This window comes from Streptomyces sp. NPDC051219 (assembly GCF_040682335.1).
GTDB lineage: Bacteria > Actinomycetota > Actinomycetes > Streptomycetales > Streptomycetaceae > Streptomyces.
Map to the genome: position 1 here is coordinate 394598 of NZ_JBFBAS010000002.1, position 56475 is coordinate 451072.

The 56475-nt window shown below is 70.7% G+C and carries 51 protein-coding genes (1 of these 51 running past the window's edge); 23 read left to right on the forward strand and 28 right to left on the reverse strand.

Annotated features, from left to right (window positions below; genetic code table 11):
- The 4 genes from AB0M62_RS04570 to AB0M62_RS04585 form a co-directional block, all read right to left on the reverse strand.
- Positions 1-631: the start of a ubiquinol-cytochrome c reductase cytochrome b subunit gene (locus tag AB0M62_RS04570; protein WP_366072618.1), read on the reverse strand. 995 nt of this gene lie to the left of the window's left edge; 631 of the gene's 1626 nt are visible here — the first part of the coding sequence; its start codon is at positions 629-631; its stop codon lies off the left edge, out of view.
- Positions 628-1680, reverse strand: coding sequence for a Rieske 2Fe-2S domain-containing protein (locus tag AB0M62_RS04575; protein WP_366072619.1), 1053 nt, complete (start codon positions 1678-1680; stop codon positions 628-630). The genes AB0M62_RS04570 and AB0M62_RS04575 overlap by 4 nt, the downstream gene beginning before the upstream one ends.
- A complete protein-coding gene (locus tag AB0M62_RS04580) occupies positions 1677-2486 on the reverse strand; it encodes a c-type cytochrome (RefSeq protein ID WP_366072621.1) in 810 nt (269 codons plus the stop codon). Before AB0M62_RS04580 ends, AB0M62_RS04575 begins: the two co-directional genes overlap by 4 nt.
- Positions 2487-2552: 66 nt before the next feature.
- Positions 2553-3173 (reverse strand): heme-copper oxidase subunit III, encoded by a 621-nt coding sequence (locus AB0M62_RS04585; protein ID WP_366072622.1) that lies wholly within the window; start codon positions 3171-3173, stop codon positions 2553-2555.
- 196 nt (positions 3174-3369) lie between these two features.
- Between AB0M62_RS04585 and AB0M62_RS04590 the strand changes: the two genes are divergently transcribed.
- Complete coding sequence (locus tag AB0M62_RS04590) at positions 3370-3771, forward strand: hypothetical protein (RefSeq protein ID WP_366072623.1); 402 nt, start codon at positions 3370-3372, stop codon at positions 3769-3771.
- Positions 3772-3802: 31 nt separating this feature from the next.
- Here AB0M62_RS04590 and AB0M62_RS04595 read toward each other — a convergent pair whose 3' ends face one another.
- From AB0M62_RS04595 to coxB, 4 genes are all read right to left on the reverse strand, one after another.
- Positions 3803-5056 carry an Ig-like domain-containing protein gene (locus tag AB0M62_RS04595; protein ID WP_366072624.1) on the reverse strand — a complete coding sequence of 418 codons (1254 nt, stop codon included), beginning with the start codon at positions 5054-5056 and terminating at the stop codon, positions 3803-3805.
- Positions 5057-5198: 142 nt separating this feature from the next.
- Positions 5199-5597, reverse strand: coding sequence for a cytochrome c oxidase subunit 4 (locus AB0M62_RS04600; RefSeq protein ID WP_366072625.1), 399 nt, complete (start codon positions 5595-5597; stop codon positions 5199-5201).
- On the reverse strand, positions 5594-7330 hold the full coding sequence (gene ctaD, locus AB0M62_RS04605) for a cytochrome c oxidase subunit I (RefSeq protein WP_366072626.1): 1737 nt from the start codon (positions 7328-7330) through the stop codon (positions 5594-5596). The genes AB0M62_RS04600 and ctaD overlap by 4 nt, the downstream gene beginning before the upstream one ends.
- Entirely contained in the window at positions 7327-8286 is a 960-nt protein-coding gene (gene coxB / locus AB0M62_RS04610) for a cytochrome c oxidase subunit II (RefSeq protein WP_366072627.1), read from the reverse strand. The genes ctaD and coxB overlap by 4 nt, the downstream gene beginning before the upstream one ends.
- Before the next feature lie 305 nt (positions 8287-8591).
- Here coxB and AB0M62_RS04615 point away from each other — a divergent pair, with 305 nt between their 5' ends.
- Positions 8592-9977: an aminotransferase class V-fold PLP-dependent enzyme gene (locus AB0M62_RS04615; protein WP_366072628.1), complete on the forward strand. Its 1386-nt coding sequence runs from the start codon at positions 8592-8594 to the stop codon at positions 9975-9977.
- A gap of 60 nt (positions 9978-10037) precedes the next feature.
- Here the strand turns inward: AB0M62_RS04615 and AB0M62_RS04620 are convergent, their stop codons facing one another.
- The gene (locus tag AB0M62_RS04620; protein WP_366072629.1) at positions 10038-11012 is read right to left on the reverse strand and encodes a carbohydrate kinase family protein; all 975 of its coding nucleotides are present in this window, start codon (positions 11010-11012) and stop codon (positions 10038-10040) included.
- Positions 11013-11188: 176 nt separating this feature from the next.
- Here AB0M62_RS04620 and AB0M62_RS04625 point away from each other — a divergent pair, with 176 nt between their 5' ends.
- Complete coding sequence (locus AB0M62_RS04625) at positions 11189-11389, forward strand: hypothetical protein (protein ID WP_366072630.1); 201 nt, start codon at positions 11189-11191, stop codon at positions 11387-11389.
- A gap of 69 nt (positions 11390-11458) precedes the next feature.
- Positions 11459-12931: a hypothetical protein gene (locus tag AB0M62_RS04630; RefSeq protein WP_366072631.1), complete on the forward strand. Its 1473-nt coding sequence runs from the start codon at positions 11459-11461 to the stop codon at positions 12929-12931.
- Positions 12932-12998: 67 nt separating this feature from the next.
- On the opposite strand, the gene AB0M62_RS04635 is transcribed toward AB0M62_RS04630, so the two are convergent.
- On the reverse strand, positions 12999-13355 hold the full coding sequence (locus tag AB0M62_RS04635) for an iron-sulfur cluster assembly accessory protein (protein ID WP_366072632.1): 357 nt from the start codon (positions 13353-13355) through the stop codon (positions 12999-13001).
- A gap of 234 nt (positions 13356-13589) precedes the next feature.
- On the opposite strand from AB0M62_RS04635, the gene nadA reads away from it, so the two are divergent.
- Positions 13590-14771, forward strand: coding sequence for a quinolinate synthase NadA (nadA, locus tag AB0M62_RS04640; protein WP_366072633.1), 1182 nt, complete (start codon positions 13590-13592; stop codon positions 14769-14771).
- Between the two features lie 99 nt (positions 14772-14870).
- On the opposite strand, the gene AB0M62_RS04645 is transcribed toward nadA, so the two are convergent.
- From AB0M62_RS04645 to AB0M62_RS04665, 5 genes are all read right to left on the reverse strand, one after another.
- Positions 14871-18011 carry an efflux RND transporter permease subunit gene (locus tag AB0M62_RS04645; protein ID WP_366072634.1) on the reverse strand — a complete coding sequence of 1047 codons (3141 nt, stop codon included), beginning with the start codon at positions 18009-18011 and terminating at the stop codon, positions 14871-14873.
- 151 nt (positions 18012-18162) lie between these two features.
- Entirely contained in the window at positions 18163-18849 is a 687-nt protein-coding gene (locus tag AB0M62_RS04650) for a response regulator transcription factor (protein ID WP_366072635.1), read from the reverse strand.
- Positions 18846-20006, reverse strand: a complete 1161-nt coding sequence (locus tag AB0M62_RS04655; protein ID WP_366072693.1) for a sensor histidine kinase — start codon at positions 20004-20006, stop codon at positions 18846-18848. Before AB0M62_RS04655 ends, AB0M62_RS04650 begins: the two co-directional genes overlap by 4 nt.
- Before the next feature lie 229 nt (positions 20007-20235).
- Positions 20236-20514: a hypothetical protein gene (locus AB0M62_RS04660; RefSeq protein ID WP_366072636.1), complete on the reverse strand. Its 279-nt coding sequence runs from the start codon at positions 20512-20514 to the stop codon at positions 20236-20238.
- A 27-nt stretch (positions 20515-20541) separates the two neighbouring features.
- Entirely contained in the window at positions 20542-21321 is a 780-nt protein-coding gene (locus AB0M62_RS04665) for a PspA/IM30 family protein (protein ID WP_366072637.1), read from the reverse strand.
- Between the two features lie 286 nt (positions 21322-21607).
- Here AB0M62_RS04665 and AB0M62_RS04670 point away from each other — a divergent pair, with 286 nt between their 5' ends.
- From AB0M62_RS04670 to AB0M62_RS04680, 3 genes are all read left to right on the forward strand, one after another.
- Positions 21608-22207: a DUF3043 domain-containing protein gene (locus AB0M62_RS04670; RefSeq protein WP_366072638.1), complete on the forward strand. Its 600-nt coding sequence runs from the start codon at positions 21608-21610 to the stop codon at positions 22205-22207.
- Positions 22208-22257: 50 nt separating this feature from the next.
- Positions 22258-23055 carry a class I SAM-dependent methyltransferase gene (locus AB0M62_RS04675; RefSeq protein ID WP_366072639.1) on the forward strand — a complete coding sequence of 266 codons (798 nt, stop codon included), beginning with the start codon at positions 22258-22260 and terminating at the stop codon, positions 23053-23055.
- Positions 23056-23147: 92 nt separating this feature from the next.
- Positions 23148-24227: a trypsin-like peptidase domain-containing protein gene (locus AB0M62_RS04680; RefSeq protein ID WP_366072640.1), complete on the forward strand. Its 1080-nt coding sequence runs from the start codon at positions 23148-23150 to the stop codon at positions 24225-24227.
- A gap of 156 nt (positions 24228-24383) precedes the next feature.
- Here AB0M62_RS04680 and AB0M62_RS04685 read toward each other — a convergent pair whose 3' ends face one another.
- Positions 24384-24593 carry a hypothetical protein gene (locus AB0M62_RS04685; RefSeq protein WP_366072641.1) on the reverse strand — a complete coding sequence of 70 codons (210 nt, stop codon included), beginning with the start codon at positions 24591-24593 and terminating at the stop codon, positions 24384-24386.
- Positions 24594-24686: 93 nt separating this feature from the next.
- On the opposite strand from AB0M62_RS04685, the gene AB0M62_RS04690 reads away from it, so the two are divergent.
- The 4 genes from AB0M62_RS04690 (at position 24687) to AB0M62_RS04705 (ending at position 28439) form a co-directional block, all read left to right on the forward strand.
- Positions 24687-25904: a bifunctional adenosylcobinamide kinase/adenosylcobinamide-phosphate guanylyltransferase gene (locus tag AB0M62_RS04690; protein ID WP_366072642.1), complete on the forward strand. Its 1218-nt coding sequence runs from the start codon at positions 24687-24689 to the stop codon at positions 25902-25904.
- Between the two features lie 68 nt (positions 25905-25972).
- Positions 25973-27091, forward strand: a complete 1119-nt coding sequence (cobT, locus tag AB0M62_RS04695) for a nicotinate-nucleotide--dimethylbenzimidazole phosphoribosyltransferase (protein ID WP_366072694.1) — start codon at positions 25973-25975, stop codon at positions 27089-27091.
- 11 nt (positions 27092-27102) lie between these two features.
- Positions 27103-27669 carry a phosphatidylglycerol lysyltransferase domain-containing protein gene (locus AB0M62_RS04700; RefSeq protein WP_366072643.1) on the forward strand — a complete coding sequence of 189 codons (567 nt, stop codon included), beginning with the start codon at positions 27103-27105 and terminating at the stop codon, positions 27667-27669.
- Positions 27666-28439, forward strand: a complete 774-nt coding sequence (locus tag AB0M62_RS04705) for a hypothetical protein (protein WP_366072644.1) — start codon at positions 27666-27668, stop codon at positions 28437-28439. Before AB0M62_RS04700 ends, AB0M62_RS04705 begins: the two co-directional genes overlap by 4 nt.
- Here AB0M62_RS04705 and AB0M62_RS04710 read toward each other — a convergent pair.
- Complete coding sequence (locus tag AB0M62_RS04710; RefSeq protein WP_366072645.1) at positions 28343-29107, reverse strand: hypothetical protein; 765 nt, start codon at positions 29105-29107, stop codon at positions 28343-28345. The genes AB0M62_RS04705 and AB0M62_RS04710 overlap by 97 nt on opposite strands.
- 89 nt (positions 29108-29196) lie before the next feature.
- Here AB0M62_RS04710 and AB0M62_RS04715 point away from each other — a divergent pair, with 89 nt between their 5' ends.
- Both AB0M62_RS04715 and AB0M62_RS04720 read left to right on the forward strand, forming a co-directional pair.
- A complete protein-coding gene (locus AB0M62_RS04715; RefSeq protein ID WP_366072646.1) occupies positions 29197-30003 on the forward strand; it encodes an adenosylcobinamide-GDP ribazoletransferase in 807 nt (268 codons plus the stop codon).
- Positions 30004-30123: 120 nt separating this feature from the next.
- Positions 30124-30300, forward strand: a complete 177-nt coding sequence (locus AB0M62_RS04720) for a hypothetical protein (protein ID WP_366072647.1) — start codon at positions 30124-30126, stop codon at positions 30298-30300.
- A gap of 52 nt (positions 30301-30352) precedes the next feature.
- On the opposite strand, the gene AB0M62_RS04725 is transcribed toward AB0M62_RS04720, so the two are convergent.
- From AB0M62_RS04725 to AB0M62_RS04745, 5 genes are all read right to left on the reverse strand, one after another.
- Positions 30353-31147, reverse strand: a complete 795-nt coding sequence (locus AB0M62_RS04725) for an endo alpha-1,4 polygalactosaminidase (protein WP_366072648.1) — start codon at positions 31145-31147, stop codon at positions 30353-30355.
- Complete coding sequence (locus tag AB0M62_RS04730) at positions 31144-31791, reverse strand: spherulation-specific family 4 protein (protein ID WP_366072649.1); 648 nt, start codon at positions 31789-31791, stop codon at positions 31144-31146. The genes AB0M62_RS04725 and AB0M62_RS04730 overlap by 4 nt, the downstream gene beginning before the upstream one ends.
- A gap of 129 nt (positions 31792-31920) precedes the next feature.
- A complete protein-coding gene (locus AB0M62_RS04735; RefSeq protein WP_366072650.1) occupies positions 31921-33663 on the reverse strand; it encodes a hypothetical protein in 1743 nt (580 codons plus the stop codon).
- The gene (gene pelF / locus AB0M62_RS04740; RefSeq protein ID WP_366072651.1) at positions 33660-35243 is read right to left on the reverse strand and encodes a GT4 family glycosyltransferase PelF; all 1584 of its coding nucleotides are present in this window, start codon (positions 35241-35243) and stop codon (positions 33660-33662) included. Before pelF ends, AB0M62_RS04735 begins: the two co-directional genes overlap by 4 nt.
- Before the next feature lie 53 nt (positions 35244-35296).
- Positions 35297-37330 (reverse strand): hypothetical protein, encoded by a 2034-nt coding sequence (locus AB0M62_RS04745; protein WP_366072653.1) that lies wholly within the window; start codon positions 37328-37330, stop codon positions 35297-35299.
- A 340-nt stretch (positions 37331-37670) separates the two neighbouring features.
- Here AB0M62_RS04745 and AB0M62_RS04750 point away from each other — a divergent pair, with 340 nt between their 5' ends.
- The 3 genes from AB0M62_RS04750 (at position 37671) to sucB (ending at position 42901) form a co-directional block, all read left to right on the forward strand.
- On the forward strand, positions 37671-39215 hold the full coding sequence (locus tag AB0M62_RS04750) for a leucyl aminopeptidase (protein WP_366072654.1): 1545 nt from the start codon (positions 37671-37673) through the stop codon (positions 39213-39215).
- 372 nt (positions 39216-39587) lie between these two features.
- On the forward strand, positions 39588-40976 hold the full coding sequence (lpdA, locus tag AB0M62_RS04755; protein WP_366072655.1) for a dihydrolipoyl dehydrogenase: 1389 nt from the start codon (positions 39588-39590) through the stop codon (positions 40974-40976).
- 53 nt (positions 40977-41029) lie between these two features.
- Positions 41030-42901: a 2-oxoglutarate dehydrogenase, E2 component, dihydrolipoamide succinyltransferase gene (sucB, locus tag AB0M62_RS04760; RefSeq protein ID WP_366072656.1), complete on the forward strand. Its 1872-nt coding sequence runs from the start codon at positions 41030-41032 to the stop codon at positions 42899-42901.
- 105 nt (positions 42902-43006) lie between these two features.
- Here the strand turns inward: sucB and AB0M62_RS04765 are convergent, their stop codons facing one another.
- Together AB0M62_RS04765 and AB0M62_RS04770 are read right to left on the reverse strand one after the other, a co-directional pair.
- Positions 43007-43612 (reverse strand): GPP34 family phosphoprotein, encoded by a 606-nt coding sequence (locus AB0M62_RS04765; RefSeq protein ID WP_366072657.1) that lies wholly within the window; start codon positions 43610-43612, stop codon positions 43007-43009.
- A gap of 90 nt (positions 43613-43702) precedes the next feature.
- On the reverse strand, positions 43703-43978 hold the full coding sequence (locus tag AB0M62_RS04770; protein WP_366072659.1) for a DUF1330 domain-containing protein: 276 nt from the start codon (positions 43976-43978) through the stop codon (positions 43703-43705).
- Between the two features lie 517 nt (positions 43979-44495).
- On the opposite strand from AB0M62_RS04770, the gene AB0M62_RS04775 reads away from it, so the two are divergent.
- Entirely contained in the window at positions 44496-45119 is a 624-nt protein-coding gene (locus tag AB0M62_RS04775; RefSeq protein WP_366072661.1) for a GntR family transcriptional regulator, read from the forward strand.
- 218 nt (positions 45120-45337) lie between these two features.
- Positions 45338-48025 carry a pyruvate dehydrogenase (acetyl-transferring), homodimeric type gene (aceE, locus tag AB0M62_RS04780; RefSeq protein ID WP_366072662.1) on the forward strand — a complete coding sequence of 896 codons (2688 nt, stop codon included), beginning with the start codon at positions 45338-45340 and terminating at the stop codon, positions 48023-48025.
- A gap of 215 nt (positions 48026-48240) precedes the next feature.
- Here the strand turns inward: aceE and AB0M62_RS04785 are convergent, their stop codons facing one another.
- The gene (locus tag AB0M62_RS04785) at positions 48241-49158 is read right to left on the reverse strand and encodes an SDR family oxidoreductase (RefSeq protein WP_366072663.1); all 918 of its coding nucleotides are present in this window, start codon (positions 49156-49158) and stop codon (positions 48241-48243) included.
- 129 nt (positions 49159-49287) lie between these two features.
- Here AB0M62_RS04785 and AB0M62_RS04790 point away from each other — a divergent pair, with 129 nt between their 5' ends.
- Positions 49288-49809, forward strand: a complete 522-nt coding sequence (locus AB0M62_RS04790; RefSeq protein WP_366072695.1) for a DUF4240 domain-containing protein — start codon at positions 49288-49290, stop codon at positions 49807-49809.
- Positions 49810-49896: 87 nt separating this feature from the next.
- Here AB0M62_RS04790 and AB0M62_RS04795 read toward each other — a convergent pair whose 3' ends face one another.
- Positions 49897-51003 (reverse strand): PP2C family protein-serine/threonine phosphatase, encoded by a 1107-nt coding sequence (locus AB0M62_RS04795; RefSeq protein ID WP_366072664.1) that lies wholly within the window; start codon positions 51001-51003, stop codon positions 49897-49899.
- Positions 51004-51214: 211 nt separating this feature from the next.
- Here AB0M62_RS04795 and AB0M62_RS04800 point away from each other — a divergent pair, with 211 nt between their 5' ends.
- The gene (locus AB0M62_RS04800) at positions 51215-51880 is read left to right on the forward strand and encodes a VIT family protein (protein WP_366072696.1); all 666 of its coding nucleotides are present in this window, start codon (positions 51215-51217) and stop codon (positions 51878-51880) included.
- Here the strand turns inward: AB0M62_RS04800 and AB0M62_RS04805 are convergent.
- Positions 51847-52374 (reverse strand): GNAT family N-acetyltransferase, encoded by a 528-nt coding sequence (locus AB0M62_RS04805; RefSeq protein ID WP_366072665.1) that lies wholly within the window; start codon positions 52372-52374, stop codon positions 51847-51849. The genes AB0M62_RS04800 and AB0M62_RS04805 overlap by 34 nt on opposite strands.
- Positions 52375-52411: 37 nt before the next feature.
- On the opposite strand from AB0M62_RS04805, the gene AB0M62_RS04810 reads away from it, so the two are divergent.
- Together AB0M62_RS04810 and AB0M62_RS04815 are read left to right on the forward strand one after the other, a co-directional pair.
- Positions 52412-53311 (forward strand): TIGR01777 family oxidoreductase, encoded by a 900-nt coding sequence (locus AB0M62_RS04810; RefSeq protein WP_366072666.1) that lies wholly within the window; start codon positions 52412-52414, stop codon positions 53309-53311.
- A 259-nt stretch (positions 53312-53570) separates the two neighbouring features.
- Complete coding sequence (locus AB0M62_RS04815) at positions 53571-54878, forward strand: NAD(P)/FAD-dependent oxidoreductase (RefSeq protein ID WP_366072667.1); 1308 nt, start codon at positions 53571-53573, stop codon at positions 54876-54878.
- A 151-nt stretch (positions 54879-55029) separates the two neighbouring features.
- On the opposite strand, the gene AB0M62_RS04820 is transcribed toward AB0M62_RS04815, so the two are convergent.
- Positions 55030-56472 (reverse strand): regulator, encoded by a 1443-nt coding sequence (locus AB0M62_RS04820; RefSeq protein ID WP_366072668.1) that lies wholly within the window; start codon positions 56470-56472, stop codon positions 55030-55032.
- Between the last annotated feature and the right edge of the window lie 3 nt (positions 56473-56475).

The window sequence follows — 56475 nt, forward strand, 5'->3', positions numbered from 1 at the left end:
ACCGGGCGACGAAGTCGCCGCCGGGGAACTCGCCGCCGAAGAGGAAGAACGACAGGTACGTGCCGACGACCGGCATCGACAGGAGCGCGCCCTCCATGAAGCGGACACCCGTACCGGAGAGCAGGTCGTCCGGGAGCGAGTAGCCGGTGAAGCCGGTGAACATGCCGAGCACCAGCAGCAGGAAGCCGAAGACCCAGTTGACCTCGCGCGGCTTGCGGAACGCGCCCGTGAAGAAGACGCGCATCATGTGCACCATCATCGCCGCGAGGAAGATCAGCGCGCCCCAGTGGTGGAGCTGCCGGATCAGCAGACCACCGCGGACGTCGAAACTGATGTCCAGCGTCGAGGCGTACGCCTCGGACATCCGGATGCCCTGCATCGGCACGTACGAGCCGTGGTACTCGACCTCGTTCATGCTCGGGTGGAAGAACAGCGTCAGGTACACACCCGTGAGGATGATGATGATGAAGCTGTAGAGCGCGATCTCACCGAGCATGAAGGACCAGTGGTCCGGGAAGATCTTGCGCATGTTGGCCTTGGCCAGGCCGTAGATGCCGAGCCGGCCGTCCGCCCAGTCGGCGACTCGCTCGCCCGCGGGCGCTTTGCGCTTGGTGTCTGTCGCAGTGCTCATCCGCGCTCCCAGAAGGAAGGACCGACGGGCTCTTCGAAGTCGCCGAGCGCTTCGAGGAAGCCTTCGTCATTCACGCCGATCCGCAGCTGCGGGAGGGCGTGACCGGCCGGGCCGAAGATGACGCGGGCGCCGTCGGAGAGGTCGAAGGTGGACTGGTGGCACGGGCAGAGCACGTGATGGGTCTGCTGCTCGTACAGGCTGACCGGGCAGCCGACGTGGGTGCAGATCTTGGAGTAGGCCACGATTCCCTCGTGGGACCACTCGAGTTCCTGCTTGTCCTTGATGTCCTCCGGCTGGATACGGACGATCATCAGGGCGGCCTTGGCGATCTGCGTCTGGAAGTCGTGCGCGTCCTCCTCCAGGCCCTCGGGCATGGCGAAGGTCAGCGAGCCGACGGTCACGTCCTCGGGACGCAGCGGCTCCATCGTGTTCTGGTTGATGAGCAGCTTGCCCTTGGCCCAGAGCGTGTGGCGGAGCTTGTCCTCGGGCAGCGGGCCCAGGTCGCGCATCAGCATCACGGCGGACAGCGGCAGCATCGCCAGCGCACCGAACATCGTGTTGCGGATGAGCTTGCGGCGGCCCAGGCCGGATTCCTCGGCGCCCGCCGCGAAGTCCGCCATGACCTTGGCCCGCACCTCGGGCGGGGCCTCGATCGGGTGCCGTTCGTCGGCGACCTCGACATCGGACATCAGGGTGCGGGCCCAGTGGACCGCGCCCGCGCCGATGCAGAAGAGCGCCACGCCCAGGGTCACGCCCAGGAAGAAGTTGAGCGCGCTCACGTGCCCGAACGGGAAGATGTACACGATCCGGTCGACCGGGAAGATCACGTAGGACGCGATGAACCCGATCGTGGCCAGCATGGACACCGTGAACAGAAGCGCGACCGTGCGCTCGGAGCGCTTGGCGGCCCGCTCGTCGATGTCCTGGATACGCGGCTTGTGGGGCGGCAGCCCCGGGTCGGCGAACGGGTCGTCCGCGACCGCTACCGCGCCGTGCGCGGCGCCCCGCTCGCTCGGCAGGTTCTCTTCTGGCATCTCTTTGCTACTCATGAGTTCTTGGCCTTAGCGGTGTGGGCCGCGACCCAGACGGCGACTGCGATAAGCGAGCCCAGACCGAAGATCCAGCCGAACAGGCCCTCGCTGACGGGCCCGAGGCCGCCCAGCTTGAGACCACCGGGGCTCTCGGCCTCCGAGCTGTTGACGGCCTGGAGGTACGCGATGATGTCCTTCTTCTCCTGCTCCGGCAGCGTCGTGTCGGGGAAGGCAGGCATGTTCTGCGGGCCGGTGAGCATGGCCTCGTAGATGTGCTTCGGCGACACGTCGTGCAGGTTGGGGGCGTACTTGCCGTCCGTAAGCGCGCCGCCCTCGCCGGTGAAGTTGTGGCACTGCGCGCAGTTGTTGCGGAAGAGGTCCCCGCCGCGGGCGACGTTGGCGCCCTTGGGGTCGTACTGCTCCTCGGTCGGCGTGATGGGGCCCGCGCCGAGGGAAGCGATGTACGCGGCGAGCTGGTCGATCTGCGCCTGGGTGTAGATGTTCGGCTTCTTCGGCACCTGCGCGCCGGGCTGCTGGGCCGGCATACGGCCCGTGCTGACCTGGAAGTCCACGGCAGCGGAGCCGACTCCCACCAGGCTCGGGCCGTCGGTCGAGCCCTCACCCCCAGTGCCGTGGCAGCTTGCGCAGCCGACGGAGTACAGCTTCTGGCCCTCCTCGATGGCGAGGGACTGGGCGGTCTCGTCGGCCTGCGCCTTGCCAGCGGGCGCGAACGCGGCGTACAGCCCCCCAGTGGCCGCCAGCGCGAGGAGTAGAACGACGACCGCCGCCAGCGGATGGCGTCGTCGTGCGGAGAGCTTTTTCACGGATTACCCCGGTGTCAGGATCTTCTGCGTCGGTGCTTGCTGGATGTGTGTCGGGTGCGAGCCCGATTACTTGATCATGTAGATCGTGGCGAAGAGGCCGATCCAGACGACATCGACGAAGTGCCAGTAGTAGGACACGACGATGGCCGCGGTGGCCTGTTCGTGGGTGAATCTCCTGGCCGCGTAAGTCCGGCCGAGGACCAGCAGGAAGGCGATCAGGCCGCCCGTCACATGCAGACCGTGGAAGCCGGTGGTCAGGTAGAACACAGAGCCGTACGGGTCGGACGAGAGCGAGAGGCCCTCGTGCTTGACCAGCTCCGTGTACTCGAACACCTGGCCGCCGATGAAGATCGCACCCATCACGAAGGTGATCACGAACCAGGTGCGTAGCTTCTTCACGTCGCCGCGCTCCGCGGCGAAGACGCCGAGCTGGCACGTGAGGGAGGAGAGCACCAGGATCGTGGTGTTCGTCGCCGAGAACGGGAAGTTCAGCGTGTCCGCCTGAGCTTTCCAGAACTCGGCACCCGTCACCGATCGCAGGGTGAAGTACATCGCGAAGAGGGCCGCGAAGAACATCAGCTCGGAACTCAACCAGATGATGGTTCCGACGCTGGTGAGGTTCGGCCGATTGACCGACGGGTGCGCGTGCCCGGTTTCTACTGTCGTTGCTGTCGCCACGACCGACATTATGTCGGTCGCTTATCCCGCCCTCACTCCGGGGGGTGCCGTTCGGTGTGTCAGCCTCTCCACCGGGCTCATATCCGGACCCGAACGGCCCCATCGAAGCACTGTCCGAACCGGTGCTGACTCCACGTCGGACGGAGTAGCATCCGCGCATCGGTTCCTGACCCGAAGCTGTGTCATTGAGAAGCGTGGAGGAACAATGCAGGCGACTGCCACGGTGCTGGTCTACAGCGACGACGCCAGTACCCGCGAACAGGTGCGGCTGGCAGCGGGACGCAGGCCGGCCGCCGATGTGCCGCCGGTGGAATTCCTCGAGTGCGCCACCATGCCCGCCGTCCTGGCGGCGCTGGAGCGGGGCGGCGTCGACGTCTGCGTGCTGGACGGCGAGGCGGTTCCCGCGGGCGGTATGGGCGTGTGCAGGCAGATCAAGGACGAGATCTTCCATTGCCCGCCCGTTCTGCTGCTCATCGGCCGCCCGCAGGACGCCTGGCTGGCCACCTGGAGCCGCGCTGACGCGGCGGTGACCCTTCCGGTGGACCCGGTGGAGTTCGCGGACTCTCTGGCCGCGCTGCTGCGCCGACGGCTGTCCGTGGAGGCCTGAGGGTCCCGGGCTGCCGGCTCGGCCGGCAGGTTCAGAGTTCGGCGCGGAGGCGGGCGGCGTCAACGGGAGTCCGCCCCTCCGGCGTGCCGGCCAGCAGGGAACTGCCTTCGCGCCACTTTCCCCAGGGCAGGTTCCAGTCGCCGAAGCCGTTGCCGAACGGGGCCATCTGGTCACCGCTGCTGTTGACGACCTTGACGATGTCGCCTTCGCGCACGTTCTGGAAGAACCACGCGGCGTTACCGGTGCTCATACCGGTGCAGCCGTGGCTGACGTTGGCGTACCCCTGGGAGCCGATGGACCAGGGCGCGGCGTGTACGTACTCACCGCTCCAGGTGACGCGGGTCGCGTAGTAGACCGGCAGGTCGTACGACTCCGAGCTGCCCTCCGGTATGCCCACGCTGGTACCCCGCATGCGCACGAAGTACTCCCTGCCCAGCACGACCTTGACGCCGTTACGGGTGGAGAAGCCGGGTTTACCGGTGGTCACCGGGATGGTTTTGATCACTTCCCCGTTGCGTTTCACCGTCATCTGGTGCGAGGCGGCGTCCGTGATGGCCTCGAGCCGGTCGCCCGTGGTGAGCTTCAGCGGCTTGGCCGCGGCGCCGTGGAGCCTGTCGCCGACCTTGATGCCCTCGAGATTGCTGCGCACGTCTATCGTGGCGTTCGCGGGCCAGTACTCCTTCGGGCGGAAGTGCAGCTCCTTGTCGTCCACCCAGTGCCAGGCGCCCTCGGCCGAGGGGGTCGAGCGGACGCTCAGGGCCCGCTCCACGACCGCCCTGGCCGCCTTGTCCTTGACCGGCTCGCTCAACTTCGCCGTGACGGGCTGGCCGACACCGTACTTGCCCGCCTTGGGGCCGAACTCGACCGCCAGGACCTTCTTGGCGGGAGTCGTGTCGAACGACAGCCTCCGTATCCCCGGCGAGCCGTCCTCGTCCTCGGTACTCACCGTGACCGTGTAGTGCGCTCCGGCGGCCAGCGGGGTGGTGCTGTGCCAGCGGCTGCCGTCGGCGGAGAGTTCGCCGGCCACATGGCGGCCGGCGCTGTCTATCGCGGTCACGTCGGTTATCCGGCCGTCCTTGCCCTTGGCCGTCACCTCAAGGGGTATGTCCGGGTCGACCGGGCGGCTTCCCGCGGTTCGGTTGAAGGCGACCTGACCGGCCGCGTCGTAGGGCGTGGCGGAGAGCGGATGTCCCCCTGAGCCTTCACAGGCGGCGGCGCCGGCCCCGAGGGACAGGACCACCATGCTGCAGCTCAGGACCATCCGGATTCGTGGTGAGTGGCTCATAAGCACACATTAGGAAGATATATGTGCAACGGCGCGCCGGATGACTGCAAACGAGGAGCCCGCGTGACTGCAAACGAGGGGCCCGGCCACCTGTTTGACGAGGTGTCCGGGCCCAACGTGGGTGAATCTCCGTGCTGTGGGGTTACTGGTTCTGGCTCTCGCCCCGGTAGTACTCGAAGACCCAGCCGAAGAGGCCGATCAGGACGATCGGCATCGCGAAGTACAGCAGCCACCAGCCGAAGACGACGCCCAGGAAGGCGAACGCGCCACCGATGGCCAGCGAGAGCGGCTGCCAGCTGTGCGGGGAGAAGAATCCCAGTTCACCGGCCTCGTCCGCGACGTCGGCCTCCTTGTTGTCCTGAGCCATGGCGTCCACTCGCCGGGCCGTGAAGGCCAGGTAGTAGCCGATCATGGCGCTCAGGCCGAAGGCCAGGAAGAGCGCGGTGGTGCCGGCCGGCTCCTTCGACCACACGCCATAGACGACGGCCATGGCGAGGATGAAGACGGCGAGCCAGAGGAACATCTTGCCCTGGACCTTCACTTGCCCTCCTCCTTGTCACGAGCGATAGCGCTGGCACCGTGACCGGCGTGCTCGAGCTCGTCGAGAGCCGCGATCTCCGGGTGGTGCAGGTCGAACGCCGGGGATTCGGACCTGATCCGCGGCAGCGTGAGGAAGTTGTGCCGCGGCGGCGGGCAGGAGGTCGCCCACTCGAGCGAACGGCCGTAGCCCCACGGGTCGTCGACCTCGATCTTTTTGCCGTACTTCGCCGTTTTCCAGACGTTGTACATGAAGGGCAGGATCGACAGGCCCAGGAGGAACGAGCTGATCGTGGAAATGGTGTTCAGCGCGGTGAATCCGTCGGCTGCCAGGTAGTCCGCGTACCGGCGCGGCATGCCCTCGGCGCCCAGCCAGTGCTGCACCAGGAACGTGCCGTGGAAGCCGATGAACAGCGTCCAGAAGGTGATCTTGCCCAGACGCTCGTCGAGCATCTTGCCGGTGAACTTGGGCCACCAGAAGTGGAAGCCCGCGAACATCGCGAACACGACGGTGCCGAAGACCACGTAGTGGAAGTGCGCCACCACGAAGTACGAGTCCGACACATGGAAGTCCATCGGGGGCGAGGCCAGGATGACGCCGGTCAGACCACCGAAGGCGAAGGTGACGAGGAAGCCGATCGTCCACAGCATCGGTGTCTCGAAGGACAACGACCCCTTCCACATGGTGCCGATCCAGTTGAAGAACTTCACACCGGTCGGTACCGCGATCAGGAAGGTCATGAAGGCGAAGAACGGCAGCAGCACACCACCGGTCACGTACATGTGGTGCGCCCACACCGTCACCGACAGACCGGCGATCGCGATCGTCGCGCCGATCAGACCGATGTAACCGAACATCGGCTTCCGGGAGAAGACCGGAATCACTTCGGAGACGATGCCGAAGAACGGCAGCGCGATGATGTACACCTCTGGATGCCCGAAGAACCAGAACAGGTGCTGCCACAGCAACGCGCCGCCATTACTGGCGTCGAAGATGTGTGCACCGAACTTCCGGTCGGCCTCCAGCGCGAACAGCGCTGCGGCGAGCACCGGGAAGGCGAGCAGGACCAGCACACCGGTCAGCAGCACGTTCCAGGTGAAGATCGGCATCCGGAACATCGTCATGCCGGGGGCGCGCATGCAGATGATCGTGGTGATGAAGTTGACCGAGCCGAGGATCGTGCCGAAGCCGGAGAAGGCCAGACCCATGATCCACATGTCGGCGCCGATACCCGGAGAACGGACGGAGTCCGACAGCGGGGTGTAGGCGAACCAGCCGAAGTCGGCCGCACCCTGCGGGGTGATGAAGCCGGCCACCGCGATGAGCGAGCCGAAGAGGTACAGCCAGTACGCGAACATGTTCAGCCGCGGGAACGCCACGTCGGGCGCGCCGATCTGCAGCGGCATGATCCAGTTCGCGAATCCGGCGAACAGCGGCGTCGCGAACATCAGCAGCATGATCGTGCCGTGCATCGTGAACGCCTGGTTGAACTGCTCGTTCGACATGATCTGCGTACCCGGGCGGGCCAGCTCGGCGCGCATGACCAGAGCCAGGACACCGCCGACGCAGAAGAAGAAGAACGACGTGACCAGATAGAGCGTGCCGATCGTCTTGTGGTCTGTGGTGGTCAGCCACTTGACGATGATGTTTCCCGGCTGCTTGCGCCGTACCGGCAGCTCGTCCTCGTACGAGTCGTCTGCTGCCGCGGCACCCTGAGGTTCGTTGAGGATGCTCACAGTTTGTTCGTCTCCGCATTCCTGGCCGGGTCGGTCTGCTCGATGCCGGCCGGGAGGAAGCCGGTCTGCCCCTTCTCGGCCAGTTCCTTCAGGTGCTGCTGGTAGCGCTCCGGAGAGACGACCTTGACGTTGAAGAGCATCCGCGCGTGGTCGACGCCGCACAGCTCGGCGCACTTGCCCTTGAAGGTGCCCTCCTGGTTCGGAGTCACCTCGAAGACATTGGTGTGACCCGGGATGACGTCCTGCTTGAACAGGAAGGGAACCACCCAGAAGGAGTGAATGACGTCGTTGGACGAGAGGATGAAACGGACCTTCTCCCCCTTGGGCAGCCACAGCGTCGGACCCGGGTTGCCCGTCTGCGGGTTCCGGTCGGACGGAACGCCCTTGGTGTAGACACCTTCGGCGCCGGCCGGGAAGTCCTTGGTGTACTTGTCCGGGAGGGAGGCCAGCTCCGCGGGGAGCTTCCCGGGCGTGGCGGCCTGGCCGTCCACGTCCTCGACGTAGTTGAAGCCCCAGCTCCACTGGTAGCCGACCACGTTGATGGTGTGCTGCGGCTTGTCCAGGTTCAGGAGCTTGGACTCGTCACGCGCGGTGAAGTAGAAGAGCACCGACACGATGATGAGCGGGACCACGGTGTACAGCGCCTCGATGGGCATGTTGTACCGGGTCTGCGGAGGGACCTCCACCTTGGTGCGGCTGCGCCGGTGGAAGAAGACACTCCACAGGATCAGGCCCCACACCAGCGCGCCGGTGGCGAGCGCTGCCGCCCACGAACCCTGCCACAGGGAGAGGATGATCGGCGCCTCCTCCGTGACCGGAGTGGGCATTCCGAGGCGGGGGAAGTCCTTGTATGTGCAACCGGTGGCGGTCGCCAGGACCAGGCCCGCAGTCAGCGCCTGCAGCAGCTTCCGCCGCATCGGGCGCCGCGGCGAGCGGTCGGAGCCGTAGGGACTCACGTAGCGCCTTCCCGAGAGTCTCGCCCGCGCGGCCGGCGCGGCCGTCTCGCTTGGTCGGTCGCCGGCCCTGACCACGGGCAGGGGTTTGGATGTTTATGCGGACCAAACCCTACTGGACGCTATTTGGGGTCGCGCGGGGAGGGTGCCCAACGCGCCGCTACTGACCCCGAAGGGGTGGCTCCTCCTTCCGGGGGACGACATCGGCGCCGCCGACCGCCGTCGGCCGGGGGACATCTGACGCCCCCTCCCCTGGCAGTCCGCGACCGTCCGCGCAGGCAACGGGCGCGCGGGGTTAGCGTGGCGACGTGCCCTATTTCGATACCGCGTCCTCCGCTCCGCTGCATCCCGTCGCCCGGCAGGCCCTGCAGGCCTCGCTCGACGAGGGGTGGGCCGACCCCGCCCGCCTCTATCGCGAAGGGCGGCGGGCCCGGCTGCTCCTGGACGCGGCACGCGAGGCCGCCGCGGAAGCTGTGGGGTGCCGGCCCGACGAGCTGGTGTTCACCTCCTCGGGTACCCGCGCCGTACATACGGCGGTCGCGGGCGCCCTGGCCGGACGCCGTCGCGTGGGCGGCCATCTGGTCGTATCGGCCGTGGAGCACTCCTCCGTACTCCATGCGGCCGCCACGCACGAGGCGGCGGGCGGAACGCTGACCGAAGTACCGGTGGACCGGGCGGGGTCGGTGTCGCCCGGCGCGTACGCGGCGGCGCTGCGCAAGGACACCGCGCTCGCCTGCCTGCAGTCCGCCAACCACGAAGTGGGAACCGAGCAGCCGGTCGCGGCCGTGGCCTCGGCTTGCCGGGCCGCGGGGGTGCCGTTGCTGGTGGACGCGGCGCAATCGCTGCCCTGGGGTCCGGTGGAGGGTGACTGGTCGCTGCTCGCCGCCAGTGCCCACAAATGGGGCGGCCCGGCGGGCGTGGGGCTGCTGGCCGTACGCAAGGGAGTGCGGTTCGCACCGCAAGGCCCGGCGGACGAGCGGGAGTCCGGGCGGGCGGCCGGCTTCGAGAACATCCCTGCGGCCGTGGCGGCCGCGGCCTCACTGCGGGCCGTACGCGCCGAGGCTGCGGCGGAGGCCGGCCGGCTGCGCGAGCTGGTGGACCGGATCAGGGAGCGGGTGCCGGCACTGGTGCCGGACGTCGAGGTGGTGGGCGATCCGACGCGGCGGTTGCCGCACCTGGTCACCTTCTCCTGTCTCTATGTCGACGGAGAGACTCTGCTGCACGAACTTGACCGGGCGGGCTTCTCCGTGTCCTCCGGCTCGTCGTGCACGAGCAGCACACTGACGCCCAGCCATGTACTCCGGGCCATGGGGGTGCTCTCGGAGGGCAATGTCCGGGTCTCGCTGCCGCTCGGGACGTCCGGCGAGGAGGTCGACCGCTTCCTGGAGGTGCTGCCGGGGGCGGTGGCCGGGGTCCGTGACCGGCTGGGCGCGCCGGCGGCGGGAGCCCTCGAGACCACCGAAACCGACAGTTCGCCGGTCGTGGACGCACTCGGCCGCCGCTGCCCGATCCCGGTGATCGAGCTGGCAAAGGCCATCCGCGACGTGCCGGTCGGCGGCACGGTGACGGTCCTGTCGGACGACGAGGCGGCGCGGCTCGACATCCCGGCGTGGTGCGAGATGACGGGGCAGGAGTACGTGGGCGAGCAGTCGGCGGACCGCGGTGCTGCCTATGTGGTCCGCCGCCGCTCGTAACTCCTGCACCTGCTCAGGCCGGAGGGCCCGCCGCCCGGATGGCCTGAGGCCGGAGGGTCCTCAGGACAGGTGGGCCCGGACCTCCTCGGCGGCGTCGTGGCCGTACGCCTTGGTGAAGCGGTCCATGAAGTGGGCGCGGCGCAGGGTGTACTCCTGGGTACCGAGCGTCTCGATCACCAGGGTCGCCAGCATGCAGCCGACCTGGGCGGCGCGCTCCAGGCTCACGCCCCAGGAGAGGCCCGACAGGAAGCCCGCGCGGAACGCGTCGCCGACGCCGGTGGGGTCGACCTTCGCCTCCTCCTCGGGGCAGCCGACGACGATGGGCTCCTCGCCGACGCTCTCGATGCGCACGCCGCGCGAGCCGAGCGTGGTGACCCGCTGGCCGACGCGGGCCAGGATCTCCTCGTCGGTCCAGCCGGTCTTGGACTCGATGAGCCCCTTCTCGTACTCGTTGGAGAAGAGGTACGTCGCCCCGTCCAGCAGGGTGCGGATCTCCTCACCGTTCATCCGGGCGATCTGCTGCGAGAAGTCCGCGGCGAAGGGGATCTCGCGGCTGCGGCACTCCTCCGTGTGGCGGAGCATCGCCTCCGGGTCGTCCGCGCCGATGAGCACCAGGTCGAGGCCGCCGACGCGGTCCGCGACCGACTTGAGCTCGATCAGCCGGGCCTCGCTCATCGCACCGGTGTAGAAGGAGCCGATCTGGTTGTGGTCGGCGTCCGTCGTGCACACGAAGCGTGCGGTGTGCAGTACCTCGGAGATACGGACCGAGGCGGTGTCGACACCGTGGCGGTCCAGCCAGGCGCGGTACTCGTCGAAGTCGGATCCCGCGGCGCCGACCAGGATCGGCCGGGTGCCGAGCTGCCCCATGCCGAAGCAGATGTTGGCGCCGACGCCGCCCCTGCGGACGTCGAGGTTGTCGACGAGGAAGGAGAGGGAGACCGTGTGCAGCTGATCCGCGACCAGCTGGTCGGCGAAGCGGCCGGGGAAGGTCATGAGGTGGTCGGTGGCGATGGAGCCGGTGACTGCGATTCGCACGGCGAGGACGCTCCTGTGGAGAGGTGGCGTTGACAGTTCACGCTACCGGGTTCCGGAGCCCACGCCGACCTGGCAAAACTACCCGATAGTAGGTCTTTTTTCGTGACGACCGCCGTGCATACGGTGCTTCCATACGGGGTCCTCGAGCGGATCTCCGAGACACGGGAGCAGCCCGCATGCCGAAGCACATCGTGACGGATCCCGCCCCTGAGTTCAGCCTGGCCCAGCTGCGCGGCGACTGCGCCCGTATGGCACCGCACTGGGCGGTTCCGGCCGAGCCCGCGCCCGTACCGGTGCGACCGTCGCAGATCCACGGGATCACCGTGCCGGCCGCGTCCGCCCGGCTGATCGACGCCATGTCCGAGTACGGGGACTGACCCGCCGGAAGGGAACCGCTCGCTCCCCCTTTCCGTCTCAGCCGTGTCCCCTGTCGAAGGAGTAACACGGTGAGCAGCGAGCGGTCCGACACATCCGCCGACGGCACCCGCCGAGGGCGTTCCCCGCTTGTCGTCGCCTCGGTCGCGGCCGCGGTGCTGCTGGCCGGCGGCGGTGGCGCGTACTTCGCCACGACCGCGGCCGGCAACAGCGGCGAGGGCGGCGGGAAAGGCTCGCCCGGCGCGGAAGGCAACCCGCCGCCGCTCGCTCTCGGCGGTCATACGGACGGCTCGGGGCAGGGCGGCATCGCCCCCGGTGAACCCGACCCGAACGGCGTCGTCTACCGCGCCGAGGGCAAACTGCCGGACGGCCCCGACTCGGCGTCGGTCTACCGCACGCGGGGCGAGGTCTCTCGGGCGGAGGTGGCCAGGCTCGCGAAAGCGCTCGGCGTCGCGGACAAGCCACGGCTGGAGGGCGACGTCTGGAAGGCCGGGGTGGTCAGGGACTCGGCCGGGCCCGTGCTCCAGGTGAACCGGCAGGCCCCCGGGACCTGGACGTTCGTGCAGTACGCGGTGGGCGGCAGCGACAACTGCGTGCCCGGCAAGGACACCTGCGGCGGGACGACGGCCCCTCCGGGCGATGCGGGTCAGGCGGTGAGCGAGAAGGCCGCGAAGGCGGCTGCCGCTCCTGTGCTGAAGGCGCTGGGCCAGGACGACGCCAAGCTGGACGCCCGGCAGCTGATGGGCGCGGTGCGCGTGGTGAACGCCAGTCCGGTCGTGGGCGGGCTGCCGACGTACGGCTGGAACACCGGGGTACAGATCGGCCCGGACGGCAAGGTGGCCGGCGGCAGCGGTCAGCTGAAGACCCCCGTGAAGAGCGACACCTACCCGGTGGTCGACGCGGACGAGGCGCTCGCCCGGCTGAACAAGGCCGGCGAGGGCGGCGGGCCGATCGGGATCGGCGGCTGCGCGACGCCGGTACCGGTGGAGGAGCCGGCGCGGCAGGGTGACATCGCCGCACCGTGCGAGCCCTCGGGCGGTGCCGGGAAGCCGGAGACGGTGACGGTCGAGAAGGCGGTCTTCGGGCTCGCGGCGCACTTGGTGGACGGGCAGCAGGCCCTCGTCCCGTCGTGGCTGTTCCAGGTCCGGGGCAAGGCGGGCGCGGCGGACTTCACCATCACGCATCCGGCCGTGGACCCCGAGTACCTCACGGCCCCCGAGCCGGACCCTGCCGCCACCACGCCGCCGAAGGACTCGACGCCTCCGCCGGTGACACGAAGCTCGCCCATCGAGTCGTACAGCGCCGACGGCCGGACCCTGACCCTCACCTTCTGGGGCGGCGTGTGCAGCGACTACTCCGCGCAGGCCACCGAGAGCGATTCGGCGGTGACCGTGAAGATCATGGAAGCGGAGAAGGGCAAGGACCGGGTCTGCATCATGCTGGCCAAGGAGCTGACCGAGACAGTGACCCTGGACGAGCCGCTGGGTGACCGGAAGGTCGTGAACGGGGCGACCGGCGAGCCGGTGCCGCCGACGCGCAAGTAACCCCGCCTTACGACGGAGGCGGCGCTCCCGGTCTCCGGGGGCGCCGCCCTGCCTGTGCTGCGTGCTCTTAGCTGAACGAGTCGCCGCAGGCGCAGGAGCCCGTGGCGTTCGGGTTGTCGATGGTGAAACCCTGCTTCTCGATGGTGTCGACGAAGTCGATGGAGGCACCGCCGAGGTAAGGGGCGCTCATCCGGTCGGTGACGACCTTGACGCCGTCGAAGTCCTTCACGACATCTCCGTCGAGCGAGCGCTCGTCGAAGAAGAGCTGGTAGCGCAGGCCGGAGCAGCCACCGGGCTGAACGGCGACGCGCAGCGCAAGGTCCTCGCGGCCTTCCTGGTCCAGCAGGGCCTTGACCTTGGCCGCGGCGGCGTCGGACAGGAGGATGCCGTCGCTCACAGTGGTCTTCTCGTCCTGAACGGACATCTGCTTCACTCCCGGGTTGTTCGGACTGCTTGCCGTCGACTGCAACCGACGGGGCCGCGGATTCATTCCGGGCCTGAGCTTGGTCTCGGTTCTTCATGCTCGCACACCTGTGAGGCGGGCGGGAATGCGTCACATCGACACTATGGACATCGTCAAACTGACGTGAAGCGGTTATGATTGATAGCGTCAAAGAGACGAGAAGGTCCCGCTGCAGATGAAGAAGGGGTGCGTGTCGTGACCACCGCCCAAACCCGCCCGGAGCTCGACGTCCAGCCGACGCCGCTCGCCCTTCTGCTGCTCGGCCGCGAGGCCGACCCCAGGAGCGAGCGCGGTGTGGAGTGTCCCGGCGACCTGCCCTCGCCGTCCGACCCGGACCTGGTGGAGCGCGCCCGTGCCGCCAAGGAGAAGCTCGGGGACAAGGTCTTCGTCCTGGGCCACCACTACCAGCGTGACGAGGTCATCCAGTTCGCCGATGTGACCGGTGACTCCTTCAAGCTGGCCAAGGACGCCGCCGCGAAGCCGGAGGCAGAGTACATCGTCTTCTGCGGTGTGCACTTCATGGCGGAGTCCGCGGACATCCTGACGTCCGACAGCCAGAAGGTCGTTCTGCCGGACCTCGCCGCAGGCTGCTCGATGGCCGACATGGCCACTGCCGAGCAGGTGGCGGAGTGCTGGGACGTGCTGACCGAGGCCGGGATCGCCGAGGAGGTGGTGCCCGTCTCGTACATGAACTCCTCCGCCGACATCAAGGCCTTCACCGGCAAGCACGGCGGCACGATCTGCACCTCGTCGAACGCCAGGCGGGCGCTGGACTGGGCCTTCGAGCAGGGGGAGAAGGTGCTGTTCCTGCCGGACCAGCACCTGGGGCGCAACACCGCCGTGCGGGAGATGGGCATGACGCTGGAGGACTGCGTCCTCTACAACCCGCACAAGCCGAACGGCGGCCTGACCGTCGAGCAGCTGCGTGACGCGAAGATGATCCTGTGGCGCGGGCACTGCTCCGTGCACGGCCGCTTCTCGCTGGACTCGGTCAACGACGTACGGGAGCGGATCCCGGGCGTCAACGTCCTGGTACACCCCGAGTGCAAGCACGAGGTCGTGGCGGCGGCGGACTTCGTCGGCTCCACGGAGTACATCATCAAGACGCTGGAGGCGGCTCCGGCCGGCTCGAAGTGGGCCATCGGCACCGAGCTGAACCTGGTGCGCCGGGTCGCTGCCACTCACCCCGACAAGGAGGTCGTCTTCCTCGACAAGACGGTCTGCTTCTGCTCGACGATGAACCGGATCGACCTGCCGCACCTGGTGTGGACGCTGGAGTCGCTGGCCGAGGGCAACCTGGTCAACCAGATCCAGGTCGACACGGAGACCGAGAGCTTCGCCAAGCTGGCCCTGGAGCGGATGCTGGCACTGCCGTAACGCTTCGCCTTCGTTTACGCGAAAGGGGCGCCCCCTCCGGGAGGGGCGCCCCTTTCGCGTGCGGGCCGACGCGGAGGTCCCGCGTCGGCCCGAGCGGCGTCAGACCTTTGCCAGGTCCGGCTTGTCGGCCGACGGTGCGGAGGAGGCCTCCGCCTTCGCCGCGCGCTTCGCTTCCCGCCTGGCGCGGCGGCGCTCCTTGCGGAGCTCCACCACCGCGTACAGCGTCGGGACCAGCAGGAGCGTGAGCAGGGTCGACGTGATCAGACCGCCGATCACCACCACCGCCAGCGGCTGTGAGATGAAGCCGCCCTCGCCGGTGACGCCCAGCGCCATCGGGAGCAGAGCGAAGATCGTCGCCAGAGCGGTCATCAGGATCGGGCGCAGTCGGTGACGGCCGCCCTCGATCACCGCGTCCACCACGCCCAGGCCCTGGGCGCGGTACTGGTTGATCAGGTCGATCAGCACGATCGCGTTGGTGACCACGATGCCGATGAGCATCAGCATGCCGATCATCGCCGGGACGCCCAGCGGGGTGCCCGTGACAACGAGGAGGCCAATGGCTCCCGTCGCCGCGAACGGGATCGAGACCAGCAGGATCAGCGGCTGGATGAGGGACCGGAACGTCGCCACCAGCAGCATGAAGACGATCGCGATGGCTGCCAGCATGGCCAGGCCCAGCGAGGCGAAGGCCTCTTCCTGGTCCTCCGACACGCCGCCGATGGTGGCAGTGGCGCCTTCGGGCAGGTCCAGCGCGTTGAGCTTGGACTGCAGCGCGGCGCTCACCGCGCCGGTGTTGTCACCCGTGGGCTTCGCCGTGACCGTCGCGGCGCGGGCGCCGTCGATCCGGGTCATCGACACCGGACCCGGCACCAGCTTCACCTCGGCGATGTCGCCGAGCTTCACCGGGCCGAGCGGCAGCGCCCGAAGCTCCGCGAGGGTCTTCGCGGGCTTGGCCGAGGTGATGACGATGTCCCGCTCGGTGTCGTCGAGGATCGCCTTGCCCGTCGTGGTGCCGCGCACCGCCTGGGCGACGGCCTGACCGAGGGCGGCCTCGGTGAACCCGGCCTCCGCGGCCTTGGCAGTGGCCCTGACGGAGATCCGCGGGATGCTCTGGGACAGGTCGCTCTGGACGTCGGTGACGTCATCGAGCCCCGCGACCTCCGCCCGTACCTGGTCGGCCGCCTTCTTCAGGACCGCCGCGTCGCCGGCCTTGACCACGACGCTGAGGTCCTGGCTGCCGAAGCCGTCGCCGGCGGCGATGGTGGTGTCACCGATGCCGTCGAGCTTGCCGAGCTCCTCGTCGATGCGGTCCTGCGTCTTCTCGAAGTCGGCCGAGTCCTCCAAGGTGACCTGGTACGAGGCCTGGTTGGCGCCCGTACCGCCACCGAAGGCCGCCATGAAACCGGACGAGCCGACGGTGACCTGGTAGTCCTTGACCCCCTCGACGGAGCCGAGCACCTTCTCGACCTTCCTGCTCGCCGCGTCGGAGGCAGCCAGGCTCGTACCGGGCGCCAGCTCCTGCTTGACCGACAGGACGTCCTGCTCGCCCTGGTCGAAGAAATTGGTCTTGAGCAGCGGTGCCATGCCGAACGTTCCGACCAGGATCACGACCGCCAGCGCCACGCTGGTGAGGCGGCGGCGCGTGGCGAAGCGCAGGACCGGGACGTACAGACGCTGGAGCCTGCTGCGGGCCTCCTTCTCCTCCGCCTTGCGGCGGGCCTCGTCCGGATTCTCCGCGGCGCCCTTGGGGGCGCGCAGGAACCAGAACGACAGGACCGGGACCACGGTCAGGGAGACGAGGAGGGAAGCGAGCAGGGCCGCGGTGACGGTGAGGGAGAACGAGCCGAACAGCTCACCCACCATGCCGCCGACCAGGCCGATGGGCAGGAAGACCGCCACCGTCGTGAGTGTGGACGACGTGACGGCGCCGGCGACCTCCCTGACCGCGGTGAGGATGGCCTCGTGGCGCTCCTCGCCGTAGCCCAGGTGCCGCTTGATGTTCTCCAGAACCACGATGGAGTCGTCGACCACCCGGCCGATCGCGATGGTGAGCGCGCCCAGCGTGAGCATGTTGAGCGACAGGTCGCGGGTCCACAGCACGATCAGCGCGAGCACGACCGAGAGCGGGATGGAGACCGCGGTGACCAGGGTCGAGCGGAGAGAGGCCAGGAAGACCAGGATCACGACGACCGCGAAGACCAGGCCGAGCATGCCCTCGGTGGTCAGGCTCGAGATGGACTTGGAGACGGCCGGTCCCTGGTCGCTGACCACCGTCAGCTCGGCGCCGGCGCCGAGGTCCGCGCGCAGCTCGGGCAGCTTGTCCTTCACCGCGTCCGAGATGGCGACCGCGCTGCCGTCGTTGTCCATGGTGACGACGACAGCGAGGCTGGGCCTGCCGTTCGTACGGGTGAGGGAGACGGCGGTGGACGGCTCCTGCTTCACCGTGGCGACATTGCCGAGCCGGACCGGCTTCGGCGGCTTGCCGTCGCCCTTGGGTGCGGCGGTGACCCGCAGGTCCTCGATCTGCTTCAGGGAGGTGTAGCCGCCGCCGACCTGGACCGTACGGCTCTTGCCCTGCTCGTCGAAGGAGCCGGCCGGCACGGTCGCACCGCCCGCCTGAAGCGCCTGGCCGAGCGCCCCGACGTCGAGGCCGGCCGCGGCCAGCTTCGCGTCGTCGGGCGTGACGGAGATCTGGAGGTCGCGGACACCGTCGATGCTGACCTGGCCGACGCCGTCGATGTCGTCGAGGGCGGGTACGACCGTGCGCTCGAGCTGGTCGGCGAGCGCCTGCTGGTCCTTGTCCGAGGTGACGGCGAGGACGACGGTCGGGATGTCGTCCGTCGAGCCGGCGACGACCTGGGGGTCGACCTCGGCGGGCAGCTGGACGCGGGCGCGGTTGACGGCCTGCTGGACGTCGGCGACGAGCTGCTTGGTGCCGCTGTCCCCGTAGTCGAAGGTCGCCATGATGACGGCGTTGCCCTCACTGGCCGTGGAGGTGACACCGGTGATTCCGTCGACCGCCTTGATGGTGCTCTCGAGCGGTTCGACTACCTGCTTCTCGACCACATCGGGGGACGCGCCCTGGTACGGGGCCAGCACCGACACCATCGGGAGTTCGATGGAGGGCAGCAGCTGCTGCTTGAGCTGCGGGATCGCTATGGCGCCGAAAACGAGCGCGACGATCGAGATCAGCCCGGTCAGCGCTCGCTGCTTGAGACTGAATCTGGACAGCCAGTCCATGGGTGAGGGTCTCTCTTCTGTGGCTTACGAGGCAGGAGGGGCGCAGGAGGGCGCCCTTCTATACCTTCGGCCACGGAAGAGGGGGATTCCTCGCTCCCAGGTCCCTTTCCTTATGCCGCGCATACCGCAGCTGGAGTACGGCGACGGGCGCTCAATCCACCCTTGGACGTACCAGCCCCGATTCGTAGGCGATGACGACCAGCTGTGCCCGGTCCCGGGCGCTCAGCTTCGCCATCGCCCGGTTCACATGAGTCTTGACGGTGAGCGGGCTGACTTCGAGCTGCTGCGCGATCTCGTCATTGGAGTACCCGCCCGCGACCAGGCCGAGGACTTCACGCTCCCGGACGGTCAGCGCGGCCAGCCGTTCGGAGTGGGCGCCCGGGTCTCCGTCGCCCTCCGAACCGCCGCCCTGCGCGAGGAACTTGGCGATGAGCCCCTTGGTCGCCGCCGGGGAGAGCAGGGCCTCGCCCGCCGCGGCGATACGGATGGCGCCGAGCAACTCCTCCGGTTCCGCACCCTTGCCGAGAAAACCCGAGGCGCCCGCCCGCAGGGACTGCACGACGTACTCGTCGACCTCGAAGGTCGTCAGCATGACGACCCGTACGTCGGCGAGGGCCGGGTCGGCGCTGATCAGCCGGGTGGCCGCGAGGCCGTCCGTACCCGGCATCCGGATGTCCATCAGGACGACGTCCGCCCGCTCGGAGCGCGCGAGCAGTACCGCCTCGGCGCCGTCGGACGCCTCGCCGACGACCTCCATGTCGGGTTCGGAGTCCACCAGCACCTTGAACGCGCTGCGCAGCAGCGCCTGGTCGTCGGCGAGCAGCACCCTGATCGTCATCGTTCCTCCCCCGCGCGAGCCTCGACCGGCAGTATCGCCTGTACGCGGAACCCGCCGCCGTAGCGGGGACCGGCCGAGCAGCTGCCACCGAGGGCGGTGGCCCGTTCGCGCATGCCCATCAGCCCGTGACCGCCGCCGTCCTCGGGGCGCCCGGCGTCCCCCCCTGTGCCGTTGTCCAGGACGGTGACCTCGACGCATGAGCCGACGCGTACGACGCTGACCTCCGCCTTGGCTCCGGCGCCCGCGTGCTTGCGCACATTGGTCAGCGCCTCCTGGATGACCCGGTACGCGGCCAGGTCGACGGCCGCGGGGAGCCGGCCGTCGTCGCTGCGGGCCACCTCCACCGGCAGGCCCGCGTTCCGGAAGGTGTCCACCAGCTCGTCGAGGACGGCGAGTCCGGGGGCCGGTTCCGTCGGCGCCTCCGGGTCGCCCGACTGGCGCAGCAGGCCGACGGTGGCGCGGAGTTCGTTCAGGGCCGAGCGGCTGGCCTCGCGTACGTGCGCGAGTGCCTCCTTGGCCTGGTCCGGGCGTTTGTCCATGACATGGGCGGCCACCCCGGCCTGGACGTTCACCAGGGCGATGTGGTGGGCGACGACGTCGTGCAGGTCGCGGGCGATACGCAGCCGCTCCTCGGCGACCCGGCGGCGGGCCTCCTCCTCACGGGTGCGCTCGGCTCGCTCGGCCCGTTCGCGGATGGCGTCGACGAAAGCGCGCCGGCTGCGGACGGCGTCACCGGCTGCGGCGGCCATGCCGGTCCACGCGAAGATGCCGATGTTCTCCTGGGCGTACCAGGGCAGCGGGCCGGCGAGCATCGCCGCCCCCGTCAGCCCGGTCATGGTCAGCAGGCCGACCCGCCAGGTGGTGGGGCGGTCCGTGCGGGAGGCCACGGTGTACAGGGCGATGACGGCGCACATCGGAACCGGGGCGCGCGGCTCACCGGTGACGAGTTCGATCAGGGAGACGACCCCCGTGGCCGCGAGCACCGCCATGGGACGGCTGCGGCGGAAGATCAGCGCGACGGCGCCCAGGACCATCAGCGCGAGGCTGAGGACGTCGGGGGTGCGGGTGCCGAAGGTCGGGCCGTGCGGTCCGTGCGGGTCGGCGAACGAGCCGACGATCATCGCGACGAGCACGGCGAGCGCGAGGGCGGCGTCCATCGCGAGCGGATACTCGCGCAGCCGGTGCCGCGTACGGGCCAGGCCCGCTCCGAAGGGGGTCGTCACGTGAAGCAACGGTACGGCGTGCCACGCCGACCCAGAACCGGACCACGGCCGGCCACCGACGCCGGCGCCGGGACGGAGCTCCGGCCCGGCGGCGGAGCGAAGCGCGCTGCCCCGCTCCCGCGTGGGCGGGGGCGGGGCAGCGCGGTGTTGGAGGGGGTGGCGGTCAGCCGGGGATGAGGCCGTCCTCACTGAGCATCTCGCGGACCTCTTCGAGCGTCGCCCCGGAAGCGGGCAGGATCAGTTCGGACGGCTCCAGCGCCGCGTCCGGAAGGGGCTCGCCCAGTTCGCGCACCCGGTCGAGCAGTGCGTTCAACGTGCGGCGGAAGCCGGACTCGTCCCCGCTCTCCATCTCGGCGAGCAGCTCGTCGTCCAGCTTGTTGAGCTCGGCGAGGTGGCTGTCGGCCAGCATCACCTGCCCCTCCCCCATGATCCGTACGATCACGACGCTCTCCTTCGTGGGGCGCGGGGACTACTGCTTGTCGAATTTGTGCTGCGTCTGCGACGGCCGGGCGTCCTGTGCGTCGGCGCCGCCCTCGATGGCCTGCTTGGGCGCGGACCCGCCGGCCAGCTCGGCCTTCATCCGCTGGAGCTCCAGCTCCACGTCGGTACCACCGGAGATCCGGTCCAGCTCGGCGGCGATGTCGTCCTTAGCCATCCCGGACGGGTCGTCCAGGGCGCCGGAGGCCAGCAGCTCGTCGATCGCGCCCGCCCGGGCCTGCAGCTGGGCGGTCTTGTCCTCGGCGCGCTGGATCGCCAGGCCGACGTCCCCCATCTCCTCGGAGATGCCGGAGAAGGCCTCGCCGATCCGGGTCTGCGCCTGCGCGGCGGTGTAGGTGGCCTTGATCGTTTCCTTCTTGGTGCGGAACGCGTCGACCTTGGCCTGCAGCCGCTGGGCGGCGAGAGTCAGCTTCTCCTCTTCGCCCTGCAGCGTCTGGTGCTGTGTCTCCAGGTCCGTGACCTGCTGCTGCAGTGCGGCCCGGCGGGACAGCGCCTCGCGGGCCAGATCCTCGCGCCCCAGGGCCAGTGCCTTGCGGCCCTGGTCCTCCAGCTTGGACGACTGGCCCTGCAGCTGGTTGAGCTGCAGTTCGAGGCGCTTGCGGGAGGTCGCCACGTCGGCTACTCCGCGGCGTACCTTCTGCAGCAGTTCGAGCTGCTTCTGGTACGAGTAATCGAGGGTCTCGCGCGGATCCTCGGCCCGGTCAAGGGCCTTGTTTGCCTTCGCGCGGAAGATCATCCCCATACGCTTCATGACACCGCTCATGGGCTTCGCGCGCCCCCTTCTGACGGACTACGACTCCAGCACTCCAACAGAACCCACAGTACGGGCCCTGCATCCATTACCGCACTGTTCGAGCGCGGATGCGCTCCTCCTCCAGAACGACTGTTGACGGCCGCCCTCAGGCGTAGGGAGTAGGTGTCGCCCAGGGAATCTCCCGGCCGCGCCCGCTCTGCCCCCATAACGACGCGTGCCGTTGCGGGATCGTTCCCCATGGGGGTGGGGTTCAAGGGCCCACTACCCCTTACCCTTGGGTTTTGTGTTCCGTAGCCGTTCCAAGGAAGAGAAGGCCGCGCCCACCGCCAAGGTGACGACGGACCTCTCCAAGCAGCCCCGTGACCCGCAGGCCCCCAAGGGCCGCCCCACGCCGAAGCGCAGCGTCGCCCAGACGCAGCGCCGGTCCGTGGTGGCCTCTACAGGCAACCGCAAGGAGGACGCGAAGCGTGCGCGGGAGCGCCGCCGTGCCGACCTCGCCCGGCAGCGCGAAGCCCTGGCGAGCGGTGACGAGCGCTACCTTCCGGCGCGTGACAAGGGCCCGGTGCGCCGCTTCGTGCGCGACTTCGTCGACTCGCGTTTCGCCATCGCCGAGTTCTTCCTGCCGCTCGCGGTGGTGATCCTGGTCCTCAGCATGGTGCGGGTGTCCAACATCCAGAACATCGCGCTGCTGCTCTGGCTCGGCGTCATCATCATGATCGTCATCGACTCGATCGGTATCTGGATCCGGCTCAGGAAGCAGCTCGCAGAGCGCTTCCCGGACGAGCCCAAGCGCGGCGCCATCGCCTACGGCCTGATGCGTACGCTCCAGATGCGCCGGCTGCGTCTGCCGAAGCCGCAGGTCAAGCGCGGAGAGCGGCCCTGAGTACTGCGGTCTCCGGATTCGACGGCGCTTCCTCCGCCTGGCTGAAGGGCTTGGGCGGCCTGCGCAACACCGTCCGCCAGGAGCTCGTCGCCCGCCAGGTCGACGAGCAGCTCGCCGCGCGCTTCCCGGTCGGGCAGCGGCTGCGGGTCCTCGATGTCGGTATGGGTCAGGGCACTCAGGCCCTGCGGCTGGCCCGGGCCGGCCACAAGGTGACCGGGCTGGAGTCGGACCCGGCCATGCTGAAGGCGGCGCGTGACGCCCTGGCCGGTGAACCGGCGGGCATCTGTGCGCGCGTGCGGCTGATCGAGGGCGACGGCCGCGACACAGGGGTGCATTTCCTGCCGGGCAGCTTCGACGTCGTGCTCTGCCACGGCGTGCTGATGTATGTCCAGGAGCCGGACGCGATGCTCGCGGGACTGGCCCGGATGCTGGCCCCCGGCGGTCTGCTGTCCCTGCTCGTACGGAACGCGGACGCGCTCGCGATGCGACCGGGCCTGTCGGCAGACTGGCCGGCGGCGCTCGCCGCGTTCGACACCGACGCGTACACCAACCGTCTGGGCCTGGAGGTCCGGGCGGACCGGCTGGACGCGCTGACCAAGACGCTCGCCGGAATCGGCGCCCCGCTGCATGCCTGGTACGGCGTGCGTGTCTTCACCGACACGGTGGGCACTGCGGATCCGGCGGACGCCACGGACTCGGGCGAAGCGGGCGGCAGGGCGGGCGGCGACGCCGGACTGCCGGCGGCCGGCGAGCTGGAGCAACTGCTGGCCGCGGAGGACCGGGCCGGGCGCACGGATCCGTACCGCCGGGTCGCCGCGCTGATCCATCTCTGTGGAGTGCGCGGCTGAGCCGGGCGCGTCCCTGTCCCCGGCATGCCCCAGCCCTCTGGTCCGCCCTCCGATCCAGTACTGGATACCTGAATAAAAGGGATAATCCGGGCATGGATGGTTCACGCAACGGTATCCGCGACCGTGTCCACCGACTGGTGCTGCCCGTGATCGCCGCGCTCGGCACCGTGGCCCTGCTCGGCGGCTGTACGAACGGGGCCTCCCCTTCCCCGACGCGGGCGGGCCCGGCCGAGGCGGGGCCGCGGCGGGCGACCAACGAGCTGCAGGAGGACTACCAGAAGGTGATCAAGGACGTACTGCCCTCGGTCGTCCAGATCGAGACGGCGTCCGGACTGGGCTCCGGCATTGTCTACGACGACAAGGGCCACGTCGTCACCAACGCCCATGTGGTCGGCCGGGCGCGGGACTTCAAGGTCACCGCGTCCACCGGCAGCGGGGCACTCAAAGCGAAGCTGGTCGCCACCTATCCGGAGCAGGACCTCGCCGTAGTGAGGCTCGACCAGGTCCCGGCAGGGCTGAAGACCGCCAAGCTCGGCGACTCCTCGAAGGTCGAAGTGGGCCACATCGTGCTGGCCATGGGGAGCCCGCTCGGCCTCTCGAGCAGCGTCACCCAGGGCATCGTCTCGGCGGTCGGGCGCACGGTCAGTGAGAGCCAGGAGGGCGGAGGGACCGGCGCCACCATCGCCAACATGGTGCAGACCTCGGCCGCCATCAACCCGGGCAACAGCGGCGGCGCGCTGGTAAACCTCGACAGCGAGGTCATCGGCGTCCCGACGCTCGCGGCCGCCGACCCGGAGCTCGGCGACACGGCGCCCGGCATCGGCTTCGCCATCCCGGTCTCGACGGTGAAGAGGATTGCCGACCAGATCATCAAGGACGGCAGGGTCACGGACTCGGGGCGGGCGGCACTGGGCATCACCGGGCGCACCCTCCTCGACGACACCTTCACGCCGGTGGGGGTCGCGGTGGTGGAGACCGTGGAGGGCGGGGCGGCGGAAGAGGCGGGCATCCGGGTCCAGGACGTCATCACGAAGCTGGGCGACACCGGCATCACCACCATCACCTCGCTGGCCGAGGCACTCGCTGCGTACCAGCCGGGCGACAAGGTGCGAACGACGTACCTGCGCGACGGCAGCGAACGGACCGCCGAGGTCACCCTCGGCGAGATCTGAACCCCGCCAGGATCGTGCACCGGTTCAGCCGCTACCGAACCGGCTACCGGCGGCGTCCAGCCACCGCGGAGCGCCACGGCCGGGCCCGTCGTCCCCGGCGGGGAGCGGCAGGCCCGGCCGTCGCAGGCCGGGCGAACGCAGGTCGCCCGGCCTGCGTCAGGCGTTCTCGGCGTGCAGGCTCATCGGGCCGTAGATCTTCGCGCCGTCCTCGAACAGGGACACCTGGTCGGCACCGCCCTCGACGAGGTCCTTCCAGACCTCACCGATCCACGATTCCGCGTCCCCCTGCGTGGTGAACTCCTCCGGCTCCACCGCCGGTTCCGTCTCCGTCCCGTCGGACTTCTCGAACCGCCACGTCCACGCCATGTCGCCTCCTGGGTCCGGCCACTTCTTCGTCACAGCCTGCCCGCAGCGTAGCCGGGCGCGCACCAGCCGCGGTGACGCGGGAGGATCGTCAGCGTGGAACTGACTCTCCTCGGCACCGGGGCCCCCGAAGGGCTGCCGCGTCCCGACTGCCCCTGCGCCGCCTGTGCGGTGTCGCTGGGCGGCCGGGCGCGCGCCGCCACCGCACTCCTCGTGGACGGCGCGCTGCTTCTCGATCTCACCCCGGGGGCCGCCCTGGCCGCGGCCCGGGCCGGGCACTCCCTCGCCGGTGTACGGCATGTGCTGCTCACCCACCCGCACGACGGACCGGCCGTTGAGCTGCCCGTGGGGCTGCCGGCTGCCGGCCGGGTGCCCGACGGCCGGGAGCTGGCGCTGATCAGCGGACACCGGGTGAGGGCGGTGGCGATGGACTCGCCGGGCACCGGGTACGAGGTGACCGGCCCTGACGGGGACCGGCTGCTGTACCTCCCACCGGGCGGCGCCACCGCGGGGACGGAGGGAAACGGTCCGCAGACCCCGTACGACATGGTGCTCCTCGATGTCACCGGCCGTCCCGACGCGCTCGCCCGGCTGCGTGCCAACGGCGCCGTCGGCCCGGTCACCGATGTGATCGCCGTCCATCTCGACCACGACGTGCCACCGGGCCCCGAGCTGGAGCGCCAACTCGCGGCGGCGGGTGCACGCGCGGTGCCCGACGGGACGACCGTCGTGGTCGGCGACTACCACGCGGTGCCCGACCTCCCGCGCCGCACGCTGGTGCTCGGCGGAGCCCGCTCGGGCAAATCGTTCGAGGCGGAGCGCCGGCTCGCCACCTTCCCCAAGGTGCTCTACGTGGCCACCGGCGGCAGCCGTGACGGCGACACCGAGTGGGCCGTCCGGGTCAGCTTGCACCGCGACCGCCGGCCGGCCTCCTGGCGGACCGTCGAGACGTGCGAACTCGTCCCGCTGCTGGCCAAGGACGGGCCGCCGCTGCTCATCGACTGCCTCGCACTGTGGCTCACCGACGCAATGGACCAGGCCGGCGCGTGGGACGACGCCACGTGGGCGTCGGGCGGCGAACGGGAGCTGCGGGAGCGGACGGCGGCGCTCGTCGCGGCGGTGCGCGGCACCCGCCGTACGGTCGTCGCGGTGAGCAACGAGGTGGGCTCCGGTGTCGTCCCCGCGACCGCTTCCGGCCGCCGCTTCCGGGACGAACTGGGCCGCCTCAACGCCTCGGTGGCCGGTGAATGCGAGCAGGTGCTGCTGGTCGTAGCGGGGCAGGCGCTGACGCTGCGCGGGCCGGACATTCGCTGACACGGGCAGCTGACGGGCGGGCCCCGACCGGAGGTTGGGGTGCCGGTACTGTTCGGCAGATGAGCAGGCTGAATCTCGACGACTTCTCCGATCTGATCGAACGCCCCGACGGGGGTGTACGGCGTGACGCCGAGGAACGCCGGGAGCGGCTGACCGTGCCGCCCGGCTCGCTCGGCCGGCTCGACGAGCTGGGTGAGTGGCTGTCGGCCGCGCAGGCCTCGGTACCGGTCCGGGCCATCGAGCGTCCCCGCGTGGTGCTGTTCGCCGGCGACCACGGGGTGGCGGAGCTGGGCGTCTCCGCCCGTCCCGCCGGCGGCGCGCACGAACTGGTGCGCGGCGTGATCGAGGGCACGAGAGCCGTCTCCGTACTGGCCCGGCGGCTCGGCATTCCGGTACGGATCGTCGACGCGGGCCTGGACTGCGACCCGGGCCTGCTGCCGGACGAGGTGGTACGCCACCGGGTGCGGCGCGGCTCGGGGCGGATCGACGTCGAGGACGCGCTGACGGCCGAGGAGGCCGAGGAGGCCGTACGGCTCGGCATGGCCATCGCGGACGAGGAGGCCGACTCCGGCACCGATCTGGTCGTTCTCGGCGATCTGAGCGTCGGCGGCACCACATCCGCCGCCACTCTGATCGCCGCGCTGTGCGGCACGGACGCCTCCGTGGTCACCGGCCGCGGCGGTTCGCCCATCGACGACCTGGCCTGGATGCGGAAGTGCGCGGCCGTCCGCGACTCGCTGCGCCGGGCCCGGCCGGTCCTGGGCGACCAGTTGGAGCTGCTGGCCGCGGTGGGCGGCGCCGATCTCGCGGCGACCACGGGTTTCCTGCTCCAGTGTGCGGTGCGGCGGACCCCGGTGATCCTCGACGGTGTCGTGTCCGCGGCGTGTGCGCTGGTGGCGCAGCGGGCGGCTTTCCGGGCGCCGGACTGGTGGCTGGCAGGTCAGACGAGCGGCGAGCCGGGTCAGGCGAAGGCCCTGGACCGGATGGCGCTCAACCCGCTGCTCGACCACGGCGTCACCGTGGGCGAAGGAACCGGGGCGTTGCTGGCGCTTCCTCTCGTCCAGGCCGCCGCGGCGCTCGCGGCCGAGCTGCCCGAGCGTACGGACCGTCATCGCCAGGCGGACCGTGACGACCAGGCGGACCGTACGGGCGCGACGGAAGTGGCCGAAGAGCAAGAGACCGACTGAGTTTCCGGAGGGTGCGGCCCGAGCGGCCGCGTCCTCCGACCGAGCGCGGCTTCTCGATGGCGCTGGGGCGGCTCGGCGATCCGGCCGACGGGCAGTGCGTGATGCTCGAATGCACCGATGCCGGGGCGAACTGCGCGCGATGCCGAGTTTCGTGCCGTGGGGGACCCAAGGGTCTCTCCCCCGACCTGATGCGGCGTGACCGCGACTCCGAGAACGGCCTGATGGAGTTCATGGTCATCGAACTCCTCCGACGTGCCGGAGAGATCTGGATCACTCAGGTCGCACTCAACTTCGCGATGTTCAGGTCGGTCTTCGAACGTGGCTCGAAACTCGGCGCGGGACCCGTGCTGAGGCTGTGGCGCTCACTGCTCAGCTTCTTCTCCCGCTGGTGGCAGATCGAGTCGCTGTACCGCGCCAACGCCAAGTACCGGCCGATCTGGGAGCCCCGTTTCATGCTCTTCGAGAAAAGCAGCGATCTGCTGCGCATCGGACTCGCCGCGGGCCGCGCCGAGGGATTCCTCGAAGCGCCGGGCCTGCCCAATCGGGTGCACCGCAGGCACCTGGAGACAGAGCGATGAACCGCTCCGGCGTGCGCCGGGTCACTCGCCAGGAGTGGGGACCGCTCTACCGGACCTTGCGCGACGCGCTCGTCGCGAAGAAGTGGCGGGCTGTTCCCATGACCCTGTTCGCCGTCTGTCTGACGGCGTCGTTCCAGGTCGTACAGAACCAGTCCTGGGGCTTTCGGACGGTCCAGAACATCGGCTCCGTCAGGGCGGACGACCCGCTCTGGCTCGCGCTGCTGCGCACCCCGCTCTCGCTGTTCGTCCCCGCCCTCGATCTGCCGGTCTGGGGTGCGCTGGCCCAGATCCTGCTGGTGTTCGGCGTCGCGGAGATCTGCGTCGGCCAACGGCGCACGCTTGCGATCGGTTACCTGGCCACACTGGCCGGGACGCTGTACGCCCGCGTCGGTATCGCGCTGGGACCCGACGCCTTCCTCGGCCTGCCCGCCTCGGACGCACAGGTGGTCGACACCGGCCCGTCCGCGGCCGTGGTCGGCCTCGCCGTCTTCGTGTGCCGGCGATACGGGGCGCATCTCACCGGCGCCCTGGTGATCGCGCTCATGATCGTGGAGGTGCTGGTCAAGAACAACCTCGCCGGCAAGGAGCACCTGGCGGCGATCGCCGCGGTCCTTGTGCTGTGCGGGATCTCGGGGGCGGTGCACCGTACCGTTCTGCACCGTGCCGCACAGCGTCAGCGACGCTCCTCGGCAGCCGTCGCCTCGTCATCGGGGGTACCCCCGATGAGGTCCTGGAACTTGCGGCGTGGGCCCGCCCAGCGCCGGTCGTGATGGAAGGCGCGCAGCCCGGCCCGCGCGCGGGCGCGGGGGCGATTGCGGTAGAACCGCTTCGCCCACGGCGAGCCGGGCCGGGCCAGCCGGACGGCACCGATGATCGCCACGAAGGGGATGACGGTCCCCAGGAGAGCGGTGCGGGGTTTGCCCTTGCCCAGCGCGAGCAGCGCGAAGAAGAAGTTGAGCGCGACGTTCATGATGACCGCGCCGCGGCTCTGCCGCTCATGCGGGGTCAGTTCATTGACACCGAAGGGCAGGAAGCCGCCGAGGATCAGAGCCACCAGCGCGGCGGTGAGCACCACGACTTCGACGCTCTTGCGCCCCTGTTCGCTCCAGTAGACGTCGTCGAGATGCAGTACGAGGGCGAACTCGTCGAGCACCAGTCCCGCGCCGATCCCGAAGATCACCGCGGAGACCATGGCCCCGACGCCGAACCGGCCGCTGCCCACCGCCCCGAAACCGCCGACGACCGTCAGGATGACGCCCGGGACGACGTGGTGAACGTGCAGGCCGCCGGGCGAGACGTTCCTGAACGGCCCCTTGCCGGCCCGGATCAGCCGGGTGATGGTCCGGGTGATCAGGAAGGAGAGGACGAAGGAGAGGAGGGCGAGGAGGAGCGGAAGCTTGCCCGGCTCGACGATGTTGCGGTACCACCAGTCACCCATGCGACTCACCCATGCGACCGCTCCCGTTTTGCGCGTTATGAGCAACTTACCGGGATCAGTGCCGGACGGACCGGGATAACCTGCGCCCGATGACCGAGACCACTCCCCCGCCCCCTCCGCCCGCGCCCGGCGACGGCATACGGTTCGCCTTCGGCACCCTCACCGCCCTGCCCGTCCGGGTGGCACGCTGGGACCGGCCCGCGGCGCGCGCGGGCATGCTGGCCGCGCCCCTCGCCGGACTCGTCGTGGGCCTCTGCGCGGCCGCGCTCGGCGGCGTCCTGCTGCTGCTCGGGTCGGGACCCCTTCTCGCCGCGGTCGCCACGGCGGCCGTACCCGCCGCGCTCACCCGAGGGCTGCATCTGGACGGGCTGGCCGACACGGCGGACGGCCTGGGCAGCGCGAAGCCGGCGGCCGACGCGCTGCGCATCATGAAGCAGTCGGACATCGGCCCGTTCGGTGTCCTCACCCTCCTGTTCGTCCTGCTCGCGCAGGTGGCGGTGGTGTACGAACTGTACGACTCGGGGGGCTGGGCCCGCGGAGCCGGGGCCGCGGTCGTCGCGGGCGTCGCCGCCCGGCTGGCGCTGACCCTGGCCTGCCGCGCCGGCGTTCCGCCGGCGCGCCCTGAGGGCCTGGGCGCTGCGGTCGCGGGCGTGGTGCCGGTACGGACGGCGGTGACGGCGGCCGTGCTGGTCACCGCCGGATGCGCGGGCGCCGGGGGGTTGTTGGGCCCGTACGGCGCACTGCAGCATGCGCTGGCGGCACTGGCGGCACTGGGGGCGGCCCAACTCCTGCTGCGGCACTGCGTGCGCCGGTTCGGCGGGGTGACCGGGGACGTGTTCGGCGCTCTCGCGGAGACCGCGGCGACGACGGCGCTGGTCGTGCTCGCGCTGGGCTGACGACTGCTCGCGAGGGGCCCAACTCCGTGCGAATGACCGGTTCGAGGCGGGGAACACGGCTTCTGACACGGCGCAGCTCCGCATCCGAGCGGGGCTCGCCACCGAGTGGTAGGAGCAGACATGCTGGCATTCGTGGCGGGCGCGCTCTTCTTCATCGCGTTCATCCTCCACGCGACCGAGACGTCGACCGAGGTGCTCTTCTCCCCGATGAGCCTCATGCTCCTCGGACTGACGGTGCTGGCCGTCCATCTGGCCGGCGTGGGCGCCGGCTGGTCCTCCCGGCGCGGACGTCGGTAACGGACGGCGGTACGAACTGGGTGCCCGGCGGCGCGCGCAGGCCCGGGAAGGCCTAGCAGGAGCGCCGCCAGGCGCCCAGTTCGTACTTCTTCAGGATCGAGCTGAGCTTCAGGCCGCGTGCCTCTCGGCAGAACCTGGCCGTCGGAAGTGCGTACTCGGCGTGGAAGACCGCCTTCCCGGCCGCGGTGAAGGGCGCCAGCTCGGCGCACTCGCCGTACTGCGCGCACTGCTCGTTGACCGCGAAGTCGAAGTCGGCCACCAGCTCCTGGATCTGGTCCAGGTCGTTCTTCAGGCCCACCGCGAGGCCGCGCTCGTGCGCGAGCCGGGCGATCAGCCGGTTGTAGCGCAGCTGGTCGGCGGCGGTCAGGGGGAAGCCGGTGCGGTTGCGGTAACCGTCCATGTTGTCCGGTTCGACCGCGTCGAAGCCCTTGTCGCGGCACATCTCGATCCGCTTGGCCATCAAGGGCCCGAGCACGTCTGTACGACGGATGTCGAGCCAGCGCTCGCCGTCCCATCCGTTGCCCCGCCCGAGTACTTCCCGTGGGAAGTCGGCGGCGTCCGGGCGGAATTCCTCCCAGGCTCCGGTGGAGAGGTAGCAGATGACCTTGCGGCCCTTGCGGTGCAGGCCCGCCACGGCTGAGGCCGAGTGGTCGAATCCGTCGATGTTGTAGACCGGCACGTCGACCGAGGTGTCCAGCTTCCCGCTGAGCTGCCACTGCCAGGCGACACCGGGCGCCGGCTGCCAGCGGCCACGCGAGGGCGGAGCCGCGTCCCCCTCCGGCGACGGGGACGTGCAACCGGCGCCGGCCATCAGGAGGAGCAGGACCATCAGGCACAGGCGCCTCATCCGGCAGTCTCCAGGGCATGTGGAAGGGTCCCCCACGGGTGCGCGCCGCCGCCGGGGACGGCGCAGTGCACGGCGGCGCCGCGTTCGGTGGCGAGTTCGGCGGCGGGCCTGCCCTGCGGGACCGCGTACACGAGGTGGCAGAAGCGCTCGGGCGGGTGCGCGGCCGTCCACTCCGGGACCACGTCGGACTCGTACGCGTCCCAGGGGCCCTCGAAGGTGACGAGTACGTCGGCCAGGTCCAGGTAGCCGGGGTGCGGGTGGACGCCGTGGTTGAGGACAACCGTCGCCGCGCCCGCGGCCCTTGCCGCGACGGACAGCCGGCCGTAGTGCGGGAGCAGTTCGGGCTCCGCGGAGACCTGGTCGAAGAAGACCCCGTCGGTGCCGTACCAGTCGCGATGGCGCAACAGGTCCTGGACGACGGCCGGGTGCGGGCGCCGCGCATAGTCCGTGTCGGCGTAACCCAGAATGCGGACACCGGCCGACCGCAGACGCTCCGCGACCGCGGCGAACGCCTTGTCGGGCGCGCTGCCGGGGCCACTGGCCGGGTTGAGCACGACGCCGTACAGCCGGGCGGCGGACCGGATCACGGCCTCCCAGGCTTCCGGCCGGTCGGCGGGGTGCTCGTAGAGCGGCACCAGCAGCATGGCTTCCTTCTGCCTTCTGACTTCACTTCTGACTGCCGGACTTCTGGCTGCCGGCTTCCGGCTTCCGGCGTCCGGCTTCCGGCTTCCGGCGTCCGGCTTCCGGCTTCCGGCTTCTGACGTGTGCCGGTTCTAGCGGTGAGCGGTCGCCCGCCCCAGCAGAACACAGACCAGCGCGGCGAGGACCGCGGCCGCCGTGCCCGCCACCACGAGCTGGACCCGCTGAGGGTTGTCCGCCTCCATGAGCAGGGCCACCGTCTGGGCGAGGGCGGCAGCTCCGCAGACCGAGGCCGCGGCGAGCACCGCGCCGAAGGACTGCAGGAGCAGCCCGGTCCACAGGACCGCGCCGAGCAGCAGGAGCGTGGCGAGCCGTACCCCGCCGAGGCCGGGGGCGTCCGGCCACAGCGCGGTGCCGACGACGCCCAGGGCCAGCAGGACCAGGAGGTAGCCGGTCAGGCACTCGGCGAGCGTGCCGGCCGTGGCCCGCCAGAAAGCGCCGGGGGTGGTGGAGGCCCGGAGCCCTGCGAGGCTGTCGCTGCGGAAGCGGTGCAGCAGCCACTCGGCGGGCCCCATGCTGAGGGTGAGCGCGACGGCGGAAGGCGCGGCCACCGCCGCCCCGGGTCCGCTCGCGAGCACCTCGCCGAGCGCCGCGTGGAGTACCAGGACGCCGGTGCCGAGACCGAAGAGCCCGTACGGAAGCGAGGCGGCGAGCCGAGGTGCGGGCCGTACCCGCGAGGCCGTACCCTCCCTGCCCCCGCGCCCCGCGCCGGAGCGCCCGGATGCCCGGAGCCCGGCCACACCGTCGGCCAGGAGCCGCCACCGGAGCCGCGCCCAGGCCTCGAGGCCCGCCGCGCGGCGCGCGGTCGCGTCGGGCGGCAGGGCCCAACGCGGTACGCGTGGCTCCCGCGGGCCGGCGTCGGCCTGCCGGCAGTGCGGCCCGAGTTGGGGAACCGCCGCCTCGCGGCTGTACAGGTGGGACACGGCCGTCGCGAACCGTCGGCGGCGCAGCGCGGACAGGAAGAGCACCGCCGCCCGCAGGCCCGGCCCACCCGGCAGCGGCAGTTCGCGCGCCGCCAGTGCCACCGCTGCCAGCAGCGACGTCACCAGCAGTGCTATGCGCGCCGCCGAGGGGAGCGTGAGGACCGTGGTGAGGGCGGCGCCCGCCGCCATCGGCAACAGGGCGTAGAGCAGTGCGCGTTCGCGGCCCAGTACCAGCAGGACGGTCGCCGCGCCGAGGTACAGCGACTGCCCCGACGCGAACGCCGCCGCGGAGTCCGGCCCCGACACGGAGAACGAGACGGCCGCCCCGAGCAGCGCTCCCGCCGGCGCTCCGGCGAGCAGCGCGCGGCCCGCCGCCTCCCGGTCGCCGAGGCCCAGCCACGAGTACGCCCGGTGGGAGAGCGACTGGTTCCACACCCATCCGACGAGCGCGCCCGCCAGCAGGGTGACCGTTCCCGCCGGCAGCCCGAGCCGGTCCGGGGGGCCGGACAGCAGCGGGGCGCCCAGGACGTACGCCAGTCCCGGCAGCGCGAAGACCAGGCCGCGCAGCAGACAGCCGAGAAGGCTGGCGTTCCACGGGTCGACGACCGGGCCGGGCGGCTCCGGGAAGCGGCGCGGCACCCGGGCGTACAGCTCCTCGGCGAGGGCGAAGGAGTCCTCGCGGCCGTAGCTGAGCCTGATGTGGTCGTCCGTCATTCCGTCGGACTCGAGAATCGCGGCGATCTCGTCCGGGTGCACGGCGGCGGCGATCATGTCGTCGAGCCGCTCGGCGAGTTCCTCCAGCGGGTCGGCGGCCGCCCGGCCGGGGCGCTGCCTCGGAATGAGCGGCAGCGTGTCGGCGCGGTCGCCGGGCGTGAGCCAGAGCGGGCCGCTCACCGGAGCGAGCCTCCCTCGGTCTTCGTCCCCGAGTGCCCCCAGACAGCGAGCTCGCGGTGCCAGGGATCGGTGAGCCGCAGGGTCCAGTCGGAGCTGTCTGCGTGCCCCATGCCGCCGTACGCGGGCTCGAGACCCGGCTCGTACGCGGGCTCCGGAAAGCCCGCGAGCTCGCGGTAGATCCGCCGGAAGCCGTCCACGGAGCGGCGCAGTGTGAACTGTTCGACGACCCGCTGCCGGGACAACCGGCCGAGCCGGGCCCGTCGTTCGTCGTCGTTCAGCAGCGTGAGCGTGGCCTGTGCCATGAGCGCGGGCTCTCGCGGGGGCACGACGAGTCCGGTGTCGCCGACGGCCTCGCGCACGCCCCCCACATCGGTCGACACGGTGGTCCGGCCGCAGGACATGGCCTCGATGATGCTGAAAGGGAAGCCCTCGCTGATGCTGGAGAGCATCACCACACTCCCCGCCGCGTAGGCGCGGGCGACGTCGCTGACGCGGCCCTCGTAGGTAATGCCGTCGGTGACTCCCAGCTCGGCTGCGAGTTTCTCGAGCCGTGTCCGGTAGTCCTCGCCGCCCGCGGGGACCCCGCCGAAGAGGCGCAGCCGCAGTTCCGGGAGCTCGGCGCGCATCAGCGCGTACGCCCGTATGAGCGTCTCCAGGTCCTTGATCGGGTCGACCCGGCCGGCCCAGCTGAGGGTCGGGACACTCGGCTCGGCGCCCGCCTCGGGGAACGCGTGCGGATCGACGCCGTTGTAGATGGTGCGGATCTTGTGGGCGGGGGCGCCGCCCCGCTCCTCCCAGCGCCGGTTGTACTGGTTGCACGGGGTGATGAGGTCGGCGCGCCGGTAGCCCTCCGAGTTCAGCTCCCGGTAGAAGCTCAGCATCAGGGCCTTGACCGGCCAGCGCTGTGACTCGCTCCGGTAGCCGAGGTAGCGCTCGCGCAGGTAGATGCCGTGCTCGGTGAGAAGGAAGGGAACGCCGTCCAGCTGTTGCGCGGCGAGCGCCGGCAGGGTCGCGAGCCCGCTGCTGACGGCGTGCGCCACGCTGTCCTCGGGGATCCGGACGGACAGCGGGCGCAGGGCGTGCTCCAGCAGGTCGGTGGCGGTGAGCGCGTCGTGGACGGTGGGCCTGGCCGCGGATATCTCCAGGTGCGGCATGGTCCAGATCCACATCAGCGAGCGCAGTACGGACTCCGAGCGCAGCGCCCCCGACAGCCGTCCTTCGCGGGCCAGTTCGGCGAGGGAGTACAGGGCGGAGGAGAAGTCGCAGCCCGACTCCGGGTCGAGAAGGGCGAGGAGAAACCTTTCGTAGGTGTCGATGAAGCGGCGGCGTTCACGACCGAACATCGGACGCCTGACCGACCGGGCCGACGGCGGCCCCCAGAGGGGGACCGCCGTGTGCCGGTAGACGTTGCGCGGCAGCTCCCAGGTGACCGGCTCGCGGCCGCTGCCGGTGAGGGCGACGACGTTGAAGTCGACCTCGGGCATGCCGCGCACGAGCTGGTCGCACCAGGTACTGACGCCCCCGTGGACATGCGGATACGTTCCTTCGGTGAGCATGGTCACGTGACGCCCATGGCTCATTCGGTGTCCCCCCAGGACGTGATCGGCTGTGCTGGTCAGGCCTGCCGTGCGGGTCAGGCGGGCAGTTTCAGCGTGATCGCCGACTGCAGCAGTTCGGGCGCCGCCCACGCGGAGCGCTGCCCGGCGTACGCGGTGCCGAACGCGGAGGTTCCCAGGAGCAGTTGCTTCCTGGTGCCCTCGGGCGCGGTGACCGGTGCGGTAACCCCGGCCGGGGCCTTGACCGTGACCGTGGTGCCGACGCGGTACGCGGTCACCTTGCCGTCCGCGAGGGCCTTGTCCCATGCCGTGCGGCGGTTCAGTTCGGTGCCGGCCTGACTCTGGCGAGGGTTGACGATCGGCGCGTTGTCGGCGAAGAGCCCCCGGTAGTCGGCCAGGAGCTTGTCGAGGACGGGGTAGAGGATCCGCTCCTCCGCGAGGTTGGACTGGTGGACGTAGTGCGGGCGCGGGTCGTTGCCGATGACGTGGCCGAGGGCGGTCCGGGCCTCCTGCGGGACGATGTGGCCGGTGTAGCCGGTGGCCTCGTCGAGCGGTTCGTCCAGGCAGGTGGAGGCGGGGTTGGTCGCGCAGACGCCGCTGCCTCCGTCCTCCGCGCTGGTGTAGATCCAGTTGTACTCGTCGGTCATCTCGGCGGCGGTGCCGACGTTGTAGTACACGTTCATGGGGTGGCGGGGCACGGTGAGGGCGCTGCCGACGGCGCGCTGCCGCGGCTCGCGGGAGTTGTCGCTCGCGGTCCATTTGACCCCGTTGTCGGCCAGGGCCGGTGCGAGGTTGGGGTTGTCCACGGGCTGCTGCGGGAGGGTCTTGAGCCCTGAATGCTCGCCGGTGACCAGCTCGGTCCGGTCGACGGGCAGGCCCTTGCCGAGCGCCCAGTTGTGGTTGTCGCGGATCTGCGCGGAGATCTCGGCGCGGCTCATCCACGTGGTGTTGCCCGCCGCGTCCTTCGCGCACTGCCAGGGCACGGTCGAGGTGTCCTGCACACAGCCGAGGAAGGGGTGGGTGTAGGTGTGGTTGATCCAGCGGTACTGCGCCCGGTCGGCGAGCAGCCGTTCGGTCAGCGCGTCGGCACCGCCGTTCTCGGCCTTCCACTCCTCGCCGGCTCCCGCGTTGTAGACCATGTCCAGGGTGAAGCCGCTGGACCGCTGCCACTGTGCGGCGTACTGCGCGTCGGCGGCCGTCATCCGGATCGGCGTGGTGCCCTCGCCCTCGCCGTCGCCGCAGTCGAAGTCGCCCGGTGTGCAGTTGAGCTGCTTGTCCCAGCGGGCGTCCGGTGCGAAGACGTCGTCGACGTGGACGGAGAAGTAGTTGCGGCTCTGTCCGAGGTGGACGCCCTGGGTGAGCCATTCGACGATGCCGCGGGCCAGCAGCCGGAACTGCCGCTGGTGCTGGTTGTAACCGAAGGTCACGACGAGCTCGCGGCGGCCGTCGTGGGCGTACTCGCCGAGCAGGCTGCCCCGGCCGGTGCCGCCGGTGACGGGTGCGTCGAGGTAGCTGGTGAAACCTTCCCTCGGCCGCGCGACGTAGCCGTAGCTCTCGTCGACGACGCCGGAGTTGTCCTCGAAGGTCACCTGGCCGTCGAGGTAGCCGAACGGCCCGGCCTTGCCGGCCGGCGTCAGCGCGGCCTCCGCGCCGTCCAGGACGCCCGAGTAACCGCCGCTGTCGGTGTAGTCGAGCCCGACGCCCGGGTGCGCCCACGTGTAGGCGTCGACCTGGCGGATTCCGTACGTCTTCTCGTACGCCACCAGGGCTGTCATCTCGGCGGAGCCCGCGCCGAACGGGTCCTCGTTGGGAAGGACCACGCCCTGGTACTTGGCGCGCGGCAGTCCGGCCACGGTGTCGCTGAGGAAGGCGCTGTCGATGACCGGCCGGCCGTACTCGCCCAACTCGATCTCCGTGTACGGGACTCCGGTGTTCTTCAGTTCGGCGGTCACGGCCTCGACGGCGCTGCCGCCGTCGTCGACGACGAGAACCTTGAGGTCGATGCGCGGCGTCGGCGGGGCCGCGGCCGCCGACGCCGGCAGGACGGCCGACACCAACGCTGCCGTCGCGAACGCGACGGCAGCTCTGCTCATACGGATGCTCTGCACCATCTGTGGTCTTCCCCCCTGCCAGATCCTCCGTGGACGTCCCACGGGGGATCTGTGGAAATCATGCAAAGGAACACAGCGTTCCCTTGCGAGAGTGGCTTGAGTGTGGCGGACCTCTCACTGTCTGGGCGGCAAACCTGGAACAGAGACCACACACGGGTGAACCACGCCGCTTCACACTCGAACAATTTGCCAAACCCCCGAGACCCGTACGGTCGAGTCAAGGCGCGTAGGCTCATTTCCGGCGTGAGTGGGGCCGGAATACGATGCGCCGGGAACGGTCGATCCCGTCCCCCCGGCCGCTAGAGGCCCATACAACAAACGGAAGCGAGACCTCACCACCGTGACTGCTCTGACTCTCAGCACTGCCGGCGCGGCGACGCTCCGCGCCGACGCCCTCGTCGTCGGCGTCGCCAAGAGCCCGAAGGGCGGGAAGGGACCCGTAGTCGCCCCCGGCGCGGAGGCCGTGGACACGGCGTTCGACGGCAGGCTCGGCAGCGTCCTGGAGGCCCTCGGCGCCACCGGCTCCGAGGGCGAGGTGACCAAGCTCCCCGCGCCGGCCGGACTCAAGGTCCCGGTCGTGCTGGCGGTCGGCCTCGGTCCCGCGCCCGAGAAGGGTGAATCGTTCGACCCGGACGCCCTGCGCCGCGCCGCGGGTTCCGCGGCCCGCGCGCTGTCCGGCGCCAAGAAGGCGGGCTTCGCGCTTCCAGTCGAGGACGCCTCCGACGTGACGGCGATCGCCGAGGGTGCCCTTCTCGGCGCGTACGCCTTCACCGCGTACCAGGGCGGCGAGAAGACCGGCAAGGCGAAGAACGACAACGGCGTGAAGCTGCCGCTCGGTGAGGTCACCGTGCTCGGCGCCAAGCCCCGCGACAAGGCGCACAAGGCCGCCGCGGAGCGCGCGCAGATCGTCGCCACCGAGGTCAACATCGCCCGCGATCTGATCAACACCCCGCCGAACGACCTCACCCCGGAGGCCTTCGCCGCCGTCGCCGCCGCGGCCGGCAAGGAGAACGGCATCAAGGTCCAGGTGCTGGACGAGAAGGCGCTGGTCAAGGGCGGTTACGGCGGCATCCTGGGCGTCGGCAAGGGCTCCGAGGCCCCGCCGCGCCTGGTGAGGCTCTCCTACACGCACCCCAAGGCGACCAAGTCGCTCGCCTTCGTCGGCAAGGGCATCACCTACGACTCGGGCGGCATCTCGCTCAAGCCGGCCGGCCACAACGAGACGATGAAGTGCGACATGAGTGGCGCGGCCGCGGTCTTCGCCGCTGTCGTCTCGGCCGCCAAGCTCGGCCTCGCGGTCAACGTCACCGGCTGGCTCGCGCTCGCCGAGAACATGCCGTCCGGCTCGGCCACCCGTCCCGGTGACGTGCTGCGCATGTACAGCGGCAAGACCGTCGAGGTCCTCAACACCGACGCCGAGGGCCGGCTCGTACTGGCCGACGCGCTGACCCGCGCCTCGGAGGAGAAGCCGGACGCGATCGTCGACGTGGCGACCCTGACCGGCGCGATGGTGCTGGCGCTGGGCAGCCGCACCTTCGGCATCATGGCGAACGACGACGCTTTCCGTGCCTCGATCCACGAGATCGCCGAGGAGGTCGGTGAGGCCTCCTGGCCGATGCCGCTCCCCGCCGACCTCCGTAAGAGCATGGACTCCCCGACCGCGGACCTCGCCAACATGGGCGAGCGGATGGGCGGCGGCCTGGTCGCGGGTCTCTTCCTGCAGGAGTTCGTCGGCGAGGGCATCACCTGGGCGCACGTCGACATCGCGGGACCGGCCTTCCACGAGGGTGCGCCGTACGGCTACACCCCCAAGGGCGGTACCGGCTCCGCGGTCCGCACCCTGGTCCGGCTTGCAGAGCGCACCGCCGCCGGCGACCTGGGCTGAGTCACCCCTTCCCTACGGCCCGGGCTGCCCTACGGCCCGGGCCGTAGGGCTGTGTCCGCCGAGGATCCGCGGCGTGGCACCGCCGTGGCCGCTGCCGTGGGAATGGGCGTGCCGGCTGCCGTCGTTGCCGTGAGGGCCGCGTGTACGCCTGCGACGAAATCCGTACCTTCGTACGCAGCGGTAACCCGTCGAGACGGCGGATGGGACGTTTCACACCCCGGCCCGGCGTCCCGCCTCCCGTCAACAAGTGCGAAGATGGGTTCTCGGCAGGACAGGGCCCCCACCACAGGGCCGAAGAAAAAGCGGCCGAACACCAGCCGCCGCCCGGTCATCGAGGACCGGCGCCCGGCGCACATGCATGGAGGACGTGACGTGGCGAACGACGCCAGCACCGTTTTCGACCTAGTGATCCTCGGCGGCGGTAGCGGCGGCTACGCCGCGGCCCTGCGCGCTGCGCAGCTGGGTCTGGACGTGGCCCTGATCGAGAAGAACAAGCTCGGCGGCACCTGCCTGCACAACGGATGCATTCCCACCAAGGCCCTGCTGCACGCCGGCGAGATCGCGGACCAGGCGCGCGAGTCGGAGCAGTTCGGTGTCAAGGCCAGCTTCGAGGGCGTCGACATGGCCGGCGTCCACAAGTACAAGGACGACGTCATCGCCGGCCTGTACAAGGGCCTGCAGGGTCTGGTCGCCTCCCGCAAGGTGACCTACATCGAGGGTGAGGGCCGCCTCTCCTCCTCGACTTCCGTCGACGTCAACGGCCAGCGCGTGCAGGGCCGCCACGTCCTGCTGGCGACCGGCTCAGTGCCGAAGTCGCTGCCGAGCCTGGACATCGACGGCAACCGCATCATCTCCTCGGACCACGCGCTGGTCATGGACCGTGTCCCGCAGTCCGCGATCGTGCTGGGCGGTGGCGTCATCGGCGTCGAGTTCGCCTCGGCGTGGAAGTCCTTCGGTTCCGACGTCACCGTCATCGAGGGTCTGAAGCACCTCGTCCCGGTCGAGGACGAGAACAGCTCCAAGCTCCTGGAGCGCGCGTTCCGCAAGCGCGGCATCAAGTTCAACCTCGGCACCTTCTTCGAGAAGGCCGAGTACACCGAGAACGGTGTGCGGGTCACCCTGGCCGACGGCAAGACCTTCGAGGCCGAGGTGCTGCTCGTGGCCGTCGGCCGCGGCCCGGTCTCGCAGGGGCTCGGCTACGAGGAGCAGGGCGTCGCGATGGACCGCGGCTACGTCCTCGTCGACGAGTACATGCGCACCAACGTGCCGACGATCTCGGCCGTCGGTGACCTCGTCCCGACCCTCCAGCTCGCGCACGTTGGCTTCGCCGAGGGCATCCTCGTCGCCGAGCGGCTGGCAGGCCTCAAGGCCGTGCCGATCGACTACGACGGCGTGCCGCGCGTGACGTACTGCCACCCCGAGGTCGCCTCCGTCGGTGTCACCGAGGCCAGGGCCAAGGAGATCTACGGTGCGGACAAGGTCGTCGCTCTGAAGTACAACCTCGCGGGCAACGGCAAGAGCAAGATCCTCAAGACCGCGGGTGAGATCAAGCTCGTCCAGGTCAAGGACGGTGCCGTGGTCGGCGTCCACATGGTCGGTGACCGTATGAGCGAGCAGGTCGGCGAGGCGCAGCTCATCTACAACTGGGAGGCTCTGCCGGCCGAGGTCGCGCAGCTCATCCACGCGCACCCGACGCAGAGCGAGGCGCTCGGCGAGGCCCACCTGGCCCTGGCCGGCAAGCCCCTGCACTCCCATGACTAGTAGTCCCGGGCGCGACGACCACTTCCGCACATCTGTAAGGAGCAACTGAAACCATGGCGGTTTCCGTAACCCTTCCGGCGCTCGGCGAGAGCGTCACCGAGGGCACTGTCACCCGCTGGCTGAAGGCCGAGGGCGAGCGCGTCGAGGCCGACGAGCCGCTGCTCGAGGTGTCGACCGACAAGGTCGACACCGAGATCCCGGCCCCCGCCGCGGGCATCCTCGCGTCCATCAAGGTCGCCGAGGACGAGACCGTTGAGGTCGGCGCCGAGCTGGCCGTCATCGACGACGGCACCGGCGGCGCAGCCGCTGCCCCCACCCCGGCCGCTGCCGAGGCGGAGCCCGTGCAGGCCGAGGCCCCCGCGGCCCAGGCCCCGGCCGCCGAGGCCCCCGCGGCCCAGGCTCCGGCCGCCGAAGCCCCGGCTGCCGAGGCTCCGGCCCCGGCCGCCGCTCCGGCTCAGTCCGGCGGCGCCGCCGAGGGCACCGACGTCGTCCTTCCCGCGCTCGGCGAGAGCGTGACCGAGGGCACCGTCACCCGCTGGCTCAAGGAGGTCGGCGAGACGGTCGAGGCCGACGAGCCGCTGCTCGAGGTATCCACCGACAAGGTCGACACCGAGATCCCCGCCCCGGCTTCCGGTGTGCTGCTGGAGATCGTGGTCGGCGAGGACGAGACCGCCGAGGTCGGCGCCAAGCTGGCCGTGATCGGTGCCGCGGGTTCCGCCCCGGCCGCCGCTCCCGCGCCCGCCGCTCCGGCTCCGGCCGCCGAGGCCCCCGCGGCTCCGGCCGCCGCCCCGGCTCAGCCTGCGGCTCCGGCTCAGCCTGCGGCTCCGGCACCCGCGCCGGCTCCGGTCACGCCTGCTGCCCCGGCCGCTCCGGCCGCCGCACCGGCTCAGGCGCCCGCGCCTGCTCCGGCTCCGGCTCCGGCCGCCGTTCCGGCCCAGGCCGCGCCCGCCGCTCCGGCTGCCCCGGCTGCCCCGGCTCCGGCCGCTACCGCCGGTGACGACGGTGCGTATGTCACGCCGCTGGTCCGCAAGCTCGCCGCCGAGAGCGGCGTCAGCCTCGCCTCGGTCAAGGGCACCGGCGTCGGTGGCCGTATCCGCAAGCAGGACGTCATCGCCGCCGCCGAGGCCGCCAAGGCCGCCGCTCAGGCTCCGGCCGCGGCTGTCCCCGCCGCCGCGAAGGCCCCGGCCCTCGATGCGTCCCCGCTGCGCGGCCAGACCGTCAAGATGACCCGGATGCGCAAGGTCATCGGCGACAACATGATGAAGGCGCTGCACACGCAGGCCCAGCTGACCTCCGTGGTCGAGGTGGACATCACCAAGCTGATGCGTCTGCGCGCCAAGGCCAAGGACGCCTTCGCCGCGCGGGAGGGCGTCAAGCTCTCGCCGATGCCGTTCTTCGTGAAGGCAGCGGCCCAGGCGCTGAAGGCCTACCCGGTCGTCAACGCCCGGATCAACGAGGACGAGGGCACGATCACCTACTTCGACACCGAGAACATCGGTATCGCGGTGGACTCCGAGAAGGGTCTGATGACCCCGGTCATCAAGGGAGCGGGCGACCTCAACGTCGCCGGCATCTCCAAGAAGACCGCGGAGCTGGCGGCCAAGGTCCGCGGCAACAAGATCACTCCGGACGAGCTGTCCGGCGCGACCTTCACGATCAGCAACACCGGCTCGCGCGGTGCGCTGTTCGACACGGTCATCGTGCCGCCGAACCAGGTCGCGATCCTGGGCATCGGAGCCACCGTCAAGCGCCCGGTGGTCATCGACCACCCGGAGCTCGGCGAGACCATCGCCGTGCGCGACATGACCTACCTGGCGCTCTCCTACGACCACCGTCTGGTGGACGGCGCGGACGCCGCCCGCTACCTGACGGCCGTCAAGGCGATCCTGGAAGCCGGCGAGTTCGAGGTCGAGCTCGGCCTGTAAGGCTCCGGCAGCACGACGGCGCCCCCGCCCGGAGAAAGTGATCCGGGCGGGGGCGCCGTCATGTGCGGGCGGGAGCCGCGCCCGGCACCACCGTGCGTCCGGTCGTCAGTCGCCTCGCCAGATGTTGTCGAAGGCCGCCTTCTCGATGTCTCGCCGTTGCCGTTCGGCCTCCAGGTCCCGCAAGGCGTCATTGACCGCGGCGAGCACTGTCGCCACCGCGTCGTCGGCCACGCCCGGGAGGTCACCAGTCCGCTTGTCGCGGATGCCGACGGCCGCCGCCAGGGCGGCGAGGACGGGCTCGTCCGATGTCCAGCGGTTCGCCGCCAGGCGGCGAGCGGGCGAATCGACGAGCACCATCCGACTGCTCCGGAAGGGGATCCAGCGGCGGCGTTGCCGAGTGAACTGCCCTTCCTCCTCAAGGGCGGCCGCATAGGCCGCGGACAGGCCGCGGCCTCTGCGCCACAGCCACTCGCCGACCGACTCGTACGGCGCTTGTCGGGCAAGTGACGACGCGGCCTCGTCCAACAGGCGATCGGCCGTTGCCGGCCGGTCGCTCGGCACGATGCGATCGCCGTCCAGCCTGACGGCCTGGGCACTGAGAAGGTCGATCACCTCGGCTCCCGCGAGCGCGAGCGACAGATTGCCCGGCTCGACAGGGCGAGTGGGGGCCATGTCCATGGCAACGGTCAACAGGTCGCGCGGTGTGCTCATGAATGGCTCCACGTCAGGGGCGTCAGGGGCGTCAGGGGCGTCAGGGGCTATGGGTCACTGAGCAGCCGGCGGCGTGACACCACGCCAAGGTCAGCTGCCCTTGTCGGTGGCCGCCGCGATCGCTCCACGGATCTGCTGCGCGTAGCCGGCGGGCGTGAAGTCCGGCCCCACACCCTCGACCAGAATCAGATCACTGATCGTGTGGTCGGTGCGCAGAGACGGGATCTGCTGGTACTCGGGCGAGTTGTACCACTCCTTCCCCTTCGCCATGTCGGGGAACTCGATCAGCACCGCCGAGCCCAGCCATCCTCCCTCCTTCGGAACCCCACCCGGGATGCGCAGGTGATTGATCAAGTATGTGCTCATGTCCCGCCCCTCTCGGATCGTGTCGTGCCAGCAGCCAACCGTGCGCCGGAGCGGACTCCGTCCGGGAGCGGCGAGTGAGTGCGAGCGGGTCGCCCTCGCCATGGACGTGATGGGTGAGCGGTCGCCAGGTGAGCGGTCACCAGGTGAGCGGTCACCAGGTGAGCGGTCACCGCCCAGCGGTCGCCCGGGAGTCGATGTCCGGCCCGAGCGTCTCCCGGATCTGCGCGGCGAGATACGGAAGGCAGGCAATAACGTGCTCGGCCGGCGCCCGAGGAGAGGGAGGCGAGCGGCGGGCGGTCCGGTGGGGCTCGGCGCCCGCCCACCAGCACTTCCGAGTACGAGCTTCCGAGTACGAGTTTACGGAGCGAGGACCGCAGCTGCATCACTCGCCGATCGACCTGATCCGCCGCTGCTCCGAAGCCGGAGGGACAGTGCAGCGTAGGGGGACGATCCCGGAAGCCCACCCCCGGGGATAATCGCCGGTAGCCTCGGCCTCGGCCACCGCGAAGGAGCCCTCATGACCCCGCCCGTCGTCCACTCGCTGCGCGAGCAGATCCGCGAGCACATCGTGGAGGGGATCGTGAGCGGGCGCTGGAAGCCGGGTGAGCGGATCGTCGAGCGGCGGATCGCGGTGGAGCTCCAGGTGAGCCAGACGCCGGTACGGGAGGCGCTGCGCGAGCTGGAGACTCTGCGGCTGATCGAGTCGGCGCCCAACAAGGGCGTCCGGGTGCGGAATCTGTCGGCGGCCGACCTGGAGGAGATCTATCCGGTACGGGCGGGTCTGGAGCAGATCGCGGCGGAGCTGGCCGCGCCCCGGCTGGCCGAGGACGTCTCGCTGCTCGAACCGCATGTCGCAGCCCTCCACGAGGCCGACCGCATGGCCGACGGGACGGCCCAGGTCCTCCACACGGTCGGCTTCCACCGCGAGCTGGTGCGGGCGGCCGGCAACAGCGTGTTGCTGCACACCTGGGAGAGCCTGGGCATCGAGGTGTTCACCGCGCTCTCCATCCGGTGGCTGGGGACGGTCCAGCAGTCGTACGCGGAGGAGCACGAGGCGCTCGTCGACGCCTTCCGGCGACGCGATCCGGAGATCGGTGTACTGGTGAAGCAGCACGTGCTCGGATGTGCACCACGCGCCTGATCAGCCCCCATTTGCCGGTAATGCGAGGCGGCACCGCGTGCCCTATTTCGCGGCACGGAATGCCAATTTCGGTGTCCGGACAAGATTTTGCCTCCCAACCTTTGATCGATCATCGATCAATTGTTTACAGTCTTCTACGGGCTCACCCGCCCTTCGCCCTGTCCTGCCAGACAAGGCCCCTTTTCTCCACCCCCCTCCAGTCCGGAAGGCGGCGCATGATGACCGACCTCGTAGGAAACCGTCCGAGTGAGCTCGACCAGCTCCCGGACCGTGACACCGAGGAGACCGCCGAATGGGCGGCCTCCCTCGACGCCGTCACCAAGGCCGCCGGCCCGCACCGCGCCTCGTATTTGATGCGCCGGACGCTCCAGCACGCCGAGGGCGCGGGCCTCGCCCTGCCCAAGCTGCTGGAGACGGACTACGTCAACACCATCCCCACCGCCGCGGAGCCCGAGTTCCCCGGCGACGAGGAGATGGAGCGCCGCATCACCGCGTGGAACCGCTGGAACGCGGCCGCCATGGTCACCCGGGGCTCGCGCTTCGGCGTCGGCGGCCACATCGCCACCTTCGCCTCCGCGGCCTGGCTCTACGAGACCGGCTTCCAGCACTTCTTCCGGGGCAAGGACTCACACGAAGCACCCGGGTCCGGAGACCAGCTCTACATCCAGGGCCACGCCTCCCCCGGCATCTACGCCCGTGCCTTCCTGGACGGACGGATCAGCGAGCAGCAGCTCGACAACTTCCGGCAGGAGTCCGGCGGCAACGGACTGCCCTCCTACCCGCACCCGCGCCGGCTGCCCTGGCTGTGGGAGTTCCCCACCGTCTCCATGGGCCTCGGGCCGCTCTCCGCGATCTACCAGGCGCGGTTCAACCGCTACCTGCACAACCGCGGAATCAAGGACACCGCCCACTCGCACGTCTGGGCCTTCCTCGGCGACGGCGAGATGGACGAGCCCGAGTCGACCGCCGCTCTCGCCCTCGCGGCGCGTGAGCAGCTCGACAACCTGACGTTCGTCATCAACTGCAACCTGCAGCGCCTCGACGGCCCGGTCCGCGCCAACTTCAAGATCGTGCAGGAGCTCGAGGCCCAGTTCCGCGGGGCCGGCTGGAACGTCGTCAAGTCGCTCTGGGGCTCCGCCTGGGACGAGCTGTTCCAGCTCGACACCACGGGCGCGCTCGTACGGCGGCTGCGTGAGGTACCGGACGCGCAGTTCCAGACGTACGCCACCCGCGACGTCGCGTACATCCGGGAGCACTTCTTCGGCACCGACCCGGCGCTCGTCCAGCTGGCCGGGGTTCTGACCGACGCGAAGATCGCCGAGTGCTTCCACACCTCGCGCGGCGGCCACGAGCCCCGCAAGGTGTACGCCGCCTATCGCGCCGCCGTCGGGTTCAAGGGCGCGCCGACGGTGATCCTGGCCCAGACGGTGAAGGGCTACACGCTCGGCCCCGGATTCGAGTCCAAGAACGCGAACCACCAGATGAAGAAGCTCTCGGGCAAGGAGTTCCGCGCGATGCGGGACCGGCTCGACCTTCCGATTCCGGACGCGAGGCTCGACGAGGACCTGGTGCCCTACGGCCACCCGGGCGAGAACTCCCCCGAGGTCCGCTACCTCCAGGAGCGCCGCGCGGCCCTCGGCGGCCCGGCCCCCTCGCGCCGCGTCCACGCCGTGGCCCTGCCCGACCCCGACGAGAACAACGCGCGCGCCTTCGAGGCCCTGTACAAGGGATCGGGCAAGCAGGAGATGGCCACCACCATGGCCTTCGTCCGCCTCGCCAAGGACCTGATGCGGGACAAGGAGACCGGAAAGCGCTGGGTGCCGATCGTCCCGGACGAGGCCCGCACCTTCGGCATGGAGTCGCTCTTCCCGTCGGCCGGCATCTACTCGCCCCTGGGCCAGACGTACGAGCCGGTCGACCGCGACCAGCTGATGTACTACAAGGAGGCCAAGGACGGCCAGATCCTCAACGAGGGGATCACCGAGGCCGGTGCCATGGCCGACTTCATCGCCGCCGCGACGTCGTACGCGACGCACGGCGAGACGATGATCCCGTTCTACATCTTCTACTCGATGTTCGGCTGGCAGCGCACGGCCGACCAGATGTGGCAGCTCGCCGACCAGCTCGGCAAGGGCTTCATCGTCGGCGCGACCGCCGGCCGTACGACCCTGACCGGCGAAGGCCTCCAGCACGCGGACGGCCACTCGCACCTGATCGCGTCCACGAACCCGGCGTCGCTGAACTACGACCCGGCCTTCGCGTACGAGATCGCGGTCATCGTCAAGGACGGTCTGCGCCGCATGTACGGCCCCGAGGCCGAGAACGTCTTCTACTACCTGACGGTCTACAACGAGCCGAAGCCGCAGCCGGCGATGCCCGAAGGCGTCGAAGAGGGCATCGTGCGCGGTCTCTACCGCTTCAAGGAGGGCGTGGCGCCGTCGCCGGACGCTCCCCGGCTCCAGCTCCTCGCCTCCGGTACGGCGATCCACTGGGCCCTGGATGCGCAGAACCTGCTCGCCGCCGACTGGGGAGTCGCGGCCGACGTCTGGTCCGCGACCTCGTGGGGCGAACTGCGCCGCGACGCGCTGGAGTGCGACGAGGCCCTGCTCCGGGGAGAGCAGCGGACTCCGTACGTCACCCAGGCGCTGGAGGGCGCACCCGGGCCCGCGCTCGCGGTCAGCGACTGGATGCGGCAGGTGCCGGACCAGATCAGCCAGTGGGTCGAGCAGGACTACTCCTCGCTCGGCACGGACGGCTTCGGCCTCTCCGACACGCGTGACGCGGCCCGGCGTCACTTCGGCGTCGACGCCCAGTCGATCGTCGTCGCCTCGCTGGCTCAGCTCGCCCGCCGCGGCGAGGTCCCGGCCTCGGCCGTGAAGGAGGCCCGCGAGCGGTACGAGCTCTGACCTCGTCCCGACCGCGTCACGCAGACCGGCAGGAGAGGCGCCCCGTCGCACAGCGGGGGGCCTCTCCTGCCGCTTGCGGCCCGGCCCCCTGCACAATGGGTACTGGAGCCCGACGGACTGCGCGCGCGGTTCGCGGAGGCCGCCGCCCGGACAGCAGCGCTCTACGGGTAGGGGTGCTGCACCCTACGGGGTACTCCACGGGCTGGGGGTGCTGCTCAGCGGTACTCCTCCGCGGAGCGGTCCGCGCCGCCCAACGCCACCTCCGAGATGTAGGTCCACGCGTCCGGCCGGCTGCCGTCCGCGTCCGTGAACCCGTACACCTTGGCCAGCTGTCCGCTGGACAGCGACTGCCCGTTCCACCGCAATCGGTCGGGGTCCGCCGCCAGCTCGGCGACCGCCCGGCCCACGAAGAGCGGCGACTCGGAGATCGCGAAGTGCGGGCTCTTGGCGATAGCGTCGCGCCAGTTCTCCTCGGTGACGCCGAAGGTGTCCAGCATCTGTTCCGAACGGAGGAAGCCCGGCGTGACCGACACCGCCGTACAGCCCATGTCCTTGAGGTCCTCGCCGAGGTTGAAGGCCATCCGGATCGGGCCGTTCTTGGCGAGGTCGTAGTAGAAGTTCTCGCGGAAGTTCTTGTTGGACTCCGCCGTGCCGTCGGTGACCTCGACGACCAGGCCGCCCCGGTTCCGGACGAGCAGCGGCAGCGCGATGCTGCTGGTGATGATGTGGCTCTTCACGCTGAGCTCCAGCATCCGCAGTCCCCGGTCGAGCTCGGTCTCCCACATCTTCTTGCCGAACTCGACCAGGTGCTCCCCGCCCCAGAGGTTGTTGACGAGGATGTCGAGCCGCCCGTGGTCGCGTTCGATCCGGTCGACGACCTCCCGCACCTGGTCGCGGTCGAGGTGGTCGGCCTGCGACGCGATGCCCTTTCCGCCCGCCGCGGTGATCAGTTCCGCCGTCTGCTCGATCGTCTCCGTCGAGCGGCCCACCTCGCTGAGCTTCTCTCCCGTGGTGCGGCCGGTCGCGTACACGGTCGCGCCCCCCGCGCCGAGCTGGACGGCGATCGCCCTGCCCGCCCCGCGGGTGGCTCCGGCCACCAGTGCGATCTTTCCGTTCAGCGGTGTGGGTGCCATGGCTGTCCTCCCGGCGTGCGGCTTCTGTGTCTCCCGACGTTCGCACGTAATACCGACATCCTCTGTCCGCATTACCGAGAGGACCATGAGGTGGCGTGGCTCCCCGCCAACCACGATGCTTGACCCGTGATGATGGACGAGACGGAGTTCTGGGAGATCGTCGACGGCACCCGAGAGGCCGCCGAGGGCGATCCTGAGGAACAGGCCGACCTGTTGGTCGAGCGCCTGCTCCAGCTGGACCCCGACTCCGTGCTGGATTTCGCCCGTCACTTCGAGGCGCGGTACAACCGCGCGTACCGCTGGGACCTGTGGGGCGCGGCCTGGGTGATGCTCGACGGCGCGAGTGACGACGCCTTCGACTACTTCCGCTGCTGGCTCATCGGACAGGGCCGCGAGGTCTTCGAGGGCGCGCTGCACGACCCGGACAGCCTCGCCGAGCTCCTCGACGAGTTCGACGAGGAGATCGACGGGGACGGCGAGGAACTCGGGTACGCGGCGGACGAGGCGTACGAGCAGCTCACCGGGGTGGTGGCCCCCGACCTGGGGATTCCGGGGCAGGCCGGGGAGCCGGAAGGGACGCCGATCGACTTCGAGAACGAAACGGTCCTTGCGGAACGATTCCCGCAGCTGTGGGACCGGTTCAGGCCTTAGGGTCTCTCGCTCGGATCCTGCCGGGCGCGCGGGGTCCGGCACGCACTCCCCCGCGGGCTCCGCCACGCCTGCCCGCTGCACCGACGGTCACTGAGGAACGGCGGCGTCCCGTACCGCCCCCGGCGACAGCACCAGCAGCGCCACGTCGTCCGCGGCGCCCCCCGCGAACCGCGACAGGTCCCGCCAGACAGCGGCCGCCAGGGCGGACGGGTCGGTCTCGAACTCGGCAGAGAGGGCGGGCAGCCGTTCGGCGAGCGGGTAGAAGACCCCGGCGGCGTCCCGGGCCTCGGTCACCCCGTCGGTGTGGACCAGCAGCCGGTCCTTCTCCTCCAGCCGTACGGTCGCCACCTCCGCCCCGGTCAGGCCGGCCAGCCCGAGGCCCAGCGGCGCGCAGGGTTCCGCATCCAGCTCGGTGGCCGAGGAGCCGCGAAGCAGCAGCGGCGGAGGATGCCCGCAGGAGACGATCCGTACCAGCGGAGCGTCCGGCGGGAACTCCAGCAGCACGGCGGTCGCGAAGAGTTCGGCGTGCTCCACGCCCGCCGAGTCGGCGACCAGCCTGCGGTCCAGCCGCGCGGCGACCCCGCCGAGCCCGGGATCGTCGAGCACGGCTTCGCGGAAGGCGCCGAGCAGCGCGGCCACCGTGCCGACCGCTGCGAGCCCGTGCCCTTGGACATCGCCGACCAGGGCCCGTACCCCGTACGGCCCCTCGCGTACGTCATAGAGATCGCCGCCCACGAGCGTGCCGCGCTGGGCGGCCCGGTAGAGCCCGGCGCAGCGCACCGGGCCGACCTGTTCGGGCAGTGGCGGCAGCACCGCCAGCTGGGCCGCCTCCGCCATGGAACGCACGCTCACCAACTGGGCGTCACGGCGCCGCCGTACCCAGGCGACGATCACGCTGAGCGCCGCCACGAAGGCGACCGTGACCAGGTCGCCGCTGCCCGCGCGGCCGAGTTGGGTGACCGGAACGGCCAGCAGGATGAGAGTGACGCCGCCGAATACAGCGGTGCCCGCCGCTCCGTACGCGAACGCGGCGACCGGCGGCAGAGCCGCGAGGAAGTAGCCCAGCTCCACGGTCCGCGGGGTGGCGAGCCGCGCCGCCGAGAGACCGACCAGCAGGACGATGGGCAGCGCGCGGACCCAGCGGGGCGGCGGGGCGCCAGGGAGCCAGCGGGGTTCCTCGTCCTTCCGGTCCATCCCTTCAGCCTTGTACGCGCCGGTCGGCGCCGCACCCCGGGCGGGCCGTCGGGTGGCCGGGACCGCGTCGGAGGCCGACAGTGGTCCGGTGAGCAACGACGGGCAGCAGGCGCACGGGCCCCAGCGCCGCAAATCCCGGCCCCGCAAACCGCAGCGCCGCAATCCCCTGCCCGAGCGCAGCAAGCAGCCCCGCGAACCGCACGCCGAGGGCATGAGCACGCGGTTGAACTGGCTGCGGGCCGCGGTGCTCGGCGCCAACGACGGCGTGACGTCGACCGCCGGGCTCGTCGTCGGCGTCGCGGGAGCCACCGGGTCGCGCGCGACGATCCTGGCGGCCGGCGTCGCCGGGATGCTGGCCGGCTCGCTGTCCATGGCGGCCGGCGAATACGTCTCGGTCAGTTCCCAGCGGGACTCCGAGCGGGCCGCCCTGGAGACCGAGCGACAGGAGCTGGCCGAGGACCCGCAAGCCGAACTCGACGAGCTGGCACAGCTGTTGGAGGTGCGCGGGCTGAGCCCCGAGCTGGCCCGGGATGCCGCCGTCCAGCTCACGGAACGCGATGCCCTCCGCGCCCACGCGCGGGTGGAGCTGGGTATCGAACCGGACGAGCTGGCCAACCCGTGGCACGCGGCGGTCGCCAGCTTCGCCTCCTTCACGGTGGGCGCGCTGCTGCCGCTGCTCGCGATCGTGCTCCCACCGCCCTCGCTGCGGCTGCCCGTGACCGTCGTCGCCGTGCTCCTCGCGCTGGCCCTGTGCGGCTGGGTCAGCGCCCGGCTGGGCGCGGCGCCCGCGGGCCGGGCGGTCCTGAGGAACGCGGCCGGCGGAGCGCTGGCGATGGCGGTGACCTATGCGGTGGGATCGCTGCTGGACACCGGTTGATCACCGGTGAGAAGGCGACCCATCAGGATGTCGTCCACATAGTGGCCGTCGAGCAGGAACTCCCCGGGCAGCACCCCTTCCACCGCGAAGCCCTCGGCCTCGTACAGCCGGCGCGCCGGGGTGTTGTGGCCGAGGACCCGCAGAGTGATCCGGCTCGCGCCTCGGCGGCGGGCCTCGGCGCAGGCCGCCCGCAGCAGTGACCGGCCCAGACCGCGGCCGCGCGCCCGGTCGGCGACGGCGAACCCCTGGATCTGGAGCACGTGCGCGTTGGCGGGGAGCGGGGTGGGGGCTCCCAGCCGGATGTAGCCCGCGACGAGCCCGTCGGACTCGGCGACGAGATAGTCCCCAGGAGTGTGCCTCTCGTCGAAGAACGGCGCGTACGGCGGCTGCGGCTTCGGCTGTACCGCATGCAGCGGGGACCAGGAGGCACGGTCGAGCTCGGCGAGAGCGTCGTCGTCCTCGGGACGGGCGGGGCGTATGCGCGGCTCGGACATGGCGGCCACTGTGCCACGCGGCTCCGGGGCGGGCAGGATGGGTCCCATGCGCATCGCTGTCACCGGTTCGACCGGGCTCATCGGCAAGGCACTCGTACATTCGCTGCGCGCGGACGGGCACGACGTGGTCCGCCTGGTGCGACGCACTCCCGGGGCGGCGGACGAGGTCGAGTGGGATCCGGCGCGTCAGTACGTCGACACGCGTGGGCTCCTGGGCTGCGAGGCCGTCGTGCACCTGGCGGGGGCGGGCGTCGGCGATCAGCGGTGGAACGAGGCCTGGAAGCGGGAGATCCGGGACAGCAGGGTGCTCGGGACTGCCGCGCTGGCAGAGGCGGTCGCCTCCCTGGACGTCCCGCCGGAGGTCCTGGTCAGCGGTTCGGCCATCGGCTACTACGGCGACACGGGAAACCGTGCGGTGGACGAGGACGCGCCTCCCGGGACCGGATTCATGGCCGACGTCTGTGTGGAGTGGGAGGAGGCCGCGGCCGCGGCCGTGGAGGCCGGCGTGCGTACGGTCTACGCCCGAACCGGGCTGGTGGTCGCACGCGAGGGCGGTGCGTGGGGGAGGCTGTTCCCACTGTTCAGGGCCGGGCTCGGCGGGCGGCTCGGCAGCGGCCGCCAGTACTGGAGCTACATCTCCATGCACGACGAGATCGCGGCGCTCCGGCACATCATCGACACCGAGTCGCTGACCGGTCCGGTGAACCTGACCGGGCCTCAGCCGCTCACCAACCGGGAGGTGACCAAGGCGATGGGGCGGGTGCTGCACCGCCCGACGATGTTCACCGCGCCCGCGCCCGCCCTGCGTGTCGTGCTGGGCGAGTTCGCCGAGGACGTGCTGGGCAGCCAGCGGGTTCTGCCCAAAAGGCTGCTCGAATCCGGGTTCTCCTTCGCGTTCCCGGGGATCGACGAGGCGGTGCGGGCGGCGCTTCGGTGAAACTCGTCAGCGAGCGGTCCCGGCGCCCCGTGCGAGCGCCGCGCGCTCGACGACGTCGTCGAGATGACCACCACCGACCACCTTCGAGCGAACCTGACCGGTTCGCAGCCGGCGTGCGACCGCCGTGCGCCGATGCCCGGTCGATGCGCGACTGCGTCCGACCGGAACCGCTTTTACTCTCGTCCGGTACTCGGGTATTCCCGGGGCCTGTTGGGGGAAGGACGACCTCACCAGCCGCGCCGACCTCGGGGAGGGGCACGTGCTCAGCAGCGCACACCACGCGGATGTCGTCATTGTGGGAGCCGGAGTCGCAGGACTGTCGGCGGCACACCAGCTCGTCAACGCCGGACTGACCGTCACAGTCCTGGAGGCCGCGGCCTGCCCGGGCGGCCGCATGGCCACCGAGCGGATTGACGGGTTCCGGCTCGACCGGATCGGTCAGTTGCTCAGTACCTCCTACCCCGAGCTGCGCCGCACGCCGGGGCTCGACGGACTGGCTCTGCGCCCCTTCTCCCCCGGCGTCCTCGTTCACAGCGAGGGCCGCCATCTCCGGGCCGGGGCAGCGGGGAGCGCGCGGGGCGCACTCACTGCCGCGCGCGCCCTCGCGAGCGCCCCGCGCGCGCCTTTGGGGGGCGCGCTCGACCAGGCACGGCTCGGCGCGGCACTCGGCCGGATCGCCTCGATGCCCACGGAACGGCTGCTGGCCCGCCCCGAACGGACCGCGCGGGAAGCGCTCGCCGTCCGCGGCCTGCCGCAGCGCACGGTCAACGGCTTCCTGCGGCCGCTCCTGTCCGCCCTGCTCTGCGACCCCGAGCTCACCACCTCCAGCCGGTGCGCCGACCTCGCGTTGCGCGGGTTCGCCCGCGGCCGGCTCTGCGTGCCGGAAGGGGGTGCGGCGGCCCTGCCGGAGCGGCTGGCGGCCGCGCTGCCGGCCGGGACCGTTCGTACCGGCGTCCGGGTCCGGTCGGTGTCGGTCAGCTCCGTCGTCACCGAGGACCACGGTGAGTTCGGCTGCCGTTCCGTGCTGTTGGCGACCGGCGCCCGGGCCGCGGCAGGGCTGCTGCCGGGGCTTCGGGTACCCGGCTTCCACCCGGTGACCGTGCTGCATCACACCGCGCCCGTGCCACCGCTGGCCGAGCCGGCGCTGCTGCTGGACGCCCACCGGCGCGGGCCGGTGGCCCACACCTTCGTCATGAGCGAGGTCGACCCGACGCGCGCCCCGCACGGCCGCGCGCTGGTCTCCTCCACGGTGCTGGGCACTCCGCCGCCGGCGGCGGACCTCGACCGCGAGGTCAGGGCCCACCTGGCCGCGCTCTACGGCACCAGGACGGACGGCTGGGAACTCCTCGCGGTCCACCACACCCCGGAGGCCGTCCCGGCCATGCCGCCGGCCCACGACCTGCGCCGCCCGGTGCGGGTACTGGCCGGCCTGTACGTCTGCGGCGACCACCGGGACACGAGCACGGTCCAGGGCGCTCTCTTCTCGGGCCGCCGTGCGGCGCAGTCGCTGCTGTACGACCTGGGCATCCGCGCGGAGTACGCGGTGCCGGTACCGGCGGCGGCGTAACGGAGGCGGCGTCACCGGGGGCGGGGCGGTTCCCCCGACCGGCCACTTCCCGAGCCGGAGCGAAAGCCTCCGGGCCCGGCACGCCGCCGAGCGGCAGACGCGACGCACCGCACCCCCCCCACGCCCCCGCACGCCGCCGCCCAGGCCCGTGTCAGCCCATGGCCGCCACACGGTCGCGGTAGCCGCGGACCGCCGCCGCGTCCCGGTAAGGCTCCAGCCGGCGCTCGAAGTCCCCTACGTACTCCAGCGCCCGCACCGACCGCATCTCCGTGGACTGCTGCGCCGCCTCCGCTCCCAGCGCGCAGGCCTGGTCGAGCTCGCCGAGGCCCAGCCGGGCCGAAGCCAGCACGACCCGGCAGAAGAGGCGGCTGCGCGCGAACGCGGGCCCGCGCAGTTGCAGCGAGCGCTCCGCGTACTGCGCGGCCGCCCGGTACTGCTGCAGGTCCCGGTAGCTGTGGCCGAATTCGTCGGCGAGCTGGCCCTCGTCGAAGAAGCGCACCCAGTGCGGCACGTCGTCGCCCGGCCGTGCGGCCTCCAGCGCCCGTTCCGCCCGGACGAGCGAGGACGTGCACGCGCGCACGTCCCCCAGTACCCCGTGCCCTCGTGCCTCCACCGCGTGCAGCAGTGCCTGCACCACCGCCGGGGCACCCGTGCCGACACCCTGCTGGGCGACCCGGGCCAGCTGTACGGCCTCCCGGCCATGGCCCAGATAGACCGCCTGGCGGCTCATCGTGACCAGCACATACGACCCGTACGCCCGGTCGCCGGCCGCCTGCGCGAGCCGGAGTGCCTGGACGAAGTACCGCTGGGCGAGCCCGTGCGCCGCGATGTCGAAAGACGTCCATCCGGCCAGCCGCGTCAGATCGGCGGCGGCGGCGAACAGGCGCCGCCCGGTCGCCTCTCCGTACGTCCCGCGCAGCATCGGCTCGGCCTCGTGCTCCAGATAGCGCACGAGCGCCTGGCGTGCGTGTCCGCCGCCGTACGCGTGGTCGAGCGTGCGGAAGAGTTCACCGACCGAGCGCAGGGCTGCGATGTCGCCCGCCGTGACCCGCTGGCCGGGCGCGCGGTCGATCTGCCGCTGTCGTGGCACGGAGGACCGCCCCTGCATGGGAATGAGACCGACGTTCGCCGAAGGCTCACCGCGCCCCACCTGCTCGTCGGCGCGGCCGATCAGCCAGTCCCGGCTGGGCACCACCAGACCCGCGGGAGTGAAGGCGATCTTGCGTGACTCCGCATGGCTTCCGGAGTCCTTGCGCCACAGGCCGCTGGCGATGTCGACGGCCTCCTCGGGGGTGGCGGCGAATTCCAGCCCCGCATAGACCGGAGCGCACGCATCCAGCCCGAGGTCCTGCGCGGACAGCCGCCGCCCGAGCCGGCGGGTGAAGACCTCGGCGATCAGGGCGGGCGTGGTTCCGCGCGGCTGCTGGCCGCGGAGCCAGCGCGTCACCGACGTCTTGTCGTACCGCAGGTCGAGGCCGTGCTCGAGTCCGAGCTGGTCGACCCGGCGGGCGAGCCCGGCATTGGAGAATCCCGCTTCAGCGATGAGCGCGGCGAGCTGTCGGTTGGGGATGCGCTGCGGAGGTCGTTCCGTCATCAG

Bases quoted from the DNA above. Each gene is read 5' to 3' on its own strand.
- AB0M62_RS04725 (WP_366072648.1), bottom strand. From the start codon at position 31,147: ATGAGGCGCCTGTGCCTGATGGTCCTGCTCCTCCTGATGGCCGGCGCC.
- AB0M62_RS04715 (WP_366072646.1), top strand. From the start codon at position 29,197: ATGACCGAGACCACTCCCCCGCCCCCTCCGCCCGCGCCCGGCGACGGC.
- AB0M62_RS04655 (WP_366072693.1), bottom strand. From the start codon at position 20,006: ATGGACGCCGCCCTCGCGCTCGCCGTGCTCGTCGCGATGATCGTCGGC.
- AB0M62_RS04785 (WP_366072663.1), bottom strand. From the start codon at position 49,158: ATGGCACCCACACCGCTGAACGGAAAGATCGCACTGGTGGCCGGAGCC.
- AB0M62_RS04585 (WP_366072622.1), bottom strand. From the start codon at position 3,173: ATGTCGGTCGTGGCGACAGCAACGACAGTAGAAACCGGGCACGCGCAC.
- AB0M62_RS04625 (WP_366072630.1), top strand. From the start codon at position 11,189: ATGCCGAAGCACATCGTGACGGATCCCGCCCCTGAGTTCAGCCTGGCC.
- AB0M62_RS04790 (WP_366072695.1), top strand. From the start codon at position 49,288: ATGATGGACGAGACGGAGTTCTGGGAGATCGTCGACGGCACCCGAGAG.
- aceE (WP_366072662.1), top strand. From the start codon at position 45,338: ATGACCGACCTCGTAGGAAACCGTCCGAGTGAGCTCGACCAGCTCCCG.
- AB0M62_RS04645 (WP_366072634.1), bottom strand. From the start codon at position 18,011: ATGGACTGGCTGTCCAGATTCAGTCTCAAGCAGCGAGCGCTGACCGGG.
- AB0M62_RS04805 (WP_366072665.1), bottom strand. From the start codon at position 52,374: ATGTCCGAGCCGCGCATACGCCCCGCCCGTCCCGAGGACGACGACGCT.
- AB0M62_RS04745 (WP_366072653.1), bottom strand. From the start codon at position 37,330: ATGGTGCAGAGCATCCGTATGAGCAGAGCTGCCGTCGCGTTCGCGACG.
- AB0M62_RS04635 (WP_366072632.1), bottom strand. From the start codon at position 13,355: ATGTCCGTTCAGGACGAGAAGACCACTGTGAGCGACGGCATCCTCCTG.
- AB0M62_RS04730 (WP_366072649.1), bottom strand. From the start codon at position 31,791: ATGCTGCTGGTGCCGCTCTACGAGCACCCCGCCGACCGGCCGGAAGCC.
- AB0M62_RS04665 (WP_366072637.1), bottom strand. From the start codon at position 21,321: ATGAAGCGTATGGGGATGATCTTCCGCGCGAAGGCAAACAAGGCCCTT.
- AB0M62_RS04720 (WP_366072647.1), top strand. From the start codon at position 30,124: ATGCTGGCATTCGTGGCGGGCGCGCTCTTCTTCATCGCGTTCATCCTC.
- AB0M62_RS04795 (WP_366072664.1), bottom strand. From the start codon at position 51,003: ATGGACCGGAAGGACGAGGAACCCCGCTGGCTCCCTGGCGCCCCGCCG.
- AB0M62_RS04590 (WP_366072623.1), top strand. From the start codon at position 3,370: ATGCAGGCGACTGCCACGGTGCTGGTCTACAGCGACGACGCCAGTACC.
- AB0M62_RS04705 (WP_366072644.1), top strand. From the start codon at position 27,666: ATGAACCGCTCCGGCGTGCGCCGGGTCACTCGCCAGGAGTGGGGACCG.
- AB0M62_RS04800 (WP_366072696.1), top strand. From the start codon at position 51,215: ATGAGCACGCGGTTGAACTGGCTGCGGGCCGCGGTGCTCGGCGCCAAC.
- AB0M62_RS04575 (WP_366072619.1), bottom strand. From the start codon at position 1,680: ATGAGTAGCAAAGAGATGCCAGAAGAGAACCTGCCGAGCGAGCGGGGC.
- AB0M62_RS04775 (WP_366072661.1), top strand. From the start codon at position 44,496: ATGACCCCGCCCGTCGTCCACTCGCTGCGCGAGCAGATCCGCGAGCAC.
- AB0M62_RS04685 (WP_366072641.1), bottom strand. From the start codon at position 24,593: ATGGCGTGGACGTGGCGGTTCGAGAAGTCCGACGGGACGGAGACGGAA.
- AB0M62_RS04810 (WP_366072666.1), top strand. From the start codon at position 52,412: ATGGGTCCCATGCGCATCGCTGTCACCGGTTCGACCGGGCTCATCGGC.
- AB0M62_RS04710 (WP_366072645.1), bottom strand. From the start codon at position 29,107: ATGGGTGACTGGTGGTACCGCAACATCGTCGAGCCGGGCAAGCTTCCG.
- pelF (WP_366072651.1), bottom strand. From the start codon at position 35,243: ATGAGCCATGGGCGTCACGTGACCATGCTCACCGAAGGAACGTATCCG.
- AB0M62_RS04680 (WP_366072640.1), top strand. From the start codon at position 23,148: ATGGATGGTTCACGCAACGGTATCCGCGACCGTGTCCACCGACTGGTG.
- AB0M62_RS04770 (WP_366072659.1), bottom strand. From the start codon at position 43,978: ATGAGCACATACTTGATCAATCACCTGCGCATCCCGGGTGGGGTTCCG.
- AB0M62_RS04820 (WP_366072668.1), bottom strand. From the start codon at position 56,472: ATGACGGAACGACCTCCGCAGCGCATCCCCAACCGACAGCTCGCCGCG.
- AB0M62_RS04650 (WP_366072635.1), bottom strand. From the start codon at position 18,849: ATGACGATCAGGGTGCTGCTCGCCGACGACCAGGCGCTGCTGCGCAGC.
- sucB (WP_366072656.1), top strand. From the start codon at position 41,030: ATGGCGGTTTCCGTAACCCTTCCGGCGCTCGGCGAGAGCGTCACCGAG.
- AB0M62_RS04595 (WP_366072624.1), bottom strand. From the start codon at position 5,056: ATGAGCCACTCACCACGAATCCGGATGGTCCTGAGCTGCAGCATGGTG.
- AB0M62_RS04765 (WP_366072657.1), bottom strand. From the start codon at position 43,612: ATGAGCACACCGCGCGACCTGTTGACCGTTGCCATGGACATGGCCCCC.